This is a genomic window from Pseudomonas sp. PB120, assembly GCF_009761815.1.
Lineage (GTDB): Bacteria > Pseudomonadota > Gammaproteobacteria > Pseudomonadales > Pseudomonadaceae > Aquipseudomonas.
The window spans coordinates 115,344-173,014 of sequence record NZ_RWIN01000038.1 but is presented as its reverse complement, the minus strand read 5'-3'; the positions used below and the strand labels follow the sequence as shown (position 1 = coordinate 173,014).

44 protein-coding genes and 1 pseudogene (2 of these 45 cut by a window edge) are annotated in these 57,671 nt (G+C 60.6%); 23 read left to right on the top strand and 22 right to left on the bottom strand.

Translation table 11 applies throughout. From position 1 onward, the window contains the following. The 17 genes from EJA72_RS07100 to EJA72_RS07020 form a co-directional block, all read right to left on the bottom strand. Positions 1–545, bottom strand: partial view of an aldehyde dehydrogenase family protein gene (locus EJA72_RS07100; protein WP_157710775.1) — the start only. It extends 928 nt beyond the left edge of the window; 545 of the gene's 1,473 nt are visible here — the first part of the coding sequence; the start codon lies at positions 543–545; the stop codon falls past the left edge of the window. Continuing rightward, entirely contained in the window at positions 538–1,365 is an 828-nt protein-coding gene (locus EJA72_RS07095; protein ID WP_157710774.1) for an ABC transporter permease, read from the bottom strand. The genes EJA72_RS07100 and EJA72_RS07095 overlap by 8 nt, the downstream gene beginning before the upstream one ends. Before the next feature lies 1 nt (position 1,366). Next, positions 1,367–2,284: an ABC transporter permease gene (locus EJA72_RS07090; RefSeq protein ID WP_157710773.1), complete on the bottom strand. Its 918-nt coding sequence runs from the start codon at positions 2,282–2,284 to the stop codon at positions 1,367–1,369. Positions 2,285–2,315: 31 nt separating this feature from the next. After that, the gene (locus EJA72_RS07085; RefSeq protein ID WP_157710772.1) at positions 2,316–3,458 is read right to left on the bottom strand and encodes a PotD/PotF family extracellular solute-binding protein; all 1,143 of its coding nucleotides are present in this window, start codon (positions 3,456–3,458) and stop codon (positions 2,316–2,318) included. A 39-nt stretch (positions 3,459–3,497) separates the two neighbouring features. Further along, positions 3,498–4,613, bottom strand: a complete 1,116-nt coding sequence (locus EJA72_RS07080) for an ABC transporter ATP-binding protein (RefSeq protein ID WP_178129139.1) — start codon at positions 4,611–4,613, stop codon at positions 3,498–3,500. Between the two features lie 104 nt (positions 4,614–4,717). After that, positions 4,718–5,527: a response regulator transcription factor gene (locus EJA72_RS07075; protein WP_157710771.1), complete on the bottom strand. Its 810-nt coding sequence runs from the start codon at positions 5,525–5,527 to the stop codon at positions 4,718–4,720. Between the two features lie 235 nt (positions 5,528–5,762). Then, entirely contained in the window at positions 5,763–7,067 is a 1,305-nt protein-coding gene (locus EJA72_RS07070) for an FAD-binding oxidoreductase (RefSeq protein WP_157710770.1), read from the bottom strand. A gap of 339 nt (positions 7,068–7,406) precedes the next feature. Continuing rightward, positions 7,407–8,699, bottom strand: a complete 1,293-nt coding sequence (locus EJA72_RS07065) for an OprD family porin (protein ID WP_157710769.1) — start codon at positions 8,697–8,699, stop codon at positions 7,407–7,409. A 323-nt stretch (positions 8,700–9,022) separates the two neighbouring features. After that, positions 9,023–10,603 carry an arylsulfatase gene (locus tag EJA72_RS07060; RefSeq protein WP_157710768.1) on the bottom strand — a complete coding sequence of 527 codons (1,581 nt, stop codon included), beginning with the start codon at positions 10,601–10,603 and terminating at the stop codon, positions 9,023–9,025. A gap of 241 nt (positions 10,604–10,844) precedes the next feature. Beyond that, entirely contained in the window at positions 10,845–11,474 is a 630-nt protein-coding gene (locus EJA72_RS07055; protein ID WP_157710767.1) for an SDR family NAD(P)-dependent oxidoreductase, read from the bottom strand. Next, positions 11,471–12,118 (bottom strand): TetR/AcrR family transcriptional regulator, encoded by a 648-nt coding sequence (locus EJA72_RS07050; RefSeq protein ID WP_157710766.1) that lies wholly within the window; start codon positions 12,116–12,118, stop codon positions 11,471–11,473. The genes EJA72_RS07055 and EJA72_RS07050 overlap by 4 nt, the downstream gene beginning before the upstream one ends. A 52-nt stretch (positions 12,119–12,170) precedes the next feature. After that, the gene (locus EJA72_RS07045) at positions 12,171–12,995 is read right to left on the bottom strand and encodes an SDR family NAD(P)-dependent oxidoreductase (protein WP_157710765.1); all 825 of its coding nucleotides are present in this window, start codon (positions 12,993–12,995) and stop codon (positions 12,171–12,173) included. Positions 12,996–13,025: 30 nt separating this feature from the next. Further along, positions 13,026–13,442: a MaoC family dehydratase gene (locus EJA72_RS07040; RefSeq protein ID WP_157710764.1), complete on the bottom strand. Its 417-nt coding sequence runs from the start codon at positions 13,440–13,442 to the stop codon at positions 13,026–13,028. Positions 13,443–13,456: 14 nt separating this feature from the next. Continuing rightward, positions 13,457–13,897 (bottom strand): MaoC family dehydratase N-terminal domain-containing protein, encoded by a 441-nt coding sequence (locus EJA72_RS07035; protein ID WP_157710763.1) that lies wholly within the window; start codon positions 13,895–13,897, stop codon positions 13,457–13,459. Between the two features lie 29 nt (positions 13,898–13,926). After that, entirely contained in the window at positions 13,927–15,111 is a 1,185-nt protein-coding gene (locus tag EJA72_RS07030) for a lipid-transfer protein (RefSeq protein ID WP_157710762.1), read from the bottom strand. 29 nt (positions 15,112–15,140) lie between these two features. Continuing rightward, positions 15,141–16,241 (bottom strand): acyl-CoA dehydrogenase family protein, encoded by a 1,101-nt coding sequence (locus tag EJA72_RS07025; protein ID WP_157710832.1) that lies wholly within the window; start codon positions 16,239–16,241, stop codon positions 15,141–15,143. Positions 16,242–16,637: 396 nt separating this feature from the next. Next, the gene (locus EJA72_RS07020; protein ID WP_157710761.1) at positions 16,638–19,448 is read right to left on the bottom strand and encodes a LuxR C-terminal-related transcriptional regulator; all 2,811 of its coding nucleotides are present in this window, start codon (positions 19,446–19,448) and stop codon (positions 16,638–16,640) included. Positions 19,449–19,643: 195 nt separating this feature from the next. Between EJA72_RS07020 and EJA72_RS07015 the strand changes: the two genes are divergently transcribed. From EJA72_RS07015 to EJA72_RS06920, 20 genes are all read left to right on the top strand, one after another. Next, on the top strand, positions 19,644–20,798 hold the full coding sequence (locus EJA72_RS07015; protein ID WP_157710760.1) for a CaiB/BaiF CoA-transferase family protein: 1,155 nt from the start codon (positions 19,644–19,646) through the stop codon (positions 20,796–20,798). A 59-nt stretch (positions 20,799–20,857) separates the two neighbouring features. Further along, a complete protein-coding gene (locus tag EJA72_RS07010; protein WP_157710759.1) occupies positions 20,858–21,661 on the top strand; it encodes an enoyl-CoA hydratase/isomerase family protein in 804 nt (267 codons plus the stop codon). 9 nt (positions 21,662–21,670) lie between these two features. Continuing rightward, a complete protein-coding gene (locus EJA72_RS07005; protein WP_256679641.1) occupies positions 21,671–23,260 on the top strand; it encodes a long-chain fatty acid--CoA ligase in 1,590 nt (529 codons plus the stop codon). Positions 23,261–23,264: 4 nt separating this feature from the next. Then, positions 23,265–24,794 carry a long-chain fatty acid--CoA ligase gene (locus EJA72_RS07000; protein WP_157710757.1) on the top strand — a complete coding sequence of 510 codons (1,530 nt, stop codon included), beginning with the start codon at positions 23,265–23,267 and terminating at the stop codon, positions 24,792–24,794. A 233-nt stretch (positions 24,795–25,027) separates the two neighbouring features. Then, on the top strand, positions 25,028–26,167 hold the full coding sequence (locus tag EJA72_RS06995; RefSeq protein ID WP_157710756.1) for an acyl-CoA dehydrogenase family protein: 1,140 nt from the start codon (positions 25,028–25,030) through the stop codon (positions 26,165–26,167). Between the two features lie 30 nt (positions 26,168–26,197). Continuing rightward, positions 26,198–27,406, top strand: a complete 1,209-nt coding sequence (locus tag EJA72_RS06990) for a lipid-transfer protein (RefSeq protein ID WP_157710755.1) — start codon at positions 26,198–26,200, stop codon at positions 27,404–27,406. Further along, entirely contained in the window at positions 27,403–28,560 is a 1,158-nt protein-coding gene (locus EJA72_RS06985; RefSeq protein WP_178129133.1) for an acyl-CoA dehydrogenase family protein, read from the top strand. Before EJA72_RS06990 ends, EJA72_RS06985 begins: the two co-directional genes overlap by 4 nt. Positions 28,561–28,582: 22 nt before the next feature. Beyond that, complete coding sequence (locus EJA72_RS06980; protein WP_157710754.1) at positions 28,583–29,584, top strand: acyl-CoA dehydrogenase family protein; 1,002 nt, start codon at positions 28,583–28,585, stop codon at positions 29,582–29,584. A gap of 12 nt (positions 29,585–29,596) precedes the next feature. Then, a complete protein-coding gene (locus tag EJA72_RS06975; protein WP_157710753.1) occupies positions 29,597–30,385 on the top strand; it encodes a crotonase/enoyl-CoA hydratase family protein in 789 nt (262 codons plus the stop codon). A gap of 167 nt (positions 30,386–30,552) precedes the next feature. Beyond that, positions 30,553–32,385, top strand: coding sequence for a DUF1302 domain-containing protein (locus EJA72_RS06970; protein ID WP_157710752.1), 1,833 nt, complete (start codon positions 30,553–30,555; stop codon positions 32,383–32,385). Positions 32,386–32,411: 26 nt separating this feature from the next. Further along, positions 32,412–33,779: a DUF1329 domain-containing protein gene (locus EJA72_RS06965; RefSeq protein ID WP_157710751.1), complete on the top strand. Its 1,368-nt coding sequence runs from the start codon at positions 32,412–32,414 to the stop codon at positions 33,777–33,779. A 507-nt stretch (positions 33,780–34,286) separates the two neighbouring features. Beyond that, positions 34,287–36,071, top strand: coding sequence for a LuxR C-terminal-related transcriptional regulator (locus EJA72_RS29480; RefSeq protein WP_306109989.1), 1,785 nt, complete (start codon positions 34,287–34,289; stop codon positions 36,069–36,071). A gap of 133 nt (positions 36,072–36,204) precedes the next feature. Beyond that, positions 36,205–37,557, top strand: coding sequence for a coniferyl aldehyde dehydrogenase (locus EJA72_RS06955; protein WP_157710749.1), 1,353 nt, complete (start codon positions 36,205–36,207; stop codon positions 37,555–37,557). A 27-nt stretch (positions 37,558–37,584) separates the two neighbouring features. Continuing rightward, positions 37,585–38,670 carry a Zn-dependent alcohol dehydrogenase gene (locus tag EJA72_RS06950; RefSeq protein WP_157710748.1) on the top strand — a complete coding sequence of 362 codons (1,086 nt, stop codon included), beginning with the start codon at positions 37,585–37,587 and terminating at the stop codon, positions 38,668–38,670. 183 nt (positions 38,671–38,853) lie between these two features. Next, positions 38,854–40,047 carry an acyl-CoA dehydrogenase family protein gene (locus EJA72_RS06945; RefSeq protein WP_157710747.1) on the top strand — a complete coding sequence of 398 codons (1,194 nt, stop codon included), beginning with the start codon at positions 38,854–38,856 and terminating at the stop codon, positions 40,045–40,047. A 10-nt stretch (positions 40,048–40,057) separates the two neighbouring features. Beyond that, on the top strand, positions 40,058–41,200 hold the full coding sequence (locus EJA72_RS06940) for an acyl-CoA dehydrogenase family protein (protein WP_157710746.1): 1,143 nt from the start codon (positions 40,058–40,060) through the stop codon (positions 41,198–41,200). Positions 41,201–41,617: 417 nt separating this feature from the next. Next, a complete protein-coding gene (locus EJA72_RS06935; RefSeq protein ID WP_157710745.1) occupies positions 41,618–42,349 on the top strand; it encodes a GntR family transcriptional regulator in 732 nt (243 codons plus the stop codon). A 135-nt stretch (positions 42,350–42,484) separates the two neighbouring features. Next, positions 42,485–43,774, top strand: coding sequence for an MFS transporter (locus EJA72_RS06930; protein WP_157710744.1), 1,290 nt, complete (start codon positions 42,485–42,487; stop codon positions 43,772–43,774). Between the two features lie 28 nt (positions 43,775–43,802). Further along, the gene (locus EJA72_RS06925) at positions 43,803–44,648 is read left to right on the top strand and encodes an amidohydrolase (protein ID WP_157710743.1); all 846 of its coding nucleotides are present in this window, start codon (positions 43,803–43,805) and stop codon (positions 44,646–44,648) included. A gap of 70 nt (positions 44,649–44,718) precedes the next feature. Then, a complete protein-coding gene (locus EJA72_RS06920; protein ID WP_157710742.1) occupies positions 44,719–46,104 on the top strand; it encodes a GntP family permease in 1,386 nt (461 codons plus the stop codon). A gap of 133 nt (positions 46,105–46,237) precedes the next feature. Here the strand turns inward: EJA72_RS06920 and EJA72_RS06915 are convergent. From EJA72_RS06915 to EJA72_RS06895, 5 genes and pseudogenes are all read right to left on the bottom strand, one after another. Beyond that, a pseudogene (locus EJA72_RS06915) lies at positions 46,238–46,530 on the bottom strand (membrane-bound PQQ-dependent dehydrogenase, glucose/quinate/shikimate family); the annotation flags it as partial. 308 nt (positions 46,531–46,838) lie between these two features. Then, the gene (locus EJA72_RS06910) at positions 46,839–47,363 is read right to left on the bottom strand and encodes a cupin domain-containing protein (RefSeq protein WP_157710741.1); all 525 of its coding nucleotides are present in this window, start codon (positions 47,361–47,363) and stop codon (positions 46,839–46,841) included. Between the two features lie 119 nt (positions 47,364–47,482). Then, positions 47,483–48,427 carry a sulfonate ABC transporter substrate-binding protein gene (locus EJA72_RS06905; RefSeq protein WP_157710740.1) on the bottom strand — a complete coding sequence of 315 codons (945 nt, stop codon included), beginning with the start codon at positions 48,425–48,427 and terminating at the stop codon, positions 47,483–47,485. Between the two features lie 8 nt (positions 48,428–48,435). Further along, a complete protein-coding gene (locus EJA72_RS06900) occupies positions 48,436–49,764 on the bottom strand; it encodes an LLM class flavin-dependent oxidoreductase (RefSeq protein WP_157710739.1) in 1,329 nt (442 codons plus the stop codon). A 2-nt stretch (positions 49,765–49,766) separates the two neighbouring features. Continuing rightward, a complete protein-coding gene (locus EJA72_RS06895; protein WP_157710738.1) occupies positions 49,767–51,992 on the bottom strand; it encodes a TonB-dependent receptor in 2,226 nt (741 codons plus the stop codon). A gap of 206 nt (positions 51,993–52,198) precedes the next feature. On the opposite strand from EJA72_RS06895, the gene EJA72_RS06890 reads away from it, so the two are divergent. From EJA72_RS06890 to EJA72_RS06880, 3 genes are all read left to right on the top strand, one after another. Next, positions 52,199–53,239: a LacI family DNA-binding transcriptional regulator gene (locus EJA72_RS06890; protein WP_178129130.1), complete on the top strand. Its 1,041-nt coding sequence runs from the start codon at positions 52,199–52,201 to the stop codon at positions 53,237–53,239. A gap of 317 nt (positions 53,240–53,556) precedes the next feature. After that, a complete protein-coding gene (locus EJA72_RS06885) occupies positions 53,557–54,648 on the top strand; it encodes an efflux RND transporter periplasmic adaptor subunit (protein ID WP_178129128.1) in 1,092 nt (363 codons plus the stop codon). After that, a protein-coding gene (locus EJA72_RS06880; protein ID WP_157710737.1) for an efflux RND transporter permease subunit crosses the window boundary here: on the top strand, positions 54,645–57,671 show its 5' portion. Its footprint extends 183 nt past the window's final position; the window shows 3,027 of its 3,210 coding nt (coding positions 1–3,027); its start codon is at positions 54,645–54,647; its stop codon lies beyond the right edge, outside the window. The genes EJA72_RS06885 and EJA72_RS06880 overlap by 4 nt, the downstream gene beginning before the upstream one ends.

Here is a 57,671-nt window from a genome sequence, read left to right as displayed (position 1 = left end):
GGCGTCAGTTCGGACGGTTTCAACACCACCGAGGCTCCGGCGGCCAAGGCAGGCGCGACCTTCCATGCCGCCATCAACAATGGGTAGTTCCAGGGAATGATCTGCCCGGCGACACCGATCGGTTCATGGCGGATGCGGCAGCGAAAACGCTCGTCCGGCAGTGCCAGCGGTTGGTCCTGTTGTTGATCCAGTTCCCGCGCCAGCCCGGCGTAGTAACGAAAGCAACCGATCGCATCGGCAACGTCCCACTGCGCTTCGGGCAACGGTTTGCCGTTGTCGCGCACTTCCAGTTCAGCCAGCGCCTGTTGACCACTGGCCAGTTCATCCGCCAACGCTTCCAGCCACTGCGCACGCTCGGCGCCTGTGGTCTGGCTCCAGCCGTTATCGAACGCTCGTCGGGCGGCGCGCACCGCATGATCGACGTCTTCTTCGGTGCCCGCGGCAACCCGATGGAAAGCCTGTCCGGTGGCCGGGTCGATGACGTCCAGGTAACCGCCCAGGTCCGGGCTGACCCACTCGCCGTTGATGTAAAGCTGATCACGCATGGTGAGACTCCTGGAGGCCGGTGCGGCGGTTTTGCAGGTGGCGGGAAGTGAACAGCAACGCCAGCGACGCGCAGATGATGACGGTCGACACCGCATTGATCTCCGGGGTCACGCCGCGGCGGATGGATGAAAAGATGTAGATCGGCAAGGTTGTTTCGGAGCCGGCGACGAAGAACGCGATGATGAAATCGTCGAAGCTGAAAGTGAACGCCAGCAGAAACCCGGCCATGATCGCCGGACTGATCTGGGGCAGGGTGACCCGCCAGAACGTTTGCATGGGGGGCGCGTAGAGGTCGGCCGAGGCTTCCAGCAGGGCCTTGTCCAGTGAATCGACGCGGCTGCGCACGATCACCATGACCAACGCCATGGTGAACAGCGAGTGCGCGGCGATCACGGTAAAGAAGCCCATGTTCAACCGTGGCAGGCTGGGTATCCAGCTCGCCAGCAACGGATTGATCAGGTCGAACAGGGTAATGAAGGCAATCAGCGTCGAGATGCCGATGACGATCCCGGGAACGATGATGGCGCAATAGGTCAGCGCATCGAACAGCAACCGCACTTTGGCGCCGGCACGTTGCAAACCAAACACCGCGAGCGTGCCGAACAGGGTGGCAATCACCGCTGAAGTGAAGGCAATGAACGCGCTATGGCCCAGCGCTTCCATGATGAACGGGTTGCCAAACGCGCGACCAAACCACTGCACCGAGCAGCATTCGAACGCCAGGCCACTGCGCCCGGCGTTGAAGCTGAACAGCACGATCAATGCGATGGGTGCGTAGAGAAACAGGTACAGCGAAGTCGAATAGCTGCGCAGCCACATGTCACAACCCTCCGTCGGCAGGGCGGCCGCCATAGCGCGCCACGAGTTTCAAATACACGCCGATGATCAGCAACATCATCGCCACCAAGGTCATTGCCAGCGCGCTGCCGAAGGGCCAGTTGCGCGATTGCAGAAACAGGTCGACCAGTGCGTTGCCGACAAAGAACACTTTGCCGCCGCCGAGAATGGCCGGGATCAGGAACTCGCCCATCAACAAGATGAACACCAGCATCACCCCGGTAATGATCCCGGGCGCTGAGAGGGGCAGGGTGATCCGCCGGAAGCTTTCGAGCGCGCTGGCCCCCAGGTCCGCCGAGGCTTCGAGCAGGCGCTTGTCGAGTTTTTCCAGGCTGACGTAAATCGGAAACACCATCAGCGGCAAGTAGCCGTAGACGATGCCGATCAGCACCGCCCACGGCGTATTGATCAGCCGCACGTCTTCCAGGCCAAGGCTGGCGAGCAAGGCCGGAATGCCCTTGCCGCTGAGGATGAAAATCCAGGCGTACGTGCGAATCAGGAAACTGGTCCAGAACGGCACTATCACCAGCGTCAGCAGCAGCGAGCGGTTCTTGCTGACCTTGACCGCCAGGAAATACGCCAGCGGGTAAGCCGCCACCAGGCACACCAGCGTGCCCAGCGGCGCCAGCATCAGCGTGTTGCTGAACGCCGCGCCACGGGAGCCGAGGTTCAGGTAGTTGGCCAGTGTGAAGCCACCGGCGTAACCGCCCACAGCGCTGCGCTCGCCGAAACTGAAGACCAGAATGATCACCAGCGGCATCAACAACAGCAGCAGGAACCACAAGGTCGAAGGCAAGAGCATCAGCCAGGTGATCCGCCGGCCGAGGCTGCGCCGTTGGCGAACCTCGACCGACAGGGCAGTGCCCGGCTTCACCGTTTGCGGGTGGGTGGCGGCGTTCATGGGTGACTCCTCATTGGCCATGGCCAGGCGATCAGGCGGACTTGAAACGAGCCATCAGCTCGGCGCGCGCCGGACTGGTGAGCGTCGCGGCGGCACCAAACTCCAGAGGGCTGAGCGCTTCAGCGGCCGGGTACATGATCGGATCGTCGAGCATCGCGGTAGGCAGCAACGCATCAACGCGCTTGTCGCCGCTCGGGTAGCCGTGGCTCAGCACTTCGAGCTTGTTGTGCTGCGGATCGAGCAGGTAGTTGATGAAGGCGTAGGCCGCGTCCTTGTGTTCCGAGCTTTTGGGAATGGCAAAGAAGTCACTCCACAGTTCGCCACCTTCCTTGCCCAGTTCGAACTGCATCTTCGTGTTGTCGCGGTGCAACTGAGAGGCATCGCCGGTCCAGGACATCGCCAGCCAGGCATCGCCGCTGCGCATGGACGGCTGGATGTCGGAGTTGATGGCGAACAGGTGCGGCTTGACCTCGATCAGCAGTTTTTCGGCATCGGCCAGTTCTTTCGGGTCCAGGGAGTTGAAGCTGTAGCCGAAGCTTTTCAGTGCGTTGCCAATGGCGGTCAGCTGGTAGTCGTGAACCATCGTCCGGCCGCTGGCGGGGCCTTGGGCTGCTGCCCAGAATTCTTTCCAGCTGGCGGGGCCGTTCTTCAGTTTGCCGGTGTCGTAGAGCATGCCGGTGGTGCCCCAGTTTTTTGGCACCGCATACACCTTGCCGTCCACAGTGCCTTGCGCCATGAATTTTTGCTGGAACGCCGACGCCTCGAAGTTGGGAATGCGCGACAGGTCCAAGGGTTCGATCAGGCCCAGGCCAACGTAAGTGCTGATGGTGTAGTTAGTCGGTACCAGCACGTCCCAGCCGCTGCCACCGGCCTGCAATTTGGCGAGCATCTCTTCGTTGGAACCGAACACGCTCATCGACACGCGCGCACCGGTGGTTTTGGCGAAGGTGTCGAGGTTTTCCTGGCTGTGGTAATTCGGCCAGGTCGCCAGCGACAGGCGATCGCCGAGCTTGGCCTGCTCGGCGGCCTCGGCGGTTGAGGTCAGCAGGCCGGGCATGTTGGTGGCAACCACCGCGGCGGCAATCCCCAGGCCGGTGCGGCCAAGGAACTCGCGGCGGCTGATCGAGCCGTTCTGCCAGCTACGCAGGGTTTTGATAAAGGTCTTCTGGTCCATAGCACGCTCCACATCCGGTTGATGAAACGAATCGATGATTTACAACGCCATGGCCAGGCCATTGGCGTGATCCCAGCCGACGCTCACTGCAGCGCCGTGTTCGAATGCATTGGCGCCGTGATCCTGCTGGCGCGGCACCCGCACGCACACCACGCCGAAGGCCTGGGTGCGCACGCGGTATTCGGTGGAATTGCCGAGGTAGATGCGGTCTTCCACACAGCCTTGCAGCTTCACTTCGCGGGCCAGTTCGGCGTTGGCGGCGGTGATGCTGATCAGCTCCGGGCGCACCGCGATGCAACCGGCGGCGTCGGCGCTCAAGGCTCTGCCGGTGGGCGTCAGCGGGCTGGTCAGTTCCAGTCCTTGCTCGGTGCGCAGCACCACGGAGTTGCCCTGAAGGTGGCGCACGGTGCCGTTGAACAGATTGGATTCGCCAATGAAATCGGCGACGTAACGACTGGCCGGCGCTTCATACAATTGTTCGGGGGTGGCGGTCTGGATGATCGAACCGTTGTGCATCACGCTGATGCTGTCACTCATCGACAAGGCTTCTTCCTGATCGTGAGTGACCAGCACGAAGGTGATGCCGACTTCGCGTTGCAGGCGCAGCAATTCGGACTGCATCTCCTTGCGCAGCTTGCGGTCCAGCGCCGCCAGCGGCTCGTCCAGCAGCAACACGGTTGGCTTGTTCACCAGCGCCCGGGCCAGGGCCACACGCTGCTGTTGACCGCCAGACAGCTCACTCGGCTTGCGTTGGCCGAAGCCGCTCAGACGCACCATTTCCAGCGCTTCATCCGCCATGCGCAGCTGGGCTTTCTTGTCGGGGCGCGGGGTCCGATAACGCAGGCCATAGGCGATGTTCTGCGCCACGGTCAGGTGCGGGAAGAGGGCGTAATGCTGGAACACCATGTTCACCGGGCGCTCAAACGCCGGGACGCCGGCCACGTTCTTGCCCGCCAGGCGCACTTCGCCGCTGGTGGGCTGTTCGAAGCCGGCGATCATGCGCAGGGTGGTGGTTTTGCCGCAACCGGAACCGCCGAGGAAGGAATGGAATGAGCCGCGACGCACCGCGAAGTTCAGGCCATTGACGGCTGACACCTCGCCATAGCGTTTGACCACATTGCAGAATTCGATATCGCTTGACGTAGTGTCGTTCACAGTCCGGCTCCCTTGCAGTGATGAATCAATGCGTCGGGGGCCAAACTAGCAATCGGGGTTTTGCGCTGTATATATCCCTTGGGGGATAGAGTCGGTTTCAGGTGTCAGGCTTCGACAAGCAGCTCCTGGCCTGTAAGGTCGCGAATAAACAGCCCGAGCAATTCGGACTGGCTGCCGATGCCGAGCTTGGCGTAGATGTTCTTGCGGTGAATTTTCACCGTGCCAGGACTGATGTTCAGTTGTTCGGCCACCGAGGCGCTGGAGTGACCGCGCAGCAGCAGCTGGACAATTTCCTGTTCACGGCCGGTGAGGATGTGCGCGCCGAACTGATCGAAGGCTTCGCGGATCTTGAAGTCCAGGTCCTGCGCCGGGCGCGGTTGCTGGGCTTGACGCAAACGCCAGGCTTCATTGATGACCTGTTCAACCACGGCCTGTGCGCACTCGATCAACTGCATCTCGTCACGACTGAAAGCACAACTGGCGGTGGATCGCATCAACGACAGCACGGCCATGGCGCCGCCACCGAGGTCGACGAAAAACGCCACTTCTTCGGCCAAGCCGGTTTGCTGGTAATACGTCAGGTAATACTCACCGAGGTAGAAGTGGTCGGGGGCGAACTGTCGCAAACGCCACAGTCCAGGCGCTTGCCCGCGGGTGCAGGCCAGGTAGAACGGATCAAGCAAATAGGGCCCGCACTGATAGTCATCGACATACACCGCACGCTTGTCGGCTGCGAAAGTGTCGAACAGCGCCAACGGCCGATGATTGCCTTCGTAGACGAACAGAACGAAGTGATCGACCGGGCAGACTTGCCGCAACCAATGACTTAAGCCCGCCAGCCGCGCATGCCCGGGAGGAAGGTCCAGTAAATGGGCAACACCGCTGGTCCAGAGTTTCAGTTCCTTGGGGCGCATGGGGGCTTCAAACGAGTCAGGGGTGAGAACAGATGCACGAAATGCGCCATGGCAGGATCGGCCTTATGTGGCGGGGAGGGCGGTGCAGAGTCGATCTGCAGGGCGCACCTCAACAGTGCCAAGTGTCACCGAGTGCTACAGGACTGGTAACAGCGTGGTTGGACGGCTAGCAGGTTCTTCATCATGAAGACCGGGAGTGTCGTTCCCGGTCATCTGTGAAGAACCTTTTTATGGGCTATCGGCGAAGCTTTTCCAGCATCTGGTAGTACCACATGCCCACCGACAGCATCGGGTTGCCGAACACATCGCCCAGCGGCACCTTGATGTGCTTGCACCCGGCGAAGGTATCGAACTTCGCCAGTGTGCCCGTCAACGCCTCAGCCATGATCTCTCCCATGATATGGCTCGTCGCGATGCCATGCCCGGAATAGCCCTGGCAATACCAGACGTTGTCCGACACCTTGCCCAACTGCGGAATGCGATTCATCACAATGCCCATCGCACAACTCCATTGAAAGTCGATGTCCACGCCCTTTAGCGCCGGGAACGTGCGCTCGATGCACGGGCGCAGTTCGGCGGCGATGTCTCGCGAATCGCGCCCGGAATAGTTGGCACCACCGCCGAACAGCAATCGACCATCGCCCGTCAGACGGTAGTAATCGAGAACAAATCGACAGTCATAAACGGCCAGGTCGTGCGGGTTGATCTTGCGCGCCAACTCGCCGAGCGGAGCGGTGGTGACAATGCCGCCCATGGCCGGGAAGATCTTGCCCTTGAGCTGTTTGCGCTCAAGCTTGTGGTAGACGTCGCCGGCCAGCAGGACCTGGCGCGCATCGATCCGGCCCTGGGCCGTGATAACCGCAGGCCGGTCGCCATGGACGATCTCCAGCACTTCAGAGTTCTCGAAGATCAATGCGCCCAGGCTCTGTGCGGCGCGAGCTTCACCCAGACAAAGATTGAGCGGGTGCAGGTGCAGGTTGCGGGTGTTTTTCAACGCGCCCTGGTACAGCTCGCTGCCCAGATGCTCGCGCACGCTGGCCTGATCGAGCAGGGTGACCTGATCGCCCATACCGCGTCGTTGTGCTTCATCGTGAAACGCTCGCAGTACGTTCATGTGTGAGGGCTTCATCGCTGCATGCAAATGACCGCGCTTGAGGTCGCAGGCAATCGCGTACTTGCTCACCCGTTGCTCGATGATTTCATGGCCACGCCAGCGCAGGTGCCAGATGAAATCGTCCACTTCGTCGCCCAGGCGTCTGCGCATCTGTTGGCGCATGGCCTCGTCGCCCGACAGGCTGCCGGTGACCTGGCCACCGTTGCGCCCGCTGGCACCCCAGCCGATGCGATTGGTTTCGACAATCGCGACCTTGAGTCCGCGTTCGGCCAGCTCCACGGCGCTGGCGACACCGGTGAAGCCGCCACCGATAATCACCACGTCGACGCTGACCTGACCTTGTAATGTCGGGTACTGGGTCGGGTCATTGAGGCTGGCGGTGTAATAGGAGGCGCTGCGTTGGGCTGCGCCAATGGCAGTGTGCATAGCTGAAGTCATGCGATCGATTGCTCTGAAAAATGAATGCCGGTCAGGCGCGGGTCTGATACCGGCGCCAGTCCTGTTGGGGCTAACGAATTCGAATCGATGCGATGACTGCATCTGGCGGGCGCGCATGACGGCAATGAAACAGCGCCCAGAACGCCAGAATGATATTGGAGAGGGGGTTTTCGCAGGAACGGGCTTTTGCCTTCGGGAAGGAAGGGCGGAGCGGGTGACGGATCAAGCGCGGGAGCGAAATCATGGCTTCAGATATTCACACCGCTTGAAGGTTCATTAAATCGGGATTTGTGAACCTTTAGTTGTTGCTTGGTTAAACATCCGCACTCAGAACCCCAGCGGGTACTGGATCACCACGTAGATCCGGTCAATGTCATCACCCGCCTGAGCGCTATTAGCCCGGTGCGAGACGTGGGACAGTTGCACTGAAAGATCCTTGGCCGCACCGGACTGGACGACGTAGTGCAGGTCGATATCACGCTCCCAATGACGGCCGCCGTCGCCTTGTTGTGGCTGGTACTCACCGGTGTCCGCGTCGAACGGGTTATAGGCGCCACCTTTGGGTGCGTGGGTGCCGTCGATGTGGCTGCCGGACACGTAGCGGGTCATGAAATTCAGACCGGGAATGCCGAACGCACCCAGATCGAAATCATAACGGGCTTGCCACGAGCGTTCGTGAGCGCCATTGAAGTCAGCGTATTTGATCGAGTTGGCCAGATAGATCGAGTCGCCGCCGACGAAATCAAATGGCGTGTCGCCGTTGATCCGTTGCCAGCCGAGCAGCACCGCATGGGGTCCGAATTTGTATTTGCCTGAGAGACTGAAAGCGGTGTTATCGATTTCTCCGGCCAGTGCCTCACCAGAATCCCTGGTGTGATACAGGTTGGCGTCGAGCAATACACCTGACTGTTTGAAGTGCAGATTGGCATAGTACTGGTGCCAGGTTTCACTGAGGTCGGAGGCGTACAGCGCACCTCCTAGTGGACTGTCGCTGAACAGATCCGCGCCGACAAAGCTGATGCCGCCAGCCTTCGTGTTGGCGCCATACCCCTGAAAGTCGCCCTTGCCGGTTGATTGGTCCTGGTTCTTGAACGCAGTGAAATGCCCGGCGACCAGGTTCACATTGTCGATTTCGCGGCTATTGAGCAGAAAACCCGTGGCGTATTCCGGTTGCAGGCGTTTGTCCGAGGTATCGAATACCGGTGTCTCTACGGTCATTTCGCCAAAGGCGAGGATGGTGCGCGAAGTTTTCAGCTTGAGCGCGCCGCCAGCGCTGGAATAGTCGCTCTCGCTGCGACCGTCGCTGTCCACCGGCAGCAATCCAGTGCCGGAATGACCCTTGCCGCCGTCCAGTTTCAGCCCGTAAAAAGCATGGGCATCGAGACCGAAGCCGATCGTTCCTTCGGTGAAACCGGATACGAACGTACCGATAAACCCTTGAGCCCATTCCTGTTTGTAATTTTTTCCGCTGGGCGATGGCGAGCGGTAGTCGCTGTTCAGGTAGAAGTTGCGAACGAGTACGTCGGTTTTGGCATCATCGGTAAAACCACCGGCGAGCGCGGTTTCGGTCAGTGCGAACAACACTACGGACCCGATTAAGAATTGGGTGAAGACCTTCATTATTCAATGACCCGCGACGGTGGAATGCGGGTCAATGATCGAGTGGATTTGTAGGGGGTGATTGAGTGAATGTGCTCAGTTGTCGACAGCAACATGGCGGGGATCCACAGTGCCGGGCAGGCGACGTAAGGGGCAGGTATGGCCGACGATATGCTGGCGACACGTGAGGATATTGCGGATGGCCTTATATAAAACTCAAATTAAACACGAATCCTGTTGGAGCTGCGGTGCGGCCATCCGACTTGCCAGCTCCGACAGCGAATGTGTTCGCATTCCATAAAAAAGTCCGCTCGCCGGCAAGAGCGAGCGGCGGTCGAGCGGTCTTACTGTGTGGCTTTCATTTTTTCGGCAATTTTGGCATCTACGGCAGCACGGATCTGGTCAACACTGAAGCTGGCTGGTTTCTGACTCGGTGGATATTCGACGAAGGTTTGCAGGAACCTGGCCGCCTTGGCCACACCCGCTGCCAGCAGGTAAGAGTTCTTCACGGTCCAGTCGTAATACTGATCCGAGACCATGTCGGCCCTTTCATAGGGGTCCATCCGCAAGTTGAACAGTTTGGGCACGCGCAACGGCACGAACGGGCTGCTCCATACCATGAAGCCTCCGGGCTCGCGTTGCTCGGCGAACACCACTTTCCAGTTGTCGTAGCGCATCGACACCAGCACGCCGTCATCGTTGAAGTAGTAGAACTCGCGACGTTCGCCCTTGGGCTGTTGGCCAGTCAGGTAGGGTAGTTGGTTGTAGCCGTCCAGGTGGACCTTGAAACTGCTGGCACCCGAGGTGGGCGCCCAGCCTTTGAGAAGCTTGTTTTTTACATCGTTTTCGCCGGCAGCAGCGAGCAGCGTCGGGAACCAGTCCATGCCCGAGAACATCTCGTTGGACACTTCACCTGCCTTGATCTTGCCTGGCCAGCGCACAATGGCCGGAACACGATAGGCGCCTTCCCAGTTGGAGTTCTTCTCGTTGCGGAACGGCGTGGTCGCCGCGTCCGGCCAGGAGAACTGGTTCGGGCCGTTGTCGGTGGTGTAGACCACGATGGTGTTGTCGGCGATTTTCAGGTCATCAAGGGTTTTCAGCAGTTTACCAACGTCGCCGTCGTGTTCGAGCATGCCATCGGCATATTCGTTGCCGGGCATGCCGCTCTGACCCTTCATCGAATCACGCACGTGGGTAAACACGTGCATGCGGGTGGTGTTCATCCAGACGAAGAAAGGTTTATCCGCCTTGGCCTGTTTCTCGATGAACGCTTGGGCGGCGGCGGTGGTTTCATCGTCGATGGTTTCCATGCGCTTGGTGGTCAGCGCACCGGTGTCTTCGATCTTGCCGTCGGCGAAGCTGTGAATCACCCCGCGTGGGGTGCGGGATTTGACGAAGTCCGGGTCATCCTTGGGCCAGTAGGGGCGTTCGGGTTCTTCCTCGGCATTGAGGTGATAGAGATTGCCGAAGAACTCGTCGAAACCGTGGTTGGTCGGCAGGAACTCGTCCTTGTCACCCAGATGGTTCTTGCCGAACTGGCCGGTGGCATATCCCTGGGACTTGAGCGCCTGGGCGATGGTGATGTCGCGCTTCTGTATCCCGATGGGCGCACCCGGTACACCGACTTTCGTCAGACCCGTGCGCAGCGGTGACTGCCCGGTGATGAACGACGAGCGTCCGGCAGTGCAGCTGTTCTCCGCGTAGTAGTCGGTGAACAGCATACCTTCGTGGGCAATGCGGTCGATGTTCGGCGTCTTGTAGCCGACCACACCCATGGAATAGGCGCTGATGTTGGTCTGGCCGATGTCATCGCCGAAGATCACCAGAATGTTGGGTTTTTCCGCGGCGCCGGCCGTTGCCGACAGCGCCATGACCGTAGTCGCCATCAGGGCGAGTTTCGGCAGCCACTTTTTTATGCGAGTCATCTGACTGGCTCCTTGTTGACGGGCGTCGCGCAGGGCGACCAGTCTCCATGTTCGAGCGTCTTGCGCGTCGACACGCCACCCAAATCAGGTGGCTGCGAAAACTGGCCGGGCGATGCGGATCACGTGGTTAGAGTCAGTCTTCCGTAGACGATGGCTTGCCAGCGATGGCGTTTTGACAGCGGCGTAATGTTTGTAGGCATATTCGCCGGCTAGCCAGCGTCTACGGTAGGTGGGCGTTCGCTCAGATGTTGTGGCTGTCGATGTGCAGCACGGCACCGGTGACGCTGGCACCTGCACCGCTGGCCAGCAAAAGCAGGGGGCCGTTTAGTTTTTGAAGGGCGGCGCCCTTGTCCCGACCGGCAGCGATGACGTTGACGCGAATGCGGTGTGGCGTCAGCGACTGGGCCATGGCACGGCTCATTCGGATCAGGCTGCTGTTGCTGCGCAGGCAGGGGTTGGGCACGCTGATGGGGCGGGGCGGCTCGATATTGACGATGCTGCCACCGCGTTCTGCCCTGATCATATGCAGGCTGGTGCAGTGAACGAGGTGATTGTTCAGGGCCATGTGCTCGTGTTCGCAGCTGTTGTTGATCAGTACATCAACGCTGCCGAAACGTTCCTGCACGACGTCTAGCGCGGCTTCGATGCTGGGTCGACGTGCATTGTCGAGACTGACGATCAACACTTCGCCACCTTCCCAGCGCAGGTCTGCCGCCAATTGCTCCAGTTGCGAAGGGTGCTGCGCGCCGAGCGCCACCCGGGCTCCGGCAAGGCTGATCAGACGGGCGAAATGCGCGCCCAGGCGGGTAGTGGCATCGGCCACCAGCACCGTCTTGCCGGCCATGGAAAACGGCTGCATGAGGTCGCTCATGAACGAATCTCCATCGGTGCGGAGCGCCGATTCACCACGGTTCGCGGGGCGCAGACCCGCGGCGACGGGACGGGTGTGACACCGAGCATTTTCAGCACCAGCTCCGAGTAATGTCGAATAACGTCATCAATGCCCCAGCAACCTTTGTCCTGGTACCAGACGCAGGCGTGGGTAAGCATGTTGAACAGGGTACGCGCCATCAGTTTCGGTTCGGCGCAACTGAGCGAACCATCCTTGACGCCCTGTTCCAGCAGTTCCTGCAACGCTTTCAGGTACAGGCGCCGGGCCTGGCGGACCTGTTCCAGATCCTCTTCGTCGAGGCTTCTGCACTCCAGGTTGCCGAGCTTGGCCTCGTCCTGATGTTCGAGGTGATAGCGCACGTGGCAGGCGATAAAGGCGCGCAGTTTTACATCGGCGGTCACAGCCTTTTTCGGCCGGCGCCGGGTCCACTCCCGAGACAACCCCTGGAAGTACTCGAGGATCAGCTCCAGCAGTAGTTCGTTCTTGTCTTTGTAGTAAAGATACAGCGTCGAGGCGTTGACGCCGGCTTCAGTGGCGAGCTGACGCAGACTCATCGAGCCGTAGCCGTTACGCGAGATCAGTTTGATGGCGGCCAGGCGGATGTTGTTTTCAGTCATGTTCATGGTTTGATCCTGCGGCCTGTGGGAGCGAGCACGCTCGCTCCTACGGTTTTATTTATTGCAGATTGCCGGCGACAGCGATGGTCTGTGCGGTGATGTAGTTCGACTCCGGCGAGCAGAACAGATACACCGCGTCCGCCGCTTCCTGCACGGTGCCCGGACGACCTAGCGGGTTGCGCTGGGCGAAGGATTTGGCGGCTTCCGGGCTGATGCCGACACGGATGTCCCGGCCTTCGATGTTCACGGTCGCACCGGCGTGGGCGTCGGCCTTGGTCATGCGGGTTTCGATGAAACCGAAGGCCACGGCATTGACGTTCACCTTGAAGCGGCCCCACTCGCGCGCCAGCGCACGGGTCATGCCGATCACACCGGCCTTGGCCGAAGAGTAGTTCATCTGTCCGGCGTTGCCGTTGAGGGCCGACACCGAAGAAATGTTCACCACTTTGCGGAACACCTCGCGCTCGGCGGCTGCATCCGCCTGAGCCTGGGCCTTGATGATCGGGTAGGCCGCACGCAGGATGCGGAACGGCGCGGTCATGTGGCAGTCGAGGATCGCGTACCACTGCTCGTCGCTCATCTTCTGGATCACGTCGTCCCAGGTGTAACCGGCGTTGTTGACGATGATGTCGATGCCGCCAAAGGTGTCCATCGCGGTCTTGATGTAGCGGTCGCCGAAGTCCGGGGCGCTGACGTTGCCGTGGCAGACCGCGGCTTCACCGCCCCTCTTGCGGATCAGTTCCGCGGTCTCGTGGGCCGGATCGGCGTCCAGGTCGTTGATCACGATGCGTGCGCCTTCGCTCGCCAGTTTCAGGGCGATTTGCTGGCCGATGCCGCGGCCGGAACCGGTGACCAGTGCGACTTTGCCGTCGAGTTTTGCCATGGGGTGTTGCTCCTCAGTTATCAGTTTTATTTACAGAGCGATCACGGCGTCACCAACAATCTTGGTCTCGCCGTATTGGTTGGTGGTGCGCACTTCGACCTTGATGCGTTGCTCGCCCTGGACTTCAAAGCGGTCGACGACGGTGCCGGTGCAGGTGATCTGATGGCCCAGGTGGGTGATGCCGAGAAAGCGCACACCGAACTCGCGCAACTGGCGCTGATCGACCCACTGGGTCAGCAGGCGGCCGAGGTAGGCCATCGACAACATGCCGTGGGCGAACACATCGGGCATGCCGGCGCGGCGTGCGTAATCGGTGTCGATGTGAATGGCGTTGTGATCGCCCGACGCACCGGCGAACAGCGCCAGGGTGGTGCGATTGACCGGCGGCAGGGCCAGGGGCGGCAGGGTGTCGCCGATGTTGATTTTTTCCAGGCTTATCGCGTTCATCAGGGTTCTCCGCTTCAGCTGTTGCGCTGCACAAGCACGCTGCGCAGATCCGCAACGTGCTCACCGCGCTGATTGGTGACTCGGGTTTCGCGCACCACGAACTCCAGCGCGCCACCTTTCTTGTCGTAGATGTCAGCGATGCGCACATCGAAGCGCAAGGTGTCGCCGGCATAGGCCATGCGGTGATAACGGAACGACTCTTCACCGTGCAGGATGCGCGCGGTGACGATGCCCAGTTCGTCGCGCCAGGCGTTGGACGGAATCTGGAATTCCAGCGAGAACAGAAAGGTCGGTGGCAACGGCAGGCCCGGATGCCCGGCATCGCGCGCCGCCTGTTCGTCGAAGTAGATCGGGTTGGTTTCACCGATGGACTTGGCGAAGAAGCGCAGTTGCCCGGCCTCGGCGGTGGCGAGGAAGGTCGGCAGTTGGCGGCCGATGTGTTTTTTGTCGATCATCTGAATGGCTCCTTTGCTGAGCGGGCGCGTCAGTTTTTCTGGTACACGGTCACCACGCAGGCGCCGCCCAGGCCAAGGTTGTGTTGCACGGCAATGCGTGCGTTCTGCACCTGGCGTTGCTCGGCGGTGCCGCGCAACTGATGGGTCAGCTCGTAGCACTGAGCCAGGCCGGTGGCGCCCAGCGGGTGGCCTTTGGAGAGCAGACCGCCGGACGGGTTGGTGACCCATTCGCCGCCGTAGGTGTTGTCGCCATCGTTGACCAGGCGCTCGCCACCGCCTTCTTCACACAGGCCCAGGCCTTCGTAGGTCAGCAGTTCGTTTTGCGCGAAGCAGTCGTGCAGTTCGATCACGTCGATGTCTTTCGGGCCGATGCCGGCCTGGCTGTACGCAATGTCGGCGGCCATGCGGGTCATGTCGAAACCGACCACGCGGATCATGTCCTTGGCGTCGTAAGTGCTCGGCAGGTCGGTGGTCAGCGCCTGGCCGGCCATCAGCACGTCGGTACGCAGGCCGTGTTTTTTTGCGAAGGCTCCGGACACCACAATAGCGGCGGCCGCGCCGCAGGTCGGCGGGCAGGCCATCAGGCGGGTCATCACGCCTTCCCACAGCATCGGAGCGGCCATGACTTCTTCGGTGCTGACCACGTTGCGGAACACCGCCAGCGGGTTGTTGGCGGCGTGGCGGCTGGCCTTGGCGCGGATCTTGGCGAAGGTCTCCAGTCGAGTGCCGTACTTTTGCATGTGCGCGTAGCCGGCGCCGCCGAACTGGCGGATGGCGTTGGGCAGGTCAGGCATGCCGATCAGCTCGTTTGCCAACACCAAGGCGCGCTCGGTGGCCGGTGCGCGGTCGCTCCAGGCGGATTTCAGTGCGCCGGGGTTCATGTGCTCGAATCCGAACGCCAGGGCACAGTCCACCGCACCGCTTTGCACCGCCTGACGGGCGAGGAACAGGGCGCTGGAACCGGTGGCGCAGTTGTTGTTGACGTTGACCAGCGGAATGCCGGTCATGCCCACGCGGTACAGGGCCTTCTGGCCGCAGGTGGAGTCGCCGTAGACGTACCCGGCGTAGGCCTGCTGAATGTCGTTGAAGTCCAGCCCGCAATCGGCAAGGGCCTGGCGGATCGCCTGTTCGCCCATGACGTCGTAGGGGTCGTTGGTCCCCGGCTTCTTGAACTGGATCATACCGACGCCAGCAACGAATACCTGTTGGCTCATTGTGCTTTTTCCTTATTGTTGTTCGAGGGTCAGAGCTTGCGCGCGATCAGTTCGCGCATGACTTCACTGGTGCCGCCGTAGATGCGGTTGACGCGGGTGTCCACGAAAGCGCGGGCAATCGGGTACTCCATCATGTAGCCGTAGCCGCCGTGGAGCTGGACCATATCGTCGATGCATTTCCACAGGGTTTCGGTGGTGTAGAGCTTGGCGATGGCCGCTTCTTCGAGGGTCAGGCGCCGACGCATGTGCTCGCCGAGGTAGAAATCGACCATCACCCGCATCGCGGTGGCCTGGGCCTTGATGTCAGCGAGCTTGAATTTGGTGTTCTGGAAGTCCCAGACGGTCTGGTTAAAGGCCTTGCGGTCCTTCACGTAGTCGACGGTCTGCTCCAGCAGGCGTTCGAGTTTGGCGGCGGCGGACACGGCGATGGAGAAGCGCTCTTGCGGCAGTTCGCCCATCAGGTAGGTGAAGCCCAGGCCCTCTTCGCCGAGGCGATTGCCCACCGGCACACGGACGTTGTCGAAGAACAGTTCGGCGGTGTCTTGTGCGTGCTGGCCGACCTTCTCCAGTTTGCGTCCGCGCTTGAACCCGGCGCGGTGGGCTTCGACGGCGATCAGGCTGATGCCTTTGGCGCCTGCAGCCGGATCGGTCTTGCACACGACGATGACCAGGTCGGCGGTCAGGCCATTGCTGATGAAGGTCTTGCTGCCGTTGATCACGTATTCGTCACCGTCGCGCACGGCGGTGGTGCGCACGGCTTTCAAGTCGCTGCCGGTACCGGGTTCGGTCATGGCGATGGCCAGGATGATCTCGCCGGAACAGATGCCAGGCAGCCACTGTTGCTTCTGTTTTTCGCTGCCGCAACGGTTGATGTAAGGGGCGATGACGTCGGAGTGCATGCCGAAATAGGCTCCGCTCACGCCGGCCCGGGCGAACTCTTCGTTGAACACCGCGCAGTGGCCGAAATCGCCACCGCCACCGCCGTATTCGGTGGGCAGGGTGATGCCGAGCAACCCTTCGCGACCGGCCTTGAGCCAGGTTTCGCGGTCGACCTGACCGGCCTTGTCCCAAGCAGCCTGGCGCGGCAGGCATTCGCGTTCGAAAAAACGGCGCACGGTGGTGCGGAACATCTCATGGTCGTCGCGGAAAACGGTTCGGGCGATATGCACGCAAGGCTCCTCAATGATCGTAGGCCTGCAGGTGCCAGGCGCTGACGCAAGGCGCGACTTGCGCCTTTGAACTGAGGATTACGATAGGCGGGGGGCCCGGCCCGAACGCCACCCGAGGTGGGTGGCGAGACAAAAATCACAAACCCGAAACACCGCAATTCCCTGTACGAGTGAGCCTGCTCGCGATGGCGGTGTTTCAGTCACCATGGATTTTGAATGTGCCGGCCTCATCGCGAGCAGGCTCACTTCCACAGTTATTCTGGGTGTTCACAAATCCTGTGTACGCCATAAGTCCCTGTTGGAGCGAGCTTGCTCGCGAAGGCGGTGTGTCAGTCGCCAAGGACGTTGAAGGAACTCTCAGCTTTCATCCTGCTGCGATTCCAGATCCCGCACCCGTGCGACCGCCTCATCGCGGCTGTTGACGCCGAGTTTGCTGTAGATATGGCTCAGGTGCCATTTCACGGTTTCGGGGGAGAGCCCCAATGCGCGGGCGATTTTTTTGTTGGGCAAGGCCTGGGCCAGCAGGCGCACGACTTCGATTTCCCGTTCGCTCAGCGGCTCCATGCCGGCGGCGAGCGGTTTGCCCGTGGCCGCCGGGGCAGGTTTGTCGGTCGGTACGGCGGGCGCGGTGAACTGGGCCGCTTGCAGTCGCTCGACGTAGTACGCCAGCACCGGGTCCAACGATTCCTTGCCGGTAATGTCCAGGATCAGATCCAGTGCATCCGGGTGCGCATCGAGCAAGCTGCGCAACAAGCCAAACCGTTGCCCGCGCCGCAACGCTTCCATGACCTTGTCGCGCGCGGCCTGCGGATTACCGCGCTGGGACTCGATCACCGCACTCAGTACCAACAGGCGTACCACACCCAGTTGGCGGCGGTACGACTCACAGGCGACGATCAGCTGTTCAATGCGTTTCAAGGCACCGTCCAGATCACCCTGGGCCAGTTGCCAACGTGCCCGCGCATTTTCGGCCAGGACATGGATTTCCTTGAGTGCCGTCTGCCCAGCATCCGGATTGCGCGCGTCAATGGCCTCCAGGCGCGTCAGTTTGGCGTAGGCCTGCGTTGGTTCACCGAGGATCAAAAGCCAACGCACCTGCCAGGTCAGGCAGTAAGCCTGCAGGCGATCCAGCCCCAGTTTGATCGCGTACTCATCAAGTCGCTCGACAAACGCCATGGCTTCCTGGCGATTGCCCGCCAGCCATTGCGTATTCCATAGCACCTGAAGCACACGCAGCACCGAGTCGGGAATCGAGATCCGCTCCAGAATGTCGACCCAACCCGACAGCAGGTTGAACGCGGCGTCGACCTCATTGGTTTCGTACAGCACCTCGCCCAGCAGCGCTGCAGAAAGGTACGTCGCATCGGTCCCCGTCTTGCCGCACTGCGCCGCCTCATGCATCACATCGCGATACACCCGTTCCGCCTGCTTCATCTGACCTTCGAGCGCATGGCTCAAGCCAATCAGGCAGCGTCCCTGAAGGCTGCCCGCCGAAGTCCCCAGAAAGGGTTCGCCATTGATCAACAACGCCGGCCGGTCGAGCTGCACCTGCCGCGCCTTTTCGTATTCGCCCCGGTGCATGTAGAGCCAGGACAGAATATTGGTGCAAGAGCCGATCGCCACGGCATTGCTGCCCGGCGGTGGGGCCAGTAATTGCGGCAAGAGCCTCATCGCCGCGTCGGTATCGTCCTGTTGCAGTGCCAGGGAGGCACGTAGCAAGGCGATCATGAAGCGATCATGAACCTGGCTGTCAGGTACGTCGTTGAACAGGTGTTCGAGGCTGCGGGTACACGCCACGAAATCCCTGGCGTAGAGCTGCATCCGCGCCTTGAGGATGCGCAGTTTGACCCGTGCCTGGACGTGCTCCACCGGCAGCAGCCGGACCAATTCGATCAACATTCGCAAGTCGCCATGGGCGTACAGCGCTTCGGCGTTTTGCTGCACCAGATCGGCCGCGGAATCAGGATCGCCCGCCATCACCGCGTGGTGCACAGCTTCGTCCAGGTGCTGGTGATCACGGAACCAAGCCCACGCCCGTGCGTGCACTGCCTGTTGTTCGGTCTTGCTTCGGGAATCGAAGTACTTGAGCAGCGTTTCGCGCAGCAGCGGGTGCAGGCGATACCAGGTTTCGCGGCCTGCACTGTCTACTGGAATCAGGAACAGGTTGTCCCGTTCCAGGCGCGCCAGCAGGTCATTGGCCGCACTCACCGCTTCCGGATGGCCGCTGAGGGTCGCGCACAACGAGGCGCAAAAGCGGTTGCAGACGGCCATCAGCAGCATCAGGTCGAGATCCGTCGGCGACAGGTGCGACAGCACTTCCACTTCAAAAAATCGGGCAAATGCCTGATCGTCGCGCACTTGCGCCTGGTCGGCGGAGGCGGCCACCGGGCGGTTTTTCTTGCGGCTGACGGCGAGCAGTTGCAGCCCGGCGACCCAGCCGTCGGTCAACTCGTGCATTCGTTTGGCGTCGTGGGCGCTGATGTCGCCCAGCTGAGCCTTGAGAAACTGTTCGGACTCAAGGGGCGTGAAGCGCAAATCCCGCAAATTCAATTCCAGCACCCGGTCCTGGCTGCGCAACCGCGCCAGCGACAATGGCACCGTGCTGCGCGACACCAGCGCCAGGTGCAAATTGGCCGGCGCGTAGTCGATCAGCCATTGCAAGGCCTGATGGATGCCGACGTCGGTCAGGTGGTGCAGGTCGTCGAGCACCAGCACCAATTCCCGGGGCCGGCTGGCAATGCTGCGTACCAGGGTGATGACCGTGCGTTCCACCGCTTCGCTGTCGATGCCGCGACCTTCCAGCTGGATGGCTTCGTGAACGAGGGCGGGGTCGACCTGCCCGAGGCTGGCCAGCAAATAGTCGAGAAAGCGTGTCAGCTCGTTGTCGTCGGCCGACAGGGTCAGCCAGGCCACGTCAAACCCCAGCGGCAGCAATGCCTGACGCCAGGCAATCAGCGTCGAGGTCTTGCCGCAACCCGCCGGCCCCTTGAGCACGATGCAGCGCTGGCGGCGCGCCTTGAGCATCTGGTCCTGCAGCCGCTCGCGGGAAATCAGGCGCCCGGCGCTGCGCGGCGGAATCAGCTTGGTGCTGACAATCGGCGACTGTGTCGGACTCAAGGCCAGGCTGGCGGGCGTGTCCGAGGCGTTGGACTTGCTGGGTTTGTCCATGGGGCTGTCCGAATCTTTTTGTTATGGGCGTGCATCAATCCAAACGAGTGTAACGCACCGTTCGCCACTCATGACCCTGTGTTTGACCTCCGCCACCCGATGCGGGTGGTGGTCGCAGGCGCATCGATTGATTAACTGGATGGCACAACACAGGAGGGCTGTCTGGCGCTCCGTCATAACTGTGGAGCGGCAGCAATGGGCGTACTGAGCGGCATTCGGGTGGTGGAATTCGAGGCAATCGGCCCGGCGCCTTTTGGCACGATGCTGCTGGCGGACATGGGCGCCGACGTGGTGCGGATCGACCGGCCGGTCGCGGCGAGTGACCTCGGTCCGAAACTCGAGGGCAAGCGCGCCGACGTCACCGGGCGCAACCGGCGCTCGGTCACGCTGGACCTCAAACGCCCGGAAAGTGTCGCCGCCGCGCTGGAATTGATCGAGCGTGCCGACGTGCTGATCGAAGGTTTTCGCCCGGGCACGATGGAACGCTTGGGCCTGGGGCCGGAAGTTGCCCTGGTCCGCAACCCACGACTGGTTTATGCGCGCATGACCGGGTGGGGGCAGACCGGGCCGATGGCCGACCGTGCCGGCCATGACCTGAACTACATCGCCTTGTCTGGCGTGCTTTCCACTATCGGCCCGGCCGGTGGTCGGCCGGTGCCGCCGCTGAACCTGGTGGGCGATTACGGCGGTGGCGGCATGCTGATGGCGATGGGCGTGCTCGCGGCGCTGGTGAATGTGCAGCGCGGCGGGGCCGGCCAAGTGGTCGACGCCGCGATGACCGAAGGTGCCGCGCAACTGGGCTCGGTGATCTGGGGCCTGCTGGCCGGCGGTCACTGGACCGAACAGCGCGGCAGCAACCTGCTCGATGGTGGCGCGCCGTGGTACGACACCTATGAAACCCGCGACGGGCAACACATGTCGATCGGGCCGATCGAATCGCGCTTCTACGCTGAAATGCTCGACATCCTCGGGCTGGCCGACGCCGATCTCCCGCGTCAACACGACCGGGCCGGTTGGCCGCGCTTGCGTGCAGCCTTTACCGCCGCGTTCCTCAGTCGCACCCGCGCACAGTGGGCCGAGGCCTTCGCCAACAGCGACGCCTGTGTCGTGCCGGTGCTCGGGCTAGCCGAAGCCGCCGAACACCCGCACAGCGTGGCGCGGGGCAGCTTCATCGAGGTCGACGGCGTGGTTCAGCCCGTGCCGGCCCCGCGCTTCCAGGGCACTCCGTCGGCGCAACCCCGACCGGCACCGCAACGGGGCGAACACGGCGCCGAGGCGCTGCGCGACTGGGGTTTCGACTCCGTTGAAATCGAGCGTTTACGTGAGCGGGGCCTGGGGTTCAAAGCCTGATAGCCACTTCATAACAACAAAAAAACCACAGAGATATCCCGGAGCGCAGGAGTTAGCCCATGGCCATTCAGTTCAAGATCATCGAGCACGTGGCAGTTATTACGCTCGATGCGCAACCGTCGAACAATGCGCTGACCATCAGCGACCTGATGCGCCTGCGCAAGACGCTGGTGGCTTGCCAGGATGATGAGCAGGTGCGCGTGATCGTGCTCACCGGCGCCGGCGAACGGGCGTTTTGCAGTGGGGCCGGCCTGCGCGAGCCGTCCGCGGCGCTGGCCGGCTTTGTCGCCGGCGCGCTGAAAAGCCGCGAGACCGAAGCCGAGGAGGGGGGCTATGCCCGCCTGTTCGACCTTAGCGACCTGGAGATCTGGAAGCCGGTGATCGCTGCGATCAACGGCGAGTGCCTGGGCGGCGGCCTTGAACTGGCGCTGCAATGTGACCTGCGGATCGCCGCTTCCAGCGCCACGTTTGGCCTGCCGGAAGTGCGCGGTGCAACCATTCCGGCCGCCGGAGGCGTGCAATACCTGCTGCGCGCAATACCCGCCGCCCACGCCATGAAAATGGCCCTGACCGGTGAGCCGATCAACGCCGAGGAAGCCTTGCGCATTGGCTTGATCATCGACCTGTTGCCGCCGGAACGACTGATGCCCGCCGCCCTGACACTGGCCGAACGCATCGCTGCCAATGGCCCGCTGGCGGTTCAATCGATCAAACAACTGGCGGTACAGACCGCGCATCTGTCGCCGCGGGATTTCGTGATTCAGGCCCACCTGCACTGGGGCTTGCTGCGTGACAGCGACGATCACACCGAGGGGCGCATCGCCCTGGCCGAACAGCGCTCGCCCAAATACATCGGCGCCTGACCGCCACCCTTGCCTGACAACAATAATTCACAGGAAACCACCATGTATCTGACCCAAGGACTGCACCGTGCCTTGCAGCAGCGCCCCCATGCCTTGGCGACGGTCTTCCGCGACCGGCGCCGCACCTATGCCGAACTGACCGACCGCGTGGCCCGACTGGCCAGTGCGTTGCAGGCGCTGGGCATGCAGACTGGCGACCGCGTCGGTTTGCTCGGCTTGAACTCGGACCGCTTCCAGGAATATTTCCTCGCCACCTGGTGGGGCGGTGGCGTGGTCAATCCAGTGAACATTCGCTGGAGCGTGCCGGAAATCGTCTACTCGCTGGATGACTGCGACACGCACATCCTGATGATCGATGACGCCTTCCTGCCGATGGCCGACAGCATCGCCAGTTCGGCCAAAGTACGGCCGCTGCTGATTCACGTCGGCGACGGCCCGGCCCCCGAAGGCATGTTGTCTTTCGAGCAACTGATCCGTGATGCCTCGCCGGTCGATGATGCCTTCCGGGGCGGCGACGACCTGGCCAGCATCATGTACACCGGCGGCACCACCGGCCGGCCAAAAGGCGTGATGCAAACCCACATGAACCTTTGGACCGCCGCCGTGGCCCGTGCCGCCGACGTGCCGGTGTCCGAGGATGCACTGACCCTGCACATCGCGCCGATGTTCCACATGGCGGCGCTGTCCCGGGTGATTCTGATTTCGTTGCTGGGCTTGCCGGGCATCTTCGTCCCGGCCTTCGAGGCGCTGGACGTGATGCGCACCATCGAGCGCGAGCGCATCACCGATATCCTCATTGTGCCGACCATGCTGCAGGCGCTGATCATGCACCCGCAATTTGCCTCGTTTGATCTCGGCAGCCTGCGCAGCCTGACCTACGGCGCCTCGCCGATTGCCGTGCCGCTGCTGGAACTGGCACTGAAGGTCTTGCCGAACGTCGAGTTCACCCAGGGCTACGGCATGACCGAAGCCGCGCCGCCGATTTCCGCCAACGGCCCGGAAAACCACAGCGCCGAAGGCATCGCCAATGGTCGACTGCGCTCGGCCGGGCGCCCCGGGCTGGGCGTGACAGTGCGCATTGTCGATGAGCACGATAACGAGGTGCCGCGTGGCACGGTTGGTGAAGTGCTGGTCCGTGGCCCGAACATCATGCTTGGCTACTGGAACAAGCCCGAAGAAACCGCCGAGGCCCTGCGCGGTGGCTGGATGCATACCGGCGACGGCGCCTACATGGACGAGGATGGCTATCTCTACATCGTCGACCGCTTCAAAGACATGATCGTCAGCGGTGGCGAGAACGTGTATTCGGGTGAAGTCGAAAGTGCGATTGCCAGTCACCCGGCTGTCGCGGCGTGCGCAGTGATCGGCATTCCTTGCGTGCAGTGGGGCGAAGCGGTGCACGCGGTGATCGTGCTCAAGCCGGACAACGAAGTCGTTGGCGCAGAGATCATCGAACATTGCCGTCGACAGATCGCCGGCTACAAGACGCCGAAGTCGGTCGAATTCCGCGCTGCGTTGCCGCTGTCCGGCGCCGGCAAGGTGCTCAAGCGCGACCTGCGCGAACCGTTCTGGGCCGGACGGGATCGGGGCGTGAGCTGACAGCATGTACATGACCCAATGCCTGCAACGCACGTTGCAACAAACCCCGGACCACCTCGCGACGATTTTCGGTTCGCGCCGCCAGACCTATCGCCAGTTCGGCGAACGCGTGGCTCGTCTCGCCGCGGCCTTGCAAGCGCTGGGCATGGCGCCCGGTGATCGGGTCAGCATGTTCGCGCTCAACTCCGATCGATACCTCGAATACATCATGGGCGTGTGGTGGGGCGGCGGGGTGCTCAACCCGGTCAACAGTCGCTGGAGCGTGCCGGAAATCGTCTACTCACTGGACGATTGCAGCACGGGGATTTTGTTGGTCGACGAGCATTTTGCCGCGCTGGCCGTTGGCATTCGAAACTCCGCTCGCCAGGCGCCGCTGCTGATTTATGCGGGCGAAGGTGAAGTGCCGACGGGCATGCTCGGCTTCGAGCAATTGATTGCCGAGGCGGCGCCGGTCGAGGACGCCGGCCGGGGCGGTGATGACCTCGCCTGCATCATGTACACCGGCGGCACCACCGGTTTTCCCAAGGGCGTGATGCAGTCCCATTTGAACCTGTGGTCGGCGTGCATGCCGCGCATGGTCGATATGCCGCCGGTGCGTGGCGGCCGGTTGTTGCACGTGGCGCCGTTGTTCCACGTTGCAGGCATGGCGCGGGCGTTGATCCAGTTCCTGGCCGGCGAAACCCACGTGCTGGTGCCGAGCTTCGACGCTGAAGGCCTGCTGCACATCATCGAGCGAGAGCGGATCACCGAGACATTGCTGGTGCCGACCATGATCCTGGCGTTGCTGGCCCATCCCGACTTTGATCGCTATGACCTTGGCAGTCTGGTTCGCCTGACCTACGGTGCGTCGCCCAGCGCCGGCGAGATGGTGGAGCAACTGCTCGCAAGGCTGCCGCACCTTGAGCTGTCTCATTCCTATGGGTTGACCGAAGCGTGCCCGGTGGTGTCGAGCAACCTGCCGTGGAACCACACGCCCGAGGCACGCCAAAGTGGTTTGTCACGTTCGGTCGGGCGGGGCGGGTTGGGCGTGAACGTGAAGATTGTCGACCCGCACGGGCGTGAAGTGCCACGGGGAACAGTGGGTGAAATCATCGTGCGTGGGCCGAACATCATGCTCGGCTACTGGAACAAACCCGAGGAAACCGCCAGGGCCTTGCGTGACGGTTGGCTGTACACCGGCGACGGCGCCTATATGGACGAGCAGGGTTATCTGTTCATCGTCGACCGGTTGAAGGACATGATCGTCAGTGGCGGCGAGAACGTTTATTCGGCCGAGGTGGAAAACGTCCTCGCGGGGCACCCGGCGGTGGCGATGGCGGCGGTGATCGGCATCCCTCACGAGCAATGGGGCGAAGCGGTGCATGCGGTGGTGGTGCGCCAGCCTGGAGCGGAGGTCGACGAAGCAGAGTTGCGCCAGTATTGCCGTGAATTCATCGCCGGCTACAAGTGCCCGAAGAGCATCGAATTCCGCGACACATTACCCCTCTCGGCCGCCGGCAAAATCCTCAAGCGCGAACTGCGCAAATCCTTGTAGGAGCGAGCTTGCTCGCGATGGTCGTTAACGATGACGCGGGCGGCTTGACTACCCGCGGTGTCCTTGAATCCATCGCGAGCAAGCTCGCTCCTACAGGGGGTCGTTTTTTTTTCGAAGGTTTTTTATCCACCCGATCGCTACCCGATCCGGGTGGCTTCAGGCACCACCCACCTCAATACAGTGAACCCACGAACCCGGCGCAAGCCTTGCCTGGCCACCCACTGGAGATCCCGATGCACATCAACCGTACCGTCTACCGTGAAGACCACGAAATGCTGCGCGAAACCGCGCGGCGTTTCTTCGAGCGTGAATGCCTGCCCAAACAGGCGCAGTGGGACGAGGCCGGGCAGGTCGACCGGGAAACCTGGCTCAAGGCCGGTCGCCACAACCTGCTGTGCCTCACCGTACCCACCGAATACGGCGGCGGTGGCGGTGATTTCGGGCACTCGGCGGTGTTGATAGAAGAGCTGTACCGCGCCGGTGTCTCGGGCTGGAGCCTGGGCGTGCATTCCGACATTACCGCGCCGTACATCGTGCGTCTGGGCACCGAAGAACAGAAGCACAAATGGCTTCCGAAAATCTGCACCGGTGAAACCGTCCTGGCGATCGCCATGACCGAACCGGGCACCGGTTCCGACCTCAAGGCGATCCGCACCACCGCCGTGCGCGACGGCGACGAGTGGGTGATTAACGGCAGCAAGACCTTTATCAGTAACGGCCTGACCTGCGACATGGTGGTGGTGGTGTGCAAGACCGATCCAAGTGCCGGTGCCAAGGGCTGCAGCCTGATCATGGTCGAGTGTGACCGTGAGGGTTTCCGCCGTGGACGCAAGCTGGAAAAGGTCGGCCAGCACGCCGCCGACACCGCAGAGCTGTTCTTCGACGAAGTGCGCGTGCCGGTGGGCAACCTGCTCGGTGAAGAAAACAAAGGCTTCATGCACCTGATGGAAGAGCTGCCGCAAGAGCGCCTCGTTATCGCGCTGTACTGCGCCGTGAAACTCGAGCGCCTGCTGGAACAGACCGTCGAGTACGTGAAGGACCGCAAGGCGTTCAACCAGACCGTCTGGGACTTCCAGAACACCAAATTCAAGCTGGCCGACATCAAGGCTCAGGCCACGGCCGTGCGCCTTACCATCGACCACTACATCGGCGAGCACATGCGGCGTCGCCTGACGGTGCAGGAGTCGGCCATCGCCAAGCTCTATGCCACCGAAACCCTGTGGAAGTGCATCGACGACATGGTCCAGCTGCACGGCGGCTACGGCTACATGATGGAGTACCCAATCGCCCGCGCCTTCGTCGACATGCGCGTCACCCGCGTCTTCGGTGGCACCAGCGAAGTGCTGCGCGAACTCATCGCGCGCCAGTTGTGATCCTTTCCCCTCATTTTCTCAGGTGACAACATGAGCGAAAAAGTACTGGTAGCCGGTGTCGGCATGATCCCGTTTCGCAAGCCGAGCGAGAGCCCGACCTACATACAGATGGGCGCCGAAGCGGTGCGCCGCGCCCTGGCCGATGCGGGTATCGACTACAAGCTGGTGCAAGAGGCGTACGCAGGTTATGTCTATGGCGATTCCACTTGCGGCCAGACCGTGTTGTACGAAGTGGGCATGACCGGGATTCCGGTGGTCAACGTCAACAACAACTGCTCCACCGGTTCCACCGCGCTGTACTTGGCGCGCAAGGCCATCGAATCCGGTTCGGTCGATTGCGTCCTGGCGGTGGGTTTCGAGCAAATGCAGGCCGGCGCGCTGAAATCCCATTGGGATGACCGTCCACCGACCCGCGAGCGTTTCCTGCCGATCCTGCGTGGGCTCACCGCCGATATGGAAGGCATGGCACAGGCTATCCGTACCTTTGGTGGTGCCGGGCGCGAATACATCCAGAAATACGGCATGAAAATGGAAACCTTCGCCGCCGTGCGCGCCAAGGCCAGCCGTCATGCAGCCAACAACCCAATGGCCTTGTTTCGCAAGGTGCTCAGCGTCGAAGACGTGATGAACGACCCGGTGATTCTGCCTGGCGTCATGACCCGCCTGATGGCCTGCCCGCCAACCTGCGGCGGCGCCGCGGCGATCCTGGTTTCCGAGCGTTTTGCCAAGCAGCATGGCCTGCGCCGTGACGTGGAAATCGTTGCCCAGGCAATGACCACCGACACCCCTGAATCCTTCAACTTCGAAAAGCCGTCGATGCTCGACTGGGTCGGCACGCACATGACCCACGCAGCCGTCGGCCAGGTCTACGAGAAGGCCGGCGTCGGCCCGCAAGACATTGATGTCTGCGAACTGCACGACTGCTTCGCCCAGAATGAAGTGATCTGTTACGAGTCGCTGGGCTTTTGCTCCGAAGGCGGCGCGGAAAAATTCGTCATGGACGGTGACAACACCTACGGCGGGCAAATCGTCGTCAACCCGTCCGGCGGCCTGTTGTCGAAAGGCCATCCCCTCGGCGCTACCGGTCTGGCGCAGTGCTATGAGCTGACCCAGCAACTGCGCGGCAACGCCGATCAGCGCCAAGTCGAAGGTGCGCGCCTGGCAATGGCACACAACTTGGGCCTGGGCGGCGCGTGTGTGGTGACGCTCTACGGCAAAGTCTACGGAGGTGGCCAGTGAGTAGCCTGCTCGACGCCTTTCGTTTGACCACGCTACCGGAACACGCGGAAGCCTTTCGCAGCGAGGTCAAAACCTTTCTGGCAGCACATCTGCCAAGGGTAGCGGCCAATGTGCGAGCACGCAGCTGGACCGGATTCGACGCCGTATTCAGCCGCGAACTGGCCCGGCGTGGCTGGGTCGGCCTGACGTTGCCGCAAGCCTATGGCGGTGCCGGGCTGGATGCGTTCAGCCGCTTTGTACTGGTCGAGGAATTGCTTTCGGCCGGTGCCCCGGTCGCCGCGCACTGGATCGCCGATCGCCAGAGCGGGCCGCTTATCCTGAAATTTGGCAGCGATGCGCAGAAAGATTTCTACCTGCCGCGCATCTGCGCCGGCAAAGCGTTCTTCTGCATTGGCATGAGCGAGCCCAATTCGGGCTCCGACTTGGCCAGCGTGCGCAGTCGCGCCACCCGTTGCGAAGGTGGCTGGCGCCTGAGCGGGCGCAAGATCTGGACCACCAACGCACATCACGCCGAATACATGATCGCCCTGGTCCGTACCAGCGGTGCGCCCGAAGACCGCCAGAGCGGACTGTCGCAATTCATCATCGATCTCAAGCAGCCGGGCATCAGTATTCGCCCGATTGTCGACCTCGCCGGTGATGCGCATTTCTCCGAGGTGGCATTCGACGATGTGCTGCTCAGCGAAGACGCCTTGGTGGGCGAGGAGGGCAGCGGCTGGAAACAAGTCAACGCCGAATTAGCCTTCGAACGCAGCGGGCCTGAGCGCTTCTACTCCAGTGTGGTGCTGCTCGATCTGTGGGCTGACACCCTGCGTCGCAATGGTGCCAGCGCCGCCGAAACGGCATTGCTCGGCAGTTTCATCACGCAATTGACCAGCCTGCGCAACCTGTCGCTGGCGCTGACAGCCTTGCTGGCGAAGGGCGAAAGCCCGGTGGTGGAGGCAGCGCTGGTCAAGGACATCGGCACCGAATTCGAACAGGCGATTCCGGGGGCGATTGCCGCATCGATCAGCGCTGATCCGGATGCTCCGATCGACGAGGAGTTGTACCGGACCGTCGCCTACCTGAATCAGGTCGCTCCGACCTTCTCGTTGCGCGGCGGCACCCGGGAAATCCTGCGCGGCATGATCGCCCGTGGTCTGGGCCTGCGTTGATATCGAATAGGAAAACATCGTCATGTTCACTGAAGCCATAGAGAAAATACTGAACGACTTGTGCACACCGGCACAGGTCCGCGCGGTTGAAAACGGTGATCGCGCCACCGCGTTGTGGCGTGAGCTGGAGGACGGTGGTTTTCTGGAACTGCTGACACCGGAAGTGGCCGACGGAGCGGGGCTGTCGCTGGCCGCGGTGTTCCCGATTTTCCTCGCCTTTGGACGTTATGCCTTGCCGCTTCCGGTCGCCCAGAGCATTGCCGCCCGGGCGTTGATGCGTGACTGCCCGCATGCGCCACCGACCGGCATGCTGACGCTGGCCGGCACCGCTTATCGAGAGGCCGATGGCGGTGTGTGCGCCCCGCGCATGCCTTATGGCGCACTGGCCGATTTCGCCCTGGTGAATCTGGGCGGTGAGCTGAGGTTGCTCGATTGCAGTCAGGCGCGACGCGTTTGCAGCGGTGTCCACGGCAGCCAGTGCGCCACGCTGTATTGGCCACAGGATGCCGACGGTATCTCGTTGGGCGGTAATGGCGAAGAGGTTCGTCTGTTCAGCGCTGCGATTCATGCCGCGGCCATTGCCGGGGCCATGGAGAGGGCGCTCGACATGACACTCGAGTACTGCAATGACCGGGTCCAGTTCGGCAAGGCCATCGGCAAGTTTCAGGCGGTGCAGCATCAGCTCAGCGTAATGGCCGAGCAGGTCGCTGCTTCCCGTATCGCCGCCGAACGGGCCTTCACCGGCAATCGTTCGGTTCCCGACGCGATTGCCGCAGCCATGGCCAAGGCCCGCACCAGCATGGCGGTGCCGCAAGTCACTGCCACGGCTCACGCACTGTTTGGCGCCATCGGCGTGACTGAAGAGCTGGATTTGCAGCTGTATACCCGACGCCTGCATGAGTGGCGCGTCAGCGAAGGTTCCGAAACTTACTGGAACAGTCTTGTTGGTCAGGCGCTGTTGGCGCAGCCGAAAGTTGGCCCCAGTGAGTTCGTGCGCAACGTCATCCCGTCACAACCCGCTTGAGGAATCCACCCTATGAGCCATTTTTTGAAGTACGAACAAGAGGGGCATGTCGTCACGCTGACGATGAACGATCCCGAGCGGCGCAACCCGTTGACAGGTAACAGCGCCGTACCCGAGTTCCTCGAAGCCATCGAACGGATCGAACGCGACAGCAGTGTTCGCGCCGTCATCATCACCGGTGCCGGTAGCGCGTTCTGCTCAGGTGGCAACGTGCGCGACATGGACCGCTACGCGCAAATGTCGGGCATGGAGTTGCGTCAGGTATACCGCACCGGCATCCAGCGGTTGCCACTGGCGCTGTTCAACCTGGAAGTGCCGGTGATCGCGGCGGTCAATGGCGCTGCCATTGGCGCTGGTCTCGACCTGGCCTGCATGTGCGATATCCGCGTGGCGTCCGAACAGGCGAAGTTTGCCGAAAGCTTCGTCAAGCTGGGGATCATTCCCGGCGACGGCGGGGCGTGGTTGTTACCGCGCATCATCGGTTTGTCGCGAGCTACCGAATTGACCCTGACCGGACAAATGATCGACGCCCGCCAGGCCGAACAATGGAACCTGGTGTCCCGCGTCGTACCGGCCGAACAACTGCTGGACAGTGCCCGGGAAATCGCCGCGGCCATTGCTGTCAATCCGCCCCATGCCGTGCGTCTGGCCAAGCGCCTGTTGCGCGAAGCCTTGCACACACGTCTCGACACGCTGCTGGAAATGTCCGCGACCTTCCAGGTGCTGTCGCACCAGACCGCTGATCACCGTGAAGCCGTGGCCGCGTTCATCGAGAAGCGACCCGCGACTTTCACAGGGTAAGTGTCACCGAGCGTAACGCCCGCTGAGCGCCTCTCGAAACGGGTCGTTACACCGCAAGAAAAAGCGCAAAAAACACGCCCTCCAAATCACCCATTCGGGTGTGAGGGCATCCCGGGAGCCTCGCTAGCATGGGCTCTCAACACGTCATCCTTAACCGGGGAAACCGCATGACAAAAACAACAATGCGCGGAGTCTTTCAGCCAAGTCTGCTGGCCGTAGCTGTAGTCGTTGCCACTTGCGCGAGCAGTCAAGCTCACGCGGTCGATTTCAATATCGGGGAAATTGAAGGGAAGTTTGATTCGTCGCTGTCGATCGGTGCCAGTTGGTCCGCGGCAAACCCTGACAAACAGTTCATTTCCAACTTCAACTCCCAGGGCGTAACCGGTGGCGAGTCCGCCTCGCGCACAACCGATGACAACCGTTTGAACTTCAAGAAAGGTGAAACCTTCTCGAAAATCTTCAAGGGTGTGCATGACCTTGAGCTGAAGTTCGGCGACAGCGGTGCCTTCGTGCGCGGCAAGTATTGGTATGACTTCGAGTTGATGGACGAGAGCCGTCCGTTCTATGACATCAATGACAGCGGTCGTGATCGCGCGGCGAGATCGTCCGGGGCGATGTTCCTCGACAGCTTCGTGTACCACAACTACACCATCGGCGATCAGGTCGGCAACGTACGCCTGGGCAAGCAAGTGGTGAGCTGGGGCGAGAGTACATTCATCGGCAACTCGATCAACAGCATCAACCCGGTCGACGTCGCCGCCTTGCGTCGTCCTGGCGCGGAAGTGAAGGAAGGCCTGATTCCGGTCAACCTGCTTTACGTGTCTCAGGGCCTGGCGGACAACATCACGGCGGAAGCGTTTTATCAGTTGCAGTGGGAAAAATCGGTCGTCGACAACTGCGGTACGTTCTTTGGTAGCGACGGCGTAGCACAAGGCTGTGATGACCGTCTGGTGATCGCCGGTCTGGACCTGCCGCCCGGTGCAGCGAAAAACACAGGCAGTCTGGCCGCCATCGCGGCCGGTACCGATGACGCATTCATCCCTCGCCTGAACGACAACGATGCACGTAACAGTGGTCAATATGGACTGGCTTTGCGCTGGTATGTGCCGGAGGCCAACGACACTGAGTTCGGCGCTTACGCGATGAACTACCACAGCCGCAACCCATACCTGAGCATCACGCAAATGAGCAACCCGGCCGGTGGCGTGGCCTCGGCGCGCAGTGCCCGTTACTTCATCGATTATCCGGAAGACATTCGCCTGTACGGCCTGAGCTTCCAGACCAACGTCGAGGGCGTGGCACTGGGTGGAGAAGTCAGCTACCGACCAAACATGCCGCTGCAGTTGAACACGGCTGACCTGTTGTCCGCCGCCACCTTCGGCGCTACATCGCCGCTGATCACCACCGGTTTCGCCGGGCGCAACCTGGGCGCCGAGGTCAACGGCTACAAGCGTATGCCAGTGACCCAGGCGCAAGTGACCGCCACCCAGTTCTTCGATCAGGTGCTCGGCGCCAGCCGCCTGACCCTGGTGGGCGAAGTCGGTTACAACCACATCAATGGCCTGGGCAAAGCGGATGGCACGGACCTGCGCTTCGGTCGCAGCCCTGCATTCGGCTCCGGTGAACTGCCGGGCGTTGCCGGTGCAGCCACCTGTCGCGGTACCGCACCGGGCACGCCAACGGCGAGCAACCCGGCGCAGGAATGCAATAACGATGGTTTCTACACCAGTAACAGCTGGGGTTATCGCCTGCGTGGCAAGCTGGATTACCAGAACGTGTTCGCCGGCATCAACCTGTCGCCCAACATCGCCTGGTCCCACGACGTCGAGGGCTATGGCCCTAACTTCGATGAAGGCTCCAAAGCCGTCAGCTTGGGCGTGGATGCCGATTATCTGAACACCTACACCGCCAGCCTGAGTTACACCAATTACTTCGGTGGCGATTTCAACACCAACGTCGATCGCGACTACGTCGCGCTCAGCTTCGGCGTGAATTTTTGATGCAACGTTGCCAGAGGATCCTGAACATGAACGCACGTTTTATTCTGCGCGCTGGCGCACTGAGTCTGTCGTTGCTGGCCAGTAGCGTCATGGCCGCCGTCGCACCCCAGGAAGCCGCTCAGCTGGGTACTACGCTGACGCCCCTGGGCGCTCAGAAAGAAGGCAATGCCAACGGCAGCATTCCGGCGTGGACTGGCGGTCTGAAACCCGGCGCGGCGCCCCTCGACAATGGTTTTCTCGGCGATCCGTTCGCTGGCGAGAAGCCACAGGTTGTGATCACCGCGGCCAATGTCGAGCAGTACAAGGACCAGCTGACACCCGGCCAGCTGGCGATGTTCAAACGCTACCCGGACAGCTACAAAATTCCGGTGTACAAGACCCAGCGCACAGCAGCTTCGCCACAGAACATCTATGACATTGCCAAGAAAAGTGCGGTGACCACCGAACTAACCCCTGATGGCAATGGCCTGCTGAACTTCGCGCAAACCCGTTATTATCCGTTCCCGATTCCGAAGAACGGCGTCGAGGTCTACTGGAACCACACCAACCGTTATCGCGGCGGCAACATGGAGCGCCAGGCGGCTCAGGCTGCACCGCAGACCAACGGCTCGTACTCCATCGTCGAGTACGACGACAAGCTGGCGTTCCCGCAACTGATGGAAGGCGTCGAAGCAGGGCAGGGCGACAACGTTCTGTACTACTACAAACAGGAAATCACCGCGCCTTCGCGCATGGCCGGCAGTGTGATCCTGATCCACGAGACTATCGACCAGGTCAAGGAACCACGCTTGGCGTGGGTCTATAATGCCGGTCAGCGCCGCGTACGCCGCGCACCACAAGTGGCCTATGACGGCCCGGGCAATGGTTCCGACGGCATGCGGACCGCCGACAACACCGACATGATGAACGGCGCGCCGGATCGCTATGACTGGAAGCTGGTCGGCAAAAAGGAGCTATTGATTCCGTACAACAACTATCGGTTGCAATCACCGAAGCTCAAGTACGACGACATCATCAAGCCGGGTCATATCAACCAGGACCTGACCCGTTATGAACTGCACCGCGTGTGGCACGTCGAGGCGACCTTGAAGCCGGGCCAGCGTCATGTGTATGCCAAGCGTGACATGTACTTCGACGAAGACACCTGGCAATTGGCAGAGGTCGATCACTACGACGGCCGTGGCCAACTGTGGCGTGTCGCGGAAGGTTATGCGCTCAACGACTACGAGCGCGGCGCTTCCAACTTCGCCATGCTCGGCATCTACGACTTGATTGCCGGTCGCTACAACGTGCTGGCGATGACCAACCAAGCCAAGCATGCAACCACTTATGGCATGACGGCGAAGATGACCGACTTCACGCCATCCGCGCTGCGTAACGCCGGCATCCGCTGAGCCGTTGTTTTCGCTTGACCCAACGCCCTGTTCACAGGGCGTTGTGCGTTCCGTCGGCTACCACCTGATGCGGGTGGCGTGCTTGCGACGGTCTCGCCCAATGATGGCATCCACACACCATCAGCGAGGTCCGCCATGTTTGTGCCACGGCCGCATTTGTGCGACGTACTTAAGCGCGAGCAGCGCCGCCTGCAACTGCTTTGCGCCCCTGCCGGTTATGGAAAAACAGCGTTGTTGCGCGAGTATTTGCGCGACGTAGCTGCGCCCGGGCGGGTGGTCTGGCTGAGCCTTGGCGGACAAGCGCAGACGTTGGAATCCCTGGGTTCGATGCTGACGGATGCCCTGGGATGGGTGGCGACTGATCCATCGCCTTCGCAGGCAAGCCAGCTCCTACAGTTGACCGCGTCCCCCTGCAGGAGCTGGCTTGCCTGCGACGAGTCCCTTACAGGCAATAAATCCTCAGCGGACTTGTCACTTCGATTGGTCTTCGATGATCTACCGTCGCAAATGCCAACGGATTTGAACCACTGGTTCGACCAGCTCCTGTCCCTCGACAACCCGCAATTGCAAGTGCTGGTCACCTGCCGCCAGCGTCCCGAATGGAACCTGCCGAAGCTGATGCTCAGGGGCGATTTGCTGGAGCTCGATACCAGTCAACTGGCACTGCGCCCTGATGAATTCGAGTCGCTGCTCAATCGGCTGGCGCCTAACGCCTGTACCGCCTCGCGGGAAACCCTGTGGCATCAAACGGCCGGCTGGTGCGCCGGGGTTCGTCTGCTGCCTACGGCATTGCTCGGCCCCTACCTTGAACGTGAACTGCTGTCGCGCCTGAGCGAAGAGCAGTGCGAGGTTCTCTTCGGCCTGGCCCATTTGTCCAAGGCCAGCGCCGTACTCTGCGAACAACTCTGGGAGGAACAGCAGGGCGCCCGGGTTTTCAAGAGCCTGCTCGACGCCCAAGCGTTTCTCGTTCCGATCGACCATCAGCCCGGCTGGTTTCGCTTGTTGCCCGCCGTGGCACAGTCACTGCAACAGCGATTGAGCGGCGCACCGTTAAATCGCCTGCGCTTGCGCGCCTGCCAGTTGCTCAGCGTTCTGGGACAAGTCGACGATGCGGTCGAGCAGGCGCTCAGCGCCGATCAGCCAGAGGTGGCCGCGAACTACATGGAGCGGTTGTGGCTGAGCTGGATCCTGAGCGAGCGCCATCTGGACCGTTTCATGGACTGGCGCGAACGCATTGAACCGCAATTGCTCCAGAGCAGTTCGCGGTTGATCTATTTGTGCGCCAAGGCCTTGCTCTTCAGTGGTCGCCTGGATGAAGCCGAGGAATGCCTGCAACGCCTCGGGCATTTTCTGCCACCGCCCGATCCGCACCGCAGTCAGCGTTTGCTGGCGAACTGGCAGGCTTTATATGGGACCTTGCAGGCGTTGCGTGGCCACGCCGAACAGGCGCGACTGCATTGCCATGCTGCCCTACGTTACCTGACCCCACAAGACTGGCTGTCGGTGCTCTTGTGCCATTGCACCCTGGCGCGCATCGCCATGAACACCGGCGAGCTGAACGAAGCCCAAGTGTTGCTGGAGCATTCCTTGGAGCTGGCCCGACGCCAGGGCAGTCGTGAGGCCGAGGTGCTGGTGAACACTGACCGGGTGCGTTTGATGCTGCTTCAGGGACAGTTGGGGTTGGCCCAATCGCTGTTGCGCATGGAGCTTGCGCAACTGACAGGCAACAGAACCCAGCCCTATCCTTTGCTCGGTCGCCTGATGTTCCTGCAAGGCGAGTTGCTGTTACAGCAAGGTCACCTTGAAGAAGCCCGGCAAGTGGTGCAGGACGGGCTTTTACAAGTGCGCGACTGCTGTGCGCCGTTCGTACTCAACGCCTATTTGCTGTTGTCCGAGATGGCTTCTCGCAACGATGAGGTCGAGCAGGCGCATCTGCTGCTGCACGAAGCCGAGCGGCGCATGCACTGGGGCAAGATTGACCGTGCGTGTTATCAACGTCCGATAGCCCTGCAAAAAGCCCGCAACCTGTCTCAGGAATTCGAGGCCGACAGCGACAAACCCCCGGTGGCGCATGTCAGCGGCGTGCCGGATTACCAGGACGGCCTGACGCCCCGAGAAGTGTCGGTGCTCAAGTTGCTGGCCGAAGGCATGTCGGTGCGCGAAGTCGGTCATCGCCTGTTCATTTCGGTCAACACCGTCAAGACCCACGCCAAGAACATCAACGTCAAGCTCGGCGCCTGCCGTCGAACCCAGGCCATCAACAGTGCCAAGGCAATGGGCATCCTGGCCTGAACCGGCTGGCTGAAAACGCCACCCACCTGATCCGGGTGGCGGCGCGGTGCGACCGATGATCAACCATGCAGGCAACCCCGACGCAAAGCTGCGCAATCGCGGTGGCGTCCAGACAACAACAAGAGAGGTATAGATGAGCGCCATCGAGAGTTGGACGAGCACGGACATCCGCATGGTTCTGGAAAAACAGCGGGCGGCCGTCCTGGCCAATGAACCCTGGACCGCCGAACAGCGCTGTGAGCTGCTCGATCGGTCGATCAGCTTGCTGGTCAATCACGAACAGGAAATCATCGACGCCTTGACGGCGGACTTCGGCCATCGCAGCCCGGGGTTCTCCAAGGGCAGTGAAGTGCTCTCGCCACTGGCCACCCTCAAGCAGACCAAGGCCGAACTGGTCGAGTGGATGCGTCCGGAAAAACGTCAGGCCCGCGCCGGTGAAGCCTGGGTCCAGTACCAGCCCCTCGGTGTGGTCGGTATCGTGACGGCATGGAACGTCCCTGGCTATATGGTGTTCAGCGGTCTCGCCGGTGCCTTGGCTGCCGGCAACCGGGTAATGATCAAACCCTCGGAGTTCACCCCGCACACCTCGGCCTTGATCGCGCGGCTGATCCGCTCGGTCTACGCCGAAGGCGAAGTGGCGGTGGTGCTGGGCGGTGCGGACGTCGGGCAGGCGTTTTGCGGCCAGCCGTTCGATCATCTGCTGTTCACGGGTGCTACCAGCATCGGCAAGAACGTGTTGCGCGCGGCGGCGGAAAACCTCGTGCCAGTGACCCTGGAACTGGGCGGTAAGTCGCCGACCATTATTTCTCGCACGGCGGACTTCAAGGATGCGGTGGCGAAGACAGTCGTTGGCAAGCTACTTAACGCAGGTCAACTGTGCGTCGCGCCGGACTACGTGTTCGTGCCGCGGGAGTCGGTCGATACCTTCATCGCCATTGCCAAAGCGGTAGTCGCCGGCTTCCTGCCGACGCTCAAGGACAATCCCGACTACACCTCGATCATTAACAGCCGTCACTACGAACGCCTGCAGGGCTACCTGAGCGAAGCCCGCGAGGCCGGTGTCGAGCTGATCGAATTGAACGCGGCCGCGGAAGACTTCAGCGACAGCAAGCTCAACAAAATTGTGCCGACCCTGCTGCGCGATCCTGGCAACGAACTGCAAGTGATGCGGGACGAGATTTTCGGCCCGCTGCTACCGATCAAACCCTACGACACCATCGCCGAGGTGATTGCCCAGATCAACGCGCGGCCGCGCCCGTTGGCCCTGTATTACTTCGGCAACGACGCCGCCGAGGAAGCCCTGGTGCTGACCCGTACCTGCTCCGGCGGCGTGACCCTCAACGGTGTGCTGAGCCATGCCAGCAGCGAAGGCCTGCCATTCGGCGGCGTTGGCCAGAGCGGTATGGGTGCTTATCACGGCATCGATGGCTTTCGCACCTTCAGCCACGCCAAAGCCGTGTTGCGCAACGTGCCGAATCCGGCCTAGACCCCATTCATTCTTGAGAGAACTGCCATGAAAGCTGCCGTATTCCACCAGGTTGGAGCCCCGCTGGTCATCGAAGAAGTGGGTATCAGCAAACCCGGTCCGCGTGAAGTGCTGATCCGCACCAAAGCGGTCGGTGTCTGCCACTCAGACCTACATGTCATCGACGGATCGTTTCCGTATCCTGGACCGTTGGTACTGGGCCATGAAGCGGCAGGCGTGGTCGAGCAGGTCGGCTCCGAAGTGCGTTCAGTCAAACCGGGCGATCATGTGGTCACTTGCCTGACGGTGTTCTGCGGCCACTGCGATCACTGTGTGACCGGCCACCTGGCGCGCTGCGTCTCGCCGGAAACCAAGCGTGGCAAGGACGAGGAATCGCGTCTGACCTACGTGCAAAAGCCGATCCCTCAGTTCGTCAACCTGTCTGGCTTTGCCGAACAGATGCTGGTGCACGAAAACGCCTGCGTTTCGATTCGTCGCGACATGCCGCTGGACCGTGCTGCGTTGCTCGGTTGTGCCGTGACGACCGGTACCGGCGCAGTATTCAACACCGCCAAGGTGCGCCCGGGCGAAACCGTGGCGGTGATCGGCTGCGGCGGTATCGGCCTGGCGGCCATCAACGGTGCGGCACTGGCGGGGGCAGGGCGGATTATCGCCATCGACATGCTCGATTCCAAACTGGAATTGGCCAGGCAGTTCGGCGCCACCGACCTGATCAATGGCAAGGATGGCGATGTCGCCAAACAAGTGATGGAGCTGACCCGAGGAGGTGTGCACCACGCCTTCGAATGCATCGGCCTCAAGCAGACCGCCGAACAAGCATTTGCCATGCTCGCGCGCGGTGGCACCGCCACCGTGATCGGCATGCTCAAGCCTGGGCTGAAAATCGAGTTGGACCCGCTGCAACTGCTGCACGAACGCCGCATCCAGGGTTCGTTGATGGGCTCCAACCGGTTTCCGGTGGACATGCCGCGCCTGGTGGACTTCTACATGGCCGGCAAGCTTAAGCTCGACGAAATGATTTCCCAGCGCATCAAGCTGGAACAGATCAACGATGCGTTCGATGAGCTGCGTCGTGGCGAGCTGGCGCGCTCGGTGATCATTTTCGACGAATGAAACCTTTGATTTGCCTCTGGCCCTTGTGGGAGCGAGCTGGCGCCGGGCGGCGTTCCGACGATGGTGGTGTGACATTCAGCCCGTTTTTCAACTGATACACCGCTTTTGCGGGCAAGCCCGCTCCCACAGGGTTTTTCGCAGCATTCAAATAAGTGCCTGACCTAGGGTTTCTGGAGTGTATTGATGGACATTGATTTTACATCGGACGAGCGCGCCTTTCGCAAGGATGTTCAAGGCTGGCTGCGCGACAACTTGCCGAGCGAATTCGCTGAGCGGATTTCCCAGGGCAAGCGTTTGAGTAAAGAGCATCAAGTGCAATGGATGCGAACGCTCAACCGGCAGGGTTGGTTGGCCCCAGGCTGGCCTGTCGAGTTCGGCGGTACCGGTTGGAACGATGTGCAGAAGCATATTTTCGATGAAGAATGCTTTGCTGTCGGCGCGCCTAAAGTGTCCTCCTTCGGCTTGAAAATGGTGGCTCCGGTCATCATCAAGTTCGGCACGGCCGAGCAGAAAGCAAGCTTTCTGCCGCGCATCCTCACCTGTGAAGACTGGTGGTGCCAGGGTTACTCCGAACCGGGCGCAGGCTCCGATCTGTCGTCATTGAAAACCCGCGCCGTACGCGAGGGCGATCACTATGTGGTCAACGGCCAGAAGACCTGGACCACCTACGCGCACTATGCCGACTGGATGTTCTGTCTGGTACGCACCGATCCGGATGCCCGGCAGCAGCGAGGGATTTCCTTTCTGCTGCTGGACATGAAGACCCCAGGCATCACAGTGCGGCCGATCATCACCCTCGATGGCGAGCATGAAGTCAACGAAGTGTTCTTCGACAACGTGCGGGTGCCGGTGGCCAACCTGGTCGGCGAGGAAAACCAAGGCTGGACCTGCGCGAAGTATTTGCTGACTCACGAGCGCACCAGCATCGGCGGGATCGCGCAGAACAAGGCGCTGCTCGGTCGCCTCAAACGCATCGCCAATCAGGAAGTCCGCGATGGCCGGCCATTGATCGACGATCCGCTGTTTCGGGCAAAGATCGCCGAAGTCGAGATGCAGTTGATGGCCGCTGAAATGAGCAGCTTGCGTACCCTGGCGGCGGTTCGTGATGGCGGCGTACCAGGCTCGGAGAGCTCGTTCCTGAAGATCAAGGGCACCGAGATTCGTCAGGCGATCACTTGGTTGGTCAGCAAAGCCGTCGGCCCGTATGCCTTGCCATTCATCGAGGACGAGCTGGGTTACGGCAACGAGGCGTTGCTGTACACCGACTACAGCAGCGCGGCCACCTACCAGTATCTGGATGCGCGCAAGGCATCGATCTACGGCGGGGCAAACGAGATCCAGAAGAACATCATCGCGAAAATGATTCTAGAACTGTAAGGGGCCGACCATGGATTTCAAACTGACAGAAGAGCAGCTGATGCTGCAAGACACTGCCGCAAGACTGGTGCGTGATACCTACGGTTTCGAACAGCGCGAAGCTTTCAGCCAGAGCGAGCCCGGTTTCAGCCGCGAGTTCATGCAGCAACTGGGTGACCTGGGCCTGTGCGCCGTTCCCTTCGCCGAGGTATACGGCGGGTTTGGCGGCAGTGGCGTGGAGAACATGCTGGTCATGACCGAACTGGGCCGTGGCCTATGCCTGGAGCCTTATCTGCATTCGGTGATTTTCGCCGGTGGCCTGATAAGCCAATTAGGCACCGAAACCCAGAAGGAAACGTTGCTTGCGCAATTGGGCAGTGCCAGTTTGCAGATGGCGGTGGCCGTGGAAGAGCCTCAGAGCCATTACCAATTACATGACGTACAAACAACTGCCGTAGCGGTGACGGGAGGCTGGAAACTCTCTGGCCGCAAGTCGGTGGTCGTCGGTGGCCAGAGTGCTGGGTTGATCCTGGTCTCGGCGCGCACCAGCCACGACTCACGCGACGAGCAAGGCATCAGCCTGTTTCTGGTCGATCCACAGGATAGCGGCGTGTGCCGCCGTACGTTCGCAACCATGGATGGACGCAAGGCCTGCGAGGTATACCTCGATGAGGTGTTCGTCAAGAGCAGCGCGGTTTTGGGGTCTGTGGGGCAGGCCTTGCCGGCGCTTCGTTACCAGCAGGGTCGCTGCATCGCTGCGCAATGCGCGCAAGCCGTGGGTAGCATGGAAGCCGCGTGCGCCTTAACTCTCGACTACCTGAAAACCCGCCAGCAATTCGGCCAGGCGATCGGAAAATTCCAGGCATTGCAGCACCGCATGGTCGATATGCGCATCGAACTGGAACAGGCCACTTCAATGACCCTGTACGCGGCCTGTGTTGCTGATCAAGCCGACAGTGAAGAGCGCAGTCGGGTTTTGGCTGCCGCCAAGTTCATTGTCTGCCGCGCCGCCCGCTTCGTCGCTGACCAGGGTATTCAGCTACACGGCGGCATCGGCCTAACTTGGGAATACATGCTGTCCCACCATGCCAAGCATTTGTTAATGGTGGACCGTCAGTTTGGCGATGACGATCACCATTTGCAGGTGTTTGCGAACTTGATGCGGGTGACGTGACTCGCTGCGCACCACTTGAGCATTTTATGAGCGAGCCTGCTTGCGATGAGTTAAGCGGCTACAGCTGCCCATCGCATTCCTCACCAAGCTCGTTCAACAGTTCTTGTGAAGCACGGCATCAAGTGAGCAAATGCAGGGTCCACAGTTGTTAGGTTTAAAGTGTAAATTGGGCCCTGAAAGGGCCCTTTTTATTGCCGATAGTTAATGGCATTTCACGACAGGAAAATCTGCTTGGGATTTTGAAGGGATTGGGGAAGTCGACAATGCGAATCTCAGACCTGGCTTGAAGGCTTGCTTGGGCGATGGTTCCCCATTCGTCAGCAAGAGGCCGTGTCCCTCCTTGACAGCCAAGTCGTCTGGGGAAATACTCGCCACAAGATTCATATAGATGACTAGATAACAAGGTGAATAAAGTCGATGAATTCTCTATCCAGTGATGTTCGTCTGCCGCTATACCAACGCTTGCGTGACCAGCTGGCAGAGCAAATTGCCAACAATCGCTGGCGTCCGGGAGAGGCCATTCCCACCGAAGCCGCGCTTTCAGCGGAATACCAACTGTCCACTGGCACCGTGCGCAAAGCGGTCGACGCGCTGGTCAGTGAGGGCATCCTGGAGCGGCAGCAAGGTCGAGGCACTTTCATTCGCCGGCCGCAGTTTCAATCGTCACTGTTTCGTTTCTTCCGTTTTCAAACCGCTTCCGGTGAACGCCAGGTGCCGGAGAGTCGCATCCTGTCCATCGAGCCGGTGGCCGCGCCTTCGGCGGTGGCCCAGGCGTTGGGCCTGCCTGTCGAGTCGCCGGTCATTCGCATAGTCCGGGTTCGTCTACTTGATGTTCAGCCGGTGCTCGCCGAAGAAATCTGGCTGCCGCGCAACCGCTTCCAGCCGCTGCTTGAGATCGACCTCAGCCGCAAAGGGCCACTGCTTTATCCGATCTACGAAGAAGTCTGCGGGCAGGTCGTCGCCTATGCCGAAGAAACACTGACCGCTGAATCCGTGAATGACGTGCATGCGCGGTTACTGCAAGTCCCGATCAACAGTCCGGTGGTGGTGATCGAGCGTCTGGCGCGCGATTACGCCGGTACACCGCTGGAGTGGCGTCGCTCACGTGGGCATGCCGAGCACTTTCGCTACAGCGTGGATATTCGCTAACCCTGTGCCTGGGTAGCGGATCACTCAGCGACGGCTCAGGCGTTGCTGATTTCATTGTTTTGATTGCCATGACTGGCCCGTAGCGGCGCGGTGTGTTCTCGGCTGCGTCCCGTTTCACCTATAAGGATAAGAATCATGTTTAGCTGGTATCGCCAAGTCACTCCTCGGGAGCGCAAAACGTTTTGGGCCTGCTTCGGCGGATGGTCGCTCGACGCACTGGAAGTACAAATGTTTGGCCTGGCGATTCCGGCCTTGATTGCCGCCTTTGCCCTGACCAAGGGCGACGCGGGGCTGATAAGCGGAGTGACCCTTGTCACTTCGGCCATCGGCGGCTGGGTAGGGGGGACATTGTCCGACCGCTACGGTCGGGTGCGTACGCTGCAGTGGATGATTTTGTGGTTTTCTTTTTTTACCTTTCTCTCCGCGTTCGTGAGCGGCTTCAACCAGCTCTTGATCGTCAAGGCGCTCCAGGGTTTCGGCATCGGCGGCGAGTGGGCAGCCGGTGCAGTATTGATGGCCGAAACCATCAATCCGCAGTATCGCGGCAAAGTGATGGGCACCGTACAAAGTGCCTGGGCCGTGGGTTGGGGGCTGGCCGTCGGTGTGTTCACACTGATTTATTCCTTCGTGCCGCAGGACATGGCGTGGCGCGTGATGTTCCTGGTCGGGCTGCTACCGTCGTTCCTGATTATCTGGGTGCGTCGTAATGTCGAGGAGCCCGACAGCTACCAGCGTCTGCAAAAAGAAAACGCCATCCCGCAAAGTTTCTTCAAATCCCTGGCCGGCATCTTCCGCCCCGAATTGATCCGCGTAACGCTGTTCGGTGGTCTGTTGGGGCTGGGTGCGCACGGTGGTTACCACGCGGTGATGACCTGGCTGCCAACGTTCCTCAAGACTGAGCGCAATCTGTCCGTACTCAACTCTGGCGGCTACCTGGCGGTGATCATCTTTGCGTTCTGGTGTGGGTGTGTCGTCAGCGGCTTTTTGATCGACCGTATTGGCCGACGCAAGAACATCGTGCTGTTCGCGCTTTGCTGTGTCGTCACTGTACAGAGTTATGTGTTCCTGCCGCTGACCAATACCCAGATGCTGGTCCTGGGGTTCCCGCTCGGCTTTTTCGCGGCCGGTATTCCCGCGAGCCTTGGCGCGCTGTTCAACGAGCTGTACCCGGCGGATGTACGCGGTGCCGGTGTGGGCTTCTGCTACAACTTTGGCCGAGTGCTTTCAGCGGTGTTCCCGTTCCTGGTCGGTCACATGAGCGACTCCATGTCTCTTGGGTCTGCGATTGGTATCGACGCGGGAATTGCCTATGGCGTGGCGGTGATCGCGGCACTTTGTCTGCCGGAAACCCGTGGACGCAGCCTCGAAGCTTCCAGTGCGTCGGTGCCAGTAACGGTCAACGGCAACGAGAGTGCGCGGGCCTGATGCCCTTTACCTTCTATAGATGAACGCTATGACTGACACCTGTTCTACGCCGATCACCGGCATCGACTCCCATGCTCATGTGTTTAGCCGTGATCTGAATCTGGTCGGTGCACGCCGCTATACCCCTGACTACGACGCCACGCTTGAGCAGTATCTGACGCACTTGCACGCTCATGGTCTGAGTCATGGCGTATTGGTGCAACCGAGCTTTCTCGGTACTGACAATAGCTACTTGCTGGCGGCGTTGAGGCAAGCGCCGGATCAGTTGCGAGGCGTGGTTGTGGTGGAACCAGGCGTCAGTCGCGCCATGTTGAATGACATGGATCGCCTGGGCGTAGTCGGCGTTCGCTTGAACCTGATGGGTAAGGCGTTACCTGATTTTCGTAACAGTGCCTGGAGAGAGTTTTTCAGCCACATTGCTGATCTTGACTGGCACGTCGAGTTGCATCGGGAGGTAAAGGATCTGCCGGGACTGATCCATCAATTGACGCCGTTCGGTTTGAAGTTGGTGATTGATCACTTTGGTCGGCCGGATGCCAATTCGGGCGTCGATCAGCCCGGGTTTTGCGAGTTATTGGAGTTGGGATCGAAAGGTTCGATCTGGATGAAGGTATCGGGAATCTATCGTTTGGGAGGTACGCCGCAACAGAACATCAATTTCGCTCGAATGGCATTGCCGCTGCTGGAACAAAGTTTCGGCCTTCGCCAGTTGGTGTGGGGCAGCGACTGGCCGCATACGCAGCATGAGCAAAGCATCGGTTTTTGCACCGTAGTCGATCAGTTAAAAGCCTTGGAGTGTTCGACGCAGGTTAGCGATTCGCTGCTGGTGCAAGTCCCTAGAAGGTTATTCGGCTTTGCAAAAGGCAAAAGCTGAGACTTACGCCTGCATTCACAGATGTCCATTCATTTCACCCATTTTAATAAATACCTACCGAGATCCTTTCATGACTCCCTTAGATATAGACCTCTTACTGACCGCATTGGTGAGCGTCCTGGTGCTGGTGGGGCTCATCGTGTCGCGTCTCAAAATGCACCCGCTCCTGGCCTTGCTGGTGGTTTCCGTGGGCGTTGGCTTTGCAACCAGTATGGAGCCAGAAGCCATCGTCTCCCACGTGATCACCGGCGCTGGAAAGACACTGGGGGCAGTAGGGGTCGTCATCGCGCTTGGAGCGATGCTGGGCAAAATTCTTGCTGACGCAGGCGTCACAGAGCAGATCGCCGAGGTCATCCTCAAGCGAACATCGGATCGGATGATCCCTTGGGCCATGATGATGGTTGCATTTGTAATTGGCATTCCCATGTTTTTCGAGGTGGGCCTGGTGATCATGCTGCCGCTGATATTCAGCGTGGCGCGAAAGCTGGAAAGCCAGGCTCGCTTCAAAGGTTCAGCGTATGTGTATGTGGGTGTTCCGGTGATTGCGGCACTTGCAGCCATGCACGGGATGGTACCGCCGCACCCTGGCCCCTTGACGGCCATCGCCGCGCTCAAAACCTCGGTTGGGCCCACAATGCTCTATGGCTTCCTTGCGGCTATTCCTGCAATGATTTTAGGCGGCCCGCTTTATGGCGCATTCATTTCGCCGCGCATGAGCACTCGGCCCGATCAGGTTTTGCTGGATCAGTTCACCCTGGCTGAAAAAGCCGACGATCAACCACGCACCAGCGTATGGCTTGGCGTGCTGGCAGCCTTGCTACCAGCGATCCTGATGTTGATTCATGCCGTCGCTGAGATGGTATTACCCAAGGGCAATGCGATCCTGAACATGGCTGGTTTCTTGGGTAATCCCCTGATCGCCATGCTCCTGGGCGTGCTGTTCGCAGGGGCAAGTCTGGTACTCGCGCGGGGCGGCGATGCGGGACAATTGCGCGAATCCCTGGGCAAGAGCCTCAAGCCAATCGCCTCAATCATCATGATCATCGCCGGTGGTGGTGCCTTTCAGGAGCTGCTGACCAGCGCCAAGGTGGGTGATGCCATTGTGCACCTGACTCAGCAGTCTGCGTTCCCTCCGCTGATCCTGGGTTGGTTGATCGCGATGCTGCTCTCGGTATCTACCGGGTCTGCCACTGTAGGTATCGTGGGTGCTGCCGGCTTGCTGGCGCCGCTTGCAGGTGCTGATCCCAGTCTCAACCTGCCTCTGCTTGCCTTGTCCATAGGCTGCGGCTCGCTGTTCTTCAACTATGCCAACCATGCGGGCTTCTGGATGGTAAAGGAATCCTTCGGTATGACTATGGGCGAAGCGACCAAGACCATTTCGGTGGTTCAATCCATCGTCGCCGTGGTCGGCTTGATTGTGGTGTTGCTGTTGAATGCGGCTGTCACGGTGATTTGAGTCAAGCAGCGCACGGCTCAGCGACCGTTGAGTTCTGGCCGACCAAGTGATTTTCGTTTGAGTACAAAAGGGCCCTTCAAGGGCCCTTTTTATCGGCGCCAGGAATGAGCGGGCAGGGCACCACTTTTCAGGCTTTTGGTGATGAAGTTCTTGGCACGGTTCGCCTATAGAACGGCAGGCGCGACTTCCAGATTTATTCGCCATTGCCGCTATTGAACGCGCGCAGGTAAAAGTCCGGAGTGCCCGCGATGAAGATCAAGCCACCATGAGTCGACAGACCGATCTTGATCGGCAGGTGCATGCGGATGCCAGCGGTCCTGTGTCTTCAACGGTACCGACTGGAACTTGCCCGGTGACTTTCTGCGTCTTCATATCAGTGGCCGTCAACGTGCCGAACGGTGGCGCCTGGCAAGGAATGCCGGCCACGCAGCCACTGGGTGATTTAGGTTTGAGCCGCGAACTGAGGCTGAGTCAAATATCGCCGGGATTTGAACGCTCTAGTCGGCGATTGGTGAATTGGCTCTGAGCCTTTGGTTTAAGGAATAGCGCTGAGCGGCTGAGGGCGAAAGGGTTCGGTGAAGACTGATAACCATGCCGGTGATTGTTGAAAATGTCCAAGGTACAAGTTCCGCCCAGACACATCATTTAACATAATATACATTACACGTAACATCATGTTTCAATATTAGCCCCGTTGCACGCAGATCTCACAGAGCCCGTTTCCATCCAGTCCCTCATCCCAGCGTCAATTTTTCAAACAGCGCCGAATGCTCCGCAAACTGCTCACTGAGCTTACGCCGACTGCCCATCTCCATGTCCGCAAAATCAAACCCTGGTGATACCGCTTCACTGATCAATCCGAATCCCGTCGTTCCATCCATAAGCCGCGAAGCTTTCCAGACACCGCCAGGTACATGTAGCTGCAGACATTGCCCAGCGGCAACGTCGCTGCCCATCATGACCGTTTCCAATCTGCCGTCCGGAAAAATCAGGCTGTATTGGATAGCGTCACCCAAATGGTAGTAATGCATGATGTCCGACCGATTCAGATGAAAGTGCCCGATCGGTGAATCACAGGTCAGCAGATAATAAATGGAGCTCATCAAGTATCGTGGACCGCCCGGGGTTTGGGCCGTTACCTGATGATCCGTCTGAAAGGTTCGACGGTAGTAACCACCTTCAACATGAGGTTCGAGGTTGAGTGCGGTGATCAGGTTTTGAGCATTGTGTGCGTTTTCGTTGCCCGTACTGGTTGCCATATTAAGAGCCGTCCACTGTCCAAAAACTCACCAACGAAAAGGCTGGCACTCTTCATTTGAATACGACCTTTATAACTAATACTTATAACTACGCTAAACATCTATTTAGCAGAGTTATTTTACTTTGAGTCCGACTCAGTCCACACCGCATTACGCACCACAACTTTCGTGGGCAGCAACTTGTTTTGATAAAACAGATCAGCAGTCAGTTGCTGTGCGTTGATGATGTCGACATCGACGGGCAATATCGGAGACGGCGGACGATTATCGAGATAGCTGGCAATCACATCGCCCGGCAGGCCCATGTACTTCTTCACCACGCTCAGGCTGTCTTCCCGCTGGCTGCGAGTCAGGCTTTCGGCGGCGGTCAGCTCATCGAGTAACGCGTGGATAAAGGCGCCATTGTCTTGTGCGTAGGCGCGTCGAGCGGTGTACATGGGACCGGAGAGGTTCAGCCCTTCCCCATTGGCCAGTACGCGAACATTGCCCTGGCTCAAGGCTAATGAAGAGTAAGGCTCCCAAATCACCCAGGCATCGACGCTGCCTTGTTCGAACGCTGCACGCGCATTCGCGGGCGGCAGGTTCATGGGCTGGATGTCCTGGTAGTTCAAACCCGCCTTGTTCAACGCTCTCAGGATCAGGTTGTGTGAACTGGAACCCCGCTGGAAAGCCACCTTCTTGCCTTTAAGATCGGCAATGTCCTTCAGTGGGCTGTCCGCCTTTACCAATATGGTTTCAGCTTGCGGCTTTGGCGGCTCGGTTCCGATGTAGACCAGATCGGCACCCGCCGCTTGTGCGAATAACGGGGGGATGTCGCCGGTGGAGCCGATGTCCAACGCATTGACGTTCATGGCTTCGAGCATCTGCGGCCCGGCTGGAAACTCGATCCATTGCACGGCAGTCTGTGGAAAGCGCTTCTCCAGAAGTCCATGTTCCTTGGCGAGTAACAACGAAATCGAGCCTTTCTGGTAGCCGATCCTCAGGGTCGCCGGGTCTGCCGCCAGCACGGAACTGGTGAGACTCATCAGGGCTAGCCCCGTTAACAAGAGTTTCTGCAATGTCATTCGCTTTCTCACTTTTCAACGGCCTTTGGGTTTGCTGGCCGAGCCAGCCCAAGGTTCTGGCGCAACGTTCGACCTTCGTACTCGGTCCTGAACAAGCCACGACGTTGCAGCTCAGGCACCACCTCATTGGCAAAATCTTCAAGGCCACCGGGAAGGTGCGGCGCCAGCACGTTGAAGCCATCCGCTGCACCTTGTTCGAACCAGACTTGTAGTTGGTCGGCGATCTGCACCGGTGTGCCCACCAGGCTGTAATGCCCCCTCCCCCCGGCAATCTTCCTGCCCAGTTCGGCGAGGCTGAGGTTTTCCCGGCCGGCCAATTCCGTCAGCAGTTTCTGGCGGCTTTGCTGACCGCTTTCAGTGAGCGGCAACTCCGGTAGCGGCCCATCCAGCGGATACTCCGACAGATCGAAGTTGCCCAGCATGCGCCCGAGTAATGCGATGCCCACCTCAGGTTCAACCAACCGCTGGAACGTCTGGAATTTTTCCTGGGCCTCTGCTTCGGTAGACCCGACCACCACAAAAACGCCCGGCATGATTTTCAGCGAGTCGGCACTGCGCCCGTACTGGCTCAAACGACCCTTGAGATCGGCGTAGAACGCCTGGGCATTGGCCAACGACGTTTGTGCAGTGAACACCACCTCCGCTGTTTGCGCCGCCAGGTCGCGGCCGACCTCAGAGGATCCTGCCTGCACAATCACCGGTTGCCCTTGCGGGGACCGCGCTACGTTCAGTGGTCCTTTGACTCGAAAGTGTTCCCCGACGTGATCCAGCACCTGCAACTTTGCCGGGTCGTAATAGGCGCCGCTGGCTTTGTCGCGAACAAACGCATCGTCCTCCCAGCTGTCCCACAGCCCCGTGACCACCTGATGAAACTCCCGTGCCCGGCTGTAGCGATCGGCGTGGCCAATGTGTTCGTCCCGGCCGAAATTCTGCGCTTCGGCGGCGTTATCCGACGTCACCAGGTTCCACCCCGCTCGCCCGCCAGACAGGTGATCCAGCGACGCGAATTTGCGCGCCACGTGGTACGGCTCGTTGTAACTGGTGGTGGCCGTGGCGATCAGTCCGATGTGCTCGGTCACCGCGCTCAGGGCCGATAACAGCGTCAGCGGCTCAAAGTAATCCGAGCGCGCCATGCGGCTGGCGATCTCTTCCCGAGGCGCGGCGACCGTGTCTGCGACGAACAACGCATCGAATTTTGCCGCCTCGGCAATCTGCGCAAGACGCTTGTAATGGGCGAAATCCAGACCGGCGTTGGCCGGCACATCGGGATGGCGCCACGCGGCGACATGGTGCCCGGTGCCCATAAGGAACGCGCCCAGTTTCAGTTGTCGACTCATGCTCAGAAGTCCTTGCGCAGCTGCACGCCGAAGTAGCGTTCGTCATCCCGTGGAACGGCGCGGTAGATGTAGTTGCCGCCGGTGGCCAGCAAGGGCGAGTAAGACTTGTCGGTAAGGTTCTTGCCAAGCAACGCCACACGCCAGCCATTGGTGTAGTCGGCCAGGGCGATGCTGGCGTTCCACAAACCGTAGGCGCCCTGCTTGGTGTCCGGGTTCTGGCTGATGTCGTACTGCACTTCGCTCTGCCAGCTGTAGTCGGTGCCTAGCTCGACATCCAGGCCGTTATTCAGCGGGATGCTGTAGTCGGCGCGCACATAGCTTTTCCAGTCCGGGGTGTACGGCAGCGGCTTGCCGTCGACGTTGCACGACGCGGCGGCGCCTGCCGGGCAAGCGAACGAATCGATGCGTGCGTGGGTGTAAGCCAGCGCACCGGAGAACTTCAGTTGCTGGGTGGCCTGCAAGGCGTAATCCAGTTCCACGCCTTCGGTGCTGACGCTGCCGGCGTTGATCAGACGCGTGACGACTTGGCCGGCGACGGTGTCGAAAAAGTTCGCCTGGTAGTTGTCGTACTCGCTGTGAAACACCGCGAGGTTGGTGGTCAGGCGGTTGTTCCAGGACGTGGCCTTGATCCCCAGCTCCCAGTTGTTGGACGTTTCCGGTTTCAGCGCCTGGGTGTCGCGAGGCTGCATGTTGAAGAACACGTTGTACGCCGGGCCTTTGTAGCCGCGCGAATAGGTCAGGTAGGTGGTGACCGTATCGCTCAAGTCGTACTGCACGCCGAGGCGTCCGGACCAGCCGTCCTCATCCACCGAACCGGAACTGCTGGTGTTCGGCTGAATGCCGGTGACGGCGGTGGCCGAGGTCGATACCCGGCGGTGATCGTAATCCAGTTCGTCGTGGGTGTAGCGCAGGCCGGCAATGCCACGAAAGTCCGAGGTGAAATTCAGGGTGCTTTCGCCAAACACCGCGTAGCTGTCATTCGTGGTGCCGTAGTCGGCAACGCCCCGGTTGACGCTGGTGGGCGTGGTCAACGTGCGCTGATACGTCTCGTCGTCCTTGCCGTGCATGTAGAACAGGCCGCCCACATACTCCAGAAACTCGCCTTTTGGCGAGGCCAGGCGCAGCTCCTGCGAGTATTGGTCGAAGGCCAGGTCGCCCTTGTCCGCCGTGCCGGGGAATGCGGCGGTAATGGTGCTCAGACGATCGCCGTCCTGGTATTGGGTGTTGTCCCAGCCACGCCACGCGGTGATCGAGGTCAGGGTGTAATCACCCAGGTACCAGTCGAGCTGACCGGACAGTCCCTTATTAATGTCATCAACATGGGTGCGAGTGTCGGTGTTGATCTTGCGGTTGTCGCTGGACGCCCGAACCGGGTTCAACGCATTGGCAAAGGCCGGCGTCAGCGACTCGCTGACCACACCGTTCGGTGCATCGTCGTGGGACTGCATGTAATCGGTAATGAACGTGAACTTGAAGTCGTCGTTGGGCGTGAACTCCAGTTTGCCCCGCGCGCCTTTGTGGTTGTAGCCGTTGACTTCCTGCCCGTTGTGCTCGTTATCGACGTTGCCGTCGTAGCTGCCGAACAGCGTGGTGATCGAGCCCTTGAGCGTGTCGGGAATCAGGCTGCCGCCGATGCCAAAACGGGTGCGGCTTTCATTGCCGCTGTAGTACGACTGATCGATGTAGCCATGGGTGTCGGCTGTCGGCGCCTTGCTGATGACATTGAGCACGCCAGCCGAGGCGTTCTTGCCGAACAGCGTGCCTTGCGGACCGCGCAGCACTTCGACGCGCTCCAGGTCCATCAGGTCCAGCGTGGCCTGGCCGGGACGAGCGTAGACCACGCCATCAATCACCGTCGCCACGGTCGGTTCGACCCCTGGTGAGGTGGAAATGGTGCCCACGCCCCGCACGAACAACGAGGTGTCCTTGTTCGAGGCGCCGGTGCGGAAGTTCAGCGACGGCACTTGCTGGACGATGCTCGCCACGCTGTTGCGGTTATCGCGCTCCAACTGTTCGCCATCAATCACCGACACGGCCACCGGTACTTTCTGCAGCGACTCTTCGCGGCGTGTGGCGGTGACCGTCACTTGTTGAAGCGTGAGCTCCTGCTCGCCCGTCTCGGCGGCGAATGCGTTGGGCAATGGCAACGTGGCCAGGCCGGTGAACAGCCAGCTCGCAGCGCGAATCGACTGCGCCAGCTTCTTTGTTGCCCCAGGAAATGTGTGCATGGTCTGACCGCTCGAAAGTGTGCCCTGAACCGCTGCCGTTCTGCGACGACAGCGCCTTGAATTTGTCTTGGGCATTCGCTCGAGCGAGTAGCAGACAGAACGCTTTGTTAGCGCTAACATCGCCAGTATCTGCAACGGATGTATAGATCGTCAAATACTGAAAAATTACTCTTATATGCGTTTTTGTTTTAAACAAGGATTGCCATGTGAACGAAGACAAACCTCGCAAACGCCGTGGCGCAGGCCGCGTGACACTAAGCACCGTGGCACGGCAGGCAGGCGTTTCGGCGATTACGGTGTCGCGCTACTTCAATCAACCGGACCAGGTATCGCCCGAGCGCCGTGAACGCATTGCTCAGGTGGTTGCAGACCTGGGTTATGTGCCCAACCTGGTGGCCGGCGGGCTGGCCTCTGCACGAGGCAAAATCGTCGGCATGGTGATCCCGAACATTTCCGGGCCGATCTTCGCCAATACCATTCAGGGCTTTAGCGACACCCTCAGTCGCCACGGTTATCAACTGCTGCTGGCCTCCAGTTACTTCAGCACCGAACAGGAAGAGAACGCGGTGCGCGCGTTTCTTGGCTGGTCGCCGGCGGCACTGGTGCTGACCAGTCATTTCCACAGCGCGGGCACCGAGAAGATGATTGCCGAGGCTGACATCCCGGTGATCGAGACCTGGGACTACCGCCCTGAGCGCGAGCCGATGCAGATCGGTTTTTCGCATTTTGAAGTCGGCGTCACCGCTGCGCGCTATCTGCATGGCAAGGGTTATCGGCGAATAGCGTTTGTACAGAACAGCGCCGCCGGCGACTTCAGTGCGTTGGAGCGCCGCGATGGCTACGCCGCCACGGTGCGTGAGTTGGGACTGGAACCATGGGTGTTTGCGCCGGACGCCGATCTGGCGCCGTTTGAAGCGGGCAAACAAGCGATGCAAGCGTTGATGACCGCGTCCCCTCCCCCGGATGCAATCATCTTTGCCAATGACAACCTCGCCGCCGGTGGCTTGCTGGCGGGGCAACGCGCTGGACTGAAGATCCCGGAAGATTGCGCCGTAGTCGGGTTTGGCGACTACCCGTTTGCGGAAATGTTGTTGCCGAGCTTGAGCACCATCAAGCCCCCGGCGCTGGAGATCGGTGTGCTGGCGGCGACTCGGGTGCTGGAAAGCCTGGGGGTGCTGCCGGTGGAGGACGAGGTGCAACGCTTGAATTTGCTGGAGTGCCGGCTGATTGAACGCGAAAGCAGTTGAGCACGCCTTGTATAGCGACTCGGAATAAACACCAAAATTTTAAGTTCAGACTTGTCTATAACGTACTTCCTTTATCGGTTCGATTTGTGAAGGGTTAGTAGCTACGCTTCTGGGACCGAGGATCATGGAGCACAGGCATGGGGAAAATAGCCGGGTGGTTCGAAGAAAACTGTCGGCCCGCCCAGGGCATCAAAATCGACAGGTTTGCGAGCCGCATGGGCTTGCCTACAGTATGCCTCGCAGGGGTTTTTACCTTGCTGGCCGGCTGCGGAAAGGAACCTCCTGCCCCGGGTCGTCAACCGCCTGACGTAACGGTCATGACGGTCACCGCCCGCGACACCCCGGTGACCTTCGAATTCGTTGCACAGACCGAGAGCTCCCGCGAAGTGGAAATCCGCGCCCGTGTGGCCGGTTTCCTGGAACGTCGGTTGTACACCGAAGGCGATTTGGTAAAAGCCGGGCAAACGCTGTTCCAGATGGATCGCAAACCGTTCGAGGCCGCATTGGTGTCGGCCCAGGGTCAGTTGGCCCAGCAGCAAGCACGCTGGGAAGTGGCCAAGGCCACCCTCGCCCGCGTCCGGCCATTGGCCGCGCAGAACGCGGTGAGCAAGATGGATCTGGACAATGCCGTCGGCGCTGAGCGTGAAGCCAAAGCCGCCGTATTGGCCGCAGAGGGTTCGGTGCGCACCGAGCAGCTGAACCTCAGTTACACCACGATTACCTCTCCCCTCGCCGGCCTTTCCAGTTACGCAAAAAAACAGGAAGGCAGCTACGTCACACCGGGTGAATCCGGGTTGCTGACCTCGGTTTCACAGATGGACCCGATGTACGTCAACTTCAGTCTTTCGGAAAACGAAACCCTGAAATACCGTGACGATATTGCCGCCGGCCGCCTGAAATTCCCGCCACGCAGCGACTTTGTCGTCGAGATTATGCTGGCGGACGGGACCATGGTTCCGGACCGTGGCCAGGTTAATTTCCTGGCACCCTCATTCAGCTCGGAAACCGGAACATTCCTGGTGCGTGTCGTCCTGCCGAACCCGAAAGGTTTGCTGCGTCCCGGTCAGTTCGTGCGAGCCCTGGCCAAGGGCGCATCCCGCCCCAACGCGATTCTGGTGCCGCAAAAAGCCGTCCTCGAAGGTGCCAAGAGCCATTTTGTCTGGGTGCTTAATGCCGAGGGCAAACCCGAGCAACGGGCGGTCGATGTCGGCGAATGGCAAGGCGATGACTGGTTTATCAGCAACGGCCTGCGGGCTGGCGAACGCATCGTGGTCGATGGTGCAATCAGGGTCTCACCCGGTGGCCCATTGAACATTGTCGACAAGCCGGCCGCTGCAGCGCCTACCGCGACAGCCGGACAACCGGCAAAGGCTGGCTCGCCAGCGACAAGCAGCGGGAATAGCCAATGAGCATTTCCCACTACTGCATCGACCGCCCCATTTTTGCCTCGGTGATCTCGATCATCATTACCCTGGCCGGCGCCGTGGCCATGCTTAGTCTGCCCGTCGCCCAATACCCGGACATCACGCCACCGCAAATCACCGTGGCCGCCACTTACCCCGGGGCGGACGCGCAGGTCGTGGCGAATAACGTCGCCGCGCCCATCGAGCAGCAGGTCAACGGCGCCGACAACATGATCTACATGAACTCGTCGAGTTCCGCGACGGGCAACATGACCCTCAACGTATTCTTCGAGATCGGTACCGACCCGTCCCTGGCGCAGGTGGACGTGCAAAACCGGGTCAACCTGGCCCTGCCGCAACTGCCCTCCGCCGTGCAGAGCCAGGGCATCCAGGTGCAGAAAAAATCCTCGGCGTTCATGATGATCCTCGCCGTGTATTCCGCCGGCGACCGCTATGACAGCACCTACGTCGCCAACTACGCCAACCTCTATATTCTGGATGCGATCAAGCGCATACCGGGCGCCAACCAGGCTGCCATCTTCGGCACGCCGGACTATGCGATGCGCATCTGGCTCAAACCGGATCGCATGGCCCAATTGGGCATCACCGCCGCCGATGTGCAGAAAGCCGTGGCCAACCAGAACCAGCAATTCGCCGTCGGCCGCGTCGGCCAATCGCCCACCGGGCAGGCCGTGGAGCAGTCGTTTGCCGTGACGACCAAGGGACGCCTGACCGAACCCGCGGAATTCGAAAACATCATCCTGCGTGCCACCAACGGTGGGGCCGCCATCGTCCGCCTCAAGGACATCGGTCGCGCCGAACTCGGGCAAAAAGACTACTCGCTGCGCAGCACCTACCAGGGTCGTCCCGCGACGCTGATCGCGGTGTATCAACAACCCGGCGCCAACGCGCTTGATGTGTCCAAGGCGGTGACCTCGACCCTGGCGCAAATGAAGCAGACGTTCCCCGAGGGCATCGAATACAAGATCGTGATGGACACCACCGCTTTTACCCGCGCCTCGATTTCCGAGGTGATTCACACCTTCTTCGAAGCGTTGGTGCTGGTGGTCGTGGTGGTCTACATCTTCCTGCAGAGCCTGCGTGCCACGCTGATTCCGGTGCTGGCGGTGCCGGTGTCGATTGTCGGTACCTTCATCGGCATGTCGGCCCTGGGGTTTTCCGTGAACATGCTGACGCTGTTCGGCATGGTTTTGGCCATTGGTATCGTGGTGGACGACGCCATCGTGGTGATCGAAAACGTCGAACGCAACATGCACGTCCACAAGATGACGCCCAAGGACGCCGCCAAGCGCGCCATGGATGAAGTCGCGGGGCCGGTGGTGGCCATCGTGCTGGTGCTGTGCGCCGTGTTCATTCCGGTGGCATTCATGGGCGGCATCACCGGCCAGCTCTATAAACAGTTCGCGATCACCATTGCCATTTCCGTGGTGATCTCCGGCGTGGTCGCCCTGACCTTGTCGCCGGCCCTGGCGGCACTGCTGCTCAAACCTCAACACGGCGATAAAAACAGGTTCTTCCGCTGGTTCGAACGCAGTTTCGAGCGCATGACCGAAGGCTACTCCCGTTCGGTCGCGTTCATGATCAAGCGCTTCGTACTCGCGCTGTTGCTCTTCGCCGGCATGATCGTGCTGATTCTGTTGATGGCGCAGCGAATACCGAGTGCGTTCCTGCCACCGGAAGACCAGGGCTACCTGCTCGGCGCCGTGATCATGCCCGATGCCGCGAGCCTGGACCGGACCGGCGAGGTGGGCAAAATAGCGAGTGACTTCTACATGAACGATGAGGCCGTCGAAGGCGTCGCCATCGTCAATGGCTACAGCCTGCTGGACGGCCAGAACAAGAACAATGCCGCGACCGTTTTCGTCGGCTTCAAGGATTTCGAGGAGCGCTACAAGGACGACGAAACCATCAAGGCTCAAAGCGCTCCTGCGGTGATACAGAAATCGGCCCGCGAATTCTCCACAATTCAGAGCGGGATCATTTTGCCGGTCAACCCGCCCTCCATTCCCGGTTTGGGCACCACCGGCGGCATGGAGGTCTGGGTCCAGAGCAAGGGTGATGCCAGCGTGGGCCAATTGGCCGAACTGGTCTCGACCCTCGTGGCAAAAGCCAAGCAACGCCCGGAACTCGGCGCCGTCACCTCAACCTTCAACGTGTTCTCGCGACAACTGATGGTCGACGTCGACCGGGAAAAAGCGGAAACCCTTGGGGTGCCCGTGGAGGATGTCTACAGCACCATGCAGACCATGTTCGGTTCGCTGTATGTCTCGCAGTTCAACAAATTCAGTCGGCTGTGGCAGGTCATCCTGCAAGCTGAGCCGATCTATCGCCTGAAGGCCGAGGACCTGCAACAAATCTACGTGCGCAGCAAGACGATGGAGATGGTACCCCTCAAAGCGCTGCTGACCACCCGCTATGTCACCGGGCCCGACCTGCTCACCCGTTTCAACAACTTCCCGGCGGTCAAACTCACGGCCAACGCGGCACCCGGCTACAGTTCCGGCCAGGCGCTCAAGGCGCTGGAAGAAATCAGCGCCGAAATCATGACCAATGACTACGCCCTGGCCTTGAGTGGCGAGGCCTTCGAGGAGAAGAAAAGCGGCGGTGCGTCTTCCCAGGTGTTCATCTTTGGCCTGGTGATGGTGTTCCTGATCCTCGCGGCGCAATACGAAAAATGGTCCCTCCCCGTCGGCGTACTGCTGGCGGTGCCCTTTGCCTTGTTTGGTGCGCTGCTGGCGGTCTTGCTCCGAGGCTTGAGCAATGACGTCTACTTCCAGATCGGCTTGACCATGCTGGTGGCCCTGGCCGCCAAGAATGCGATCCTGATCTTCGAGTTTGCGGTGCTCAACCGCGAAAACGGCATGTCCGCCTACGATGCCGCCATGACCGCCGCAAAGGAACGCTTGCGCCCGATCGTGATGACGTCCCTGGCGTTCATCCTCGGGTGCGTGCCGTTGGCCATTGCCGTCGGCGCCTCGGAAAACAGTCGGCACTCCATCGGTACGGGG

Excerpts from the sequence above, each read along its gene's own strand:
- EJA72_RS07015 (WP_157710760.1), top strand. The coding sequence starts at position 19,644 with ATGGGCGTACTGAGCGGCATTCGGGTGGTGGAATTCGAGGCAATCGGC.
- EJA72_RS06965 (WP_157710751.1), top strand. The coding sequence starts at position 32,412 with ATGAACGCACGTTTTATTCTGCGCGCTGGCGCACTGAGTCTGTCGTTG.
- EJA72_RS07045 (WP_157710765.1), bottom strand. The coding sequence starts at position 12,995 with ATGGCAAAACTCGACGGCAAAGTCGCACTGGTCACCGGTTCCGGCCGC.
- EJA72_RS07060 (WP_157710768.1), bottom strand. The coding sequence starts at position 10,603 with ATGACTCGCATAAAAAAGTGGCTGCCGAAACTCGCCCTGATGGCGACT.
- EJA72_RS06910 (WP_157710741.1), bottom strand. The coding sequence starts at position 47,363 with ATGGCAACCAGTACGGGCAACGAAAACGCACACAATGCTCAAAACCTG.
- EJA72_RS06945 (WP_157710747.1), top strand. The coding sequence starts at position 38,854 with ATGGACATTGATTTTACATCGGACGAGCGCGCCTTTCGCAAGGATGTT.
- EJA72_RS06935 (WP_157710745.1), top strand. The coding sequence starts at position 41,618 with ATGAATTCTCTATCCAGTGATGTTCGTCTGCCGCTATACCAACGCTTG.
- EJA72_RS06900 (WP_157710739.1), bottom strand. The coding sequence starts at position 49,764 with ATGAGTCGACAACTGAAACTGGGCGCGTTCCTTATGGGCACCGGGCAC.
- EJA72_RS06980 (WP_157710754.1), top strand. The coding sequence starts at position 28,583 with ATGTTCACTGAAGCCATAGAGAAAATACTGAACGACTTGTGCACACCG.
- EJA72_RS07030 (WP_157710762.1), bottom strand. The coding sequence starts at position 15,111 with ATGAGCCAACAGGTATTCGTTGCTGGCGTCGGTATGATCCAGTTCAAG.
- EJA72_RS07035 (WP_157710763.1), bottom strand. The coding sequence starts at position 13,897 with ATGATCGACAAAAAACACATCGGCCGCCAACTGCCGACCTTCCTCGCC.
- EJA72_RS06920 (WP_157710742.1), top strand. The coding sequence starts at position 44,719 with ATGACTCCCTTAGATATAGACCTCTTACTGACCGCATTGGTGAGCGTC.
- EJA72_RS06895 (WP_157710738.1), bottom strand. The coding sequence starts at position 51,992 with ATGCACACATTTCCTGGGGCAACAAAGAAGCTGGCGCAGTCGATTCGC.
- EJA72_RS07055 (WP_157710767.1), bottom strand. The coding sequence starts at position 11,474 with ATGAGCGACCTCATGCAGCCGTTTTCCATGGCCGGCAAGACGGTGCTG.
- EJA72_RS06975 (WP_157710753.1), top strand. The coding sequence starts at position 29,597 with ATGAGCCATTTTTTGAAGTACGAACAAGAGGGGCATGTCGTCACGCTG.
- EJA72_RS07095 (WP_157710774.1), bottom strand. The coding sequence starts at position 1,365 with ATGTGGCTGCGCAGCTATTCGACTTCGCTGTACCTGTTTCTCTACGCA.
- EJA72_RS06885 (WP_178129128.1), top strand. The coding sequence starts at position 53,557 with ATGACGGTCACCGCCCGCGACACCCCGGTGACCTTCGAATTCGTTGCA.
- EJA72_RS07085 (WP_157710772.1), bottom strand. The coding sequence starts at position 3,458 with ATGGACCAGAAGACCTTTATCAAAACCCTGCGTAGCTGGCAGAACGGC.
- EJA72_RS06990 (WP_157710755.1), top strand. The coding sequence starts at position 26,198 with ATGAGCGAAAAAGTACTGGTAGCCGGTGTCGGCATGATCCCGTTTCGC.
- EJA72_RS07040 (WP_157710764.1), bottom strand. The coding sequence starts at position 13,442 with ATGAACGCGATAAGCCTGGAAAAAATCAACATCGGCGACACCCTGCCG.
- EJA72_RS29480 (WP_306109989.1), top strand. The coding sequence starts at position 34,287 with ATGCCAACGGATTTGAACCACTGGTTCGACCAGCTCCTGTCCCTCGAC.
- EJA72_RS07000 (WP_157710757.1), top strand. The coding sequence starts at position 23,265 with ATGTACATGACCCAATGCCTGCAACGCACGTTGCAACAAACCCCGGAC.
- EJA72_RS07090 (WP_157710773.1), bottom strand. The coding sequence starts at position 2,284 with ATGAACGCCGCCACCCACCCGCAAACGGTGAAGCCGGGCACTGCCCTG.
- EJA72_RS06925 (WP_157710743.1), top strand. The coding sequence starts at position 43,803 with ATGACTGACACCTGTTCTACGCCGATCACCGGCATCGACTCCCATGCT.
- EJA72_RS07065 (WP_157710769.1), bottom strand. The coding sequence starts at position 8,699 with ATGAAGGTCTTCACCCAATTCTTAATCGGGTCCGTAGTGTTGTTCGCA.
- EJA72_RS06930 (WP_157710744.1), top strand. The coding sequence starts at position 42,485 with ATGTTTAGCTGGTATCGCCAAGTCACTCCTCGGGAGCGCAAAACGTTT.
- EJA72_RS07010 (WP_157710759.1), top strand. The coding sequence starts at position 20,858 with ATGGCCATTCAGTTCAAGATCATCGAGCACGTGGCAGTTATTACGCTC.
- EJA72_RS07050 (WP_157710766.1), bottom strand. The coding sequence starts at position 12,118 with ATGAACATGACTGAAAACAACATCCGCCTGGCCGCCATCAAACTGATC.
- EJA72_RS06940 (WP_157710746.1), top strand. The coding sequence starts at position 40,058 with ATGGATTTCAAACTGACAGAAGAGCAGCTGATGCTGCAAGACACTGCC.
- EJA72_RS06970 (WP_157710752.1), top strand. The coding sequence starts at position 30,553 with ATGACAAAAACAACAATGCGCGGAGTCTTTCAGCCAAGTCTGCTGGCC.
- EJA72_RS06950 (WP_157710748.1), top strand. The coding sequence starts at position 37,585 with ATGAAAGCTGCCGTATTCCACCAGGTTGGAGCCCCGCTGGTCATCGAA.
- EJA72_RS06905 (WP_157710740.1), bottom strand. The coding sequence starts at position 48,427 with ATGACATTGCAGAAACTCTTGTTAACGGGGCTAGCCCTGATGAGTCTC.
- EJA72_RS07020 (WP_157710761.1), bottom strand. The coding sequence starts at position 19,448 with ATGGACAAACCCAGCAAGTCCAACGCCTCGGACACGCCCGCCAGCCTG.
- EJA72_RS07075 (WP_157710771.1), bottom strand. The coding sequence starts at position 5,527 with ATGCGCCCCAAGGAACTGAAACTCTGGACCAGCGGTGTTGCCCATTTA.
- EJA72_RS06955 (WP_157710749.1), top strand. The coding sequence starts at position 36,205 with ATGAGCGCCATCGAGAGTTGGACGAGCACGGACATCCGCATGGTTCTG.
- EJA72_RS07070 (WP_157710770.1), bottom strand. The coding sequence starts at position 7,067 with ATGCACACTGCCATTGGCGCAGCCCAACGCAGCGCCTCCTATTACACC.
- EJA72_RS06995 (WP_157710756.1), top strand. The coding sequence starts at position 25,028 with ATGCACATCAACCGTACCGTCTACCGTGAAGACCACGAAATGCTGCGC.
- EJA72_RS07025 (WP_157710832.1), bottom strand. The coding sequence starts at position 16,241 with ATGTTCCGCACCACCGTGCGCCGTTTTTTCGAACGCGAATGCCTGCCG.